Annotated in this window: 40 protein-coding genes, 1 pseudogene and 1 riboswitch; of the genes and pseudogenes, 19 read left to right on the top strand and 22 right to left on the bottom strand. The window is 61.4% G+C overall.

Features of this window, described 5'->3' with window-relative positions:
* Nucleotides 1-186: 186 nt before the first annotated feature.
* Nucleotides 187-2370, top strand: coding sequence for a YccS family putative transporter (gene yccS / locus AC3WKX_RS01800; protein ID WP_003216889.1), 2184 nt, complete (start codon nucleotides 187-189; stop codon nucleotides 2368-2370).
* A 104-nt stretch (nucleotides 2371-2474) separates the two neighbouring features.
* On the opposite strand, the gene AC3WKX_RS01795 is transcribed toward yccS, so the two are convergent.
* Nucleotides 2475-3212, bottom strand: a complete 738-nt coding sequence (locus tag AC3WKX_RS01795; RefSeq protein ID WP_102605038.1) for a substrate-binding periplasmic protein — start codon at nucleotides 3210-3212, stop codon at nucleotides 2475-2477.
* 220 nt (nucleotides 3213-3432) lie between these two features.
* On the opposite strand from AC3WKX_RS01795, the gene AC3WKX_RS01790 reads away from it, so the two are divergent.
* Nucleotides 3433-3885 carry a GNAT family N-acetyltransferase gene (locus tag AC3WKX_RS01790; protein WP_102605037.1) on the top strand — a complete coding sequence of 151 codons (453 nt, stop codon included), beginning with the start codon at nucleotides 3433-3435 and terminating at the stop codon, nucleotides 3883-3885.
* A gap of 115 nt (nucleotides 3886-4000) precedes the next feature.
* Here the strand turns inward: AC3WKX_RS01790 and AC3WKX_RS01785 are convergent, their stop codons facing one another.
* The 3 genes from AC3WKX_RS01785 to AC3WKX_RS01775 are packed head-to-tail and all read right to left on the bottom strand — an operon-like array spanning nucleotide 4001 to nucleotide 6972.
* A complete protein-coding gene (locus AC3WKX_RS01785) occupies nucleotides 4001-4297 on the bottom strand; it encodes a winged helix-turn-helix domain-containing protein (protein ID WP_008434063.1) in 297 nt (98 codons plus the stop codon).
* A 19-nt stretch (nucleotides 4298-4316) separates the two neighbouring features.
* On the bottom strand, nucleotides 4317-4817 hold the full coding sequence (locus AC3WKX_RS01780; RefSeq protein ID WP_087693221.1) for a M48 metallopeptidase family protein: 501 nt from the start codon (nucleotides 4815-4817) through the stop codon (nucleotides 4317-4319).
* 43 nt (nucleotides 4818-4860) lie between these two features.
* A complete protein-coding gene (locus tag AC3WKX_RS01775; RefSeq protein ID WP_102605036.1) occupies nucleotides 4861-6972 on the bottom strand; it encodes a putative bifunctional diguanylate cyclase/phosphodiesterase in 2112 nt (703 codons plus the stop codon).
* A gap of 308 nt (nucleotides 6973-7280) precedes the next feature.
* Here AC3WKX_RS01775 and AC3WKX_RS01770 point away from each other — a divergent pair, with 308 nt between their 5' ends.
* The 3 genes and pseudogenes from AC3WKX_RS01770 to AC3WKX_RS01760 all read left to right on the top strand — a co-directional run.
* The gene (locus AC3WKX_RS01770; RefSeq protein ID WP_102605035.1) at nucleotides 7281-7946 is read left to right on the top strand and encodes a polysaccharide lyase family 7 protein; all 666 of its coding nucleotides are present in this window, start codon (nucleotides 7281-7283) and stop codon (nucleotides 7944-7946) included.
* A 141-nt stretch (nucleotides 7947-8087) separates the two neighbouring features.
* A complete protein-coding gene (gene alr / locus AC3WKX_RS01765; protein WP_102605034.1) occupies nucleotides 8088-9317 on the top strand; it encodes an alanine racemase in 1230 nt (409 codons plus the stop codon).
* A 430-nt stretch (nucleotides 9318-9747) separates the two neighbouring features.
* A pseudogene (locus AC3WKX_RS01760) lies at nucleotides 9748-10026 on the top strand (fructose-bisphosphate aldolase); the annotation flags it as partial.
* A gap of 75 nt (nucleotides 10027-10101) precedes the next feature.
* Here the strand turns inward: AC3WKX_RS01760 and fba are convergent.
* From fba to tkt, 6 genes are all read right to left on the bottom strand, one after another.
* The gene (gene fba, locus AC3WKX_RS01755) at nucleotides 10102-11166 is read right to left on the bottom strand and encodes a class II fructose-bisphosphate aldolase (protein ID WP_003177554.1); all 1065 of its coding nucleotides are present in this window, start codon (nucleotides 11164-11166) and stop codon (nucleotides 10102-10104) included.
* 197 nt (nucleotides 11167-11363) lie between these two features.
* Entirely contained in the window at nucleotides 11364-11699 is a 336-nt protein-coding gene (locus AC3WKX_RS01750) for an MliC family protein (protein ID WP_102605031.1), read from the bottom strand.
* 60 nt (nucleotides 11700-11759) lie between these two features.
* Entirely contained in the window at nucleotides 11760-11987 is a 228-nt protein-coding gene (locus tag AC3WKX_RS01745; RefSeq protein ID WP_008434073.1) for a hypothetical protein, read from the bottom strand.
* Between the two features lie 29 nt (nucleotides 11988-12016).
* Complete coding sequence (locus AC3WKX_RS01740; protein ID WP_102605030.1) at nucleotides 12017-13180, bottom strand: phosphoglycerate kinase; 1164 nt, start codon at nucleotides 13178-13180, stop codon at nucleotides 12017-12019.
* Between the two features lie 19 nt (nucleotides 13181-13199).
* A complete protein-coding gene (epd, locus tag AC3WKX_RS01735; protein WP_008434077.1) occupies nucleotides 13200-14249 on the bottom strand; it encodes an erythrose-4-phosphate dehydrogenase in 1050 nt (349 codons plus the stop codon).
* 209 nt (nucleotides 14250-14458) lie between these two features.
* Nucleotides 14459-16456 carry a transketolase gene (gene tkt, locus AC3WKX_RS01730; RefSeq protein WP_102370080.1) on the bottom strand — a complete coding sequence of 666 codons (1998 nt, stop codon included), beginning with the start codon at nucleotides 16454-16456 and terminating at the stop codon, nucleotides 14459-14461.
* Nucleotides 16457-16705: 249 nt separating this feature from the next.
* Here tkt and AC3WKX_RS01725 point away from each other — a divergent pair, with 249 nt between their 5' ends.
* From AC3WKX_RS01725 to AC3WKX_RS01710, 4 genes are all read left to right on the top strand, one after another.
* Nucleotides 16706-17701, top strand: a complete 996-nt coding sequence (locus AC3WKX_RS01725) for an ArsR/SmtB family transcription factor (protein ID WP_003216864.1) — start codon at nucleotides 16706-16708, stop codon at nucleotides 17699-17701.
* 19 nt (nucleotides 17702-17720) lie between these two features.
* Entirely contained in the window at nucleotides 17721-18911 is a 1191-nt protein-coding gene (metK, locus tag AC3WKX_RS01720) for a methionine adenosyltransferase (RefSeq protein ID WP_003216863.1), read from the top strand.
* A 155-nt stretch (nucleotides 18912-19066) separates the two neighbouring features.
* Nucleotides 19067-20740, top strand: coding sequence for an NAD-dependent DNA ligase LigB (gene ligB, locus AC3WKX_RS01715; RefSeq protein WP_173882997.1), 1674 nt, complete (start codon nucleotides 19067-19069; stop codon nucleotides 20738-20740).
* Between the two features lie 81 nt (nucleotides 20741-20821).
* The gene (locus tag AC3WKX_RS01710) at nucleotides 20822-21217 is read left to right on the top strand and encodes a DUF1090 domain-containing protein (protein ID WP_008434082.1); all 396 of its coding nucleotides are present in this window, start codon (nucleotides 20822-20824) and stop codon (nucleotides 21215-21217) included.
* A 7-nt stretch (nucleotides 21218-21224) separates the two neighbouring features.
* Here AC3WKX_RS01710 and AC3WKX_RS01705 read toward each other — a convergent pair whose 3' ends face one another.
* The gene (locus tag AC3WKX_RS01705; RefSeq protein ID WP_008434083.1) at nucleotides 21225-21674 is read right to left on the bottom strand and encodes a c-type cytochrome; all 450 of its coding nucleotides are present in this window, start codon (nucleotides 21672-21674) and stop codon (nucleotides 21225-21227) included.
* Nucleotides 21675-21802: 128 nt separating this feature from the next.
* Here AC3WKX_RS01705 and mltA point away from each other — a divergent pair, with 128 nt between their 5' ends.
* Complete coding sequence (gene mltA, locus AC3WKX_RS01700) at nucleotides 21803-22972, top strand: murein transglycosylase A (protein WP_102604137.1); 1170 nt, start codon at nucleotides 21803-21805, stop codon at nucleotides 22970-22972.
* A 140-nt stretch (nucleotides 22973-23112) separates the two neighbouring features.
* Here the strand turns inward: mltA and AC3WKX_RS01695 are convergent, their stop codons facing one another.
* Entirely contained in the window at nucleotides 23113-23499 is a 387-nt protein-coding gene (locus tag AC3WKX_RS01695; protein ID WP_003216858.1) for an MAPEG family protein, read from the bottom strand.
* 31 nt (nucleotides 23500-23530) lie between these two features.
* Nucleotides 23531-24364, bottom strand: a complete 834-nt coding sequence (locus AC3WKX_RS01690) for an EamA family transporter (RefSeq protein WP_063026578.1) — start codon at nucleotides 24362-24364, stop codon at nucleotides 23531-23533.
* Between the two features lie 453 nt (nucleotides 24365-24817).
* Between AC3WKX_RS01690 and AC3WKX_RS01685 the strand changes: the two genes are divergently transcribed.
* Complete coding sequence (locus AC3WKX_RS01685; RefSeq protein ID WP_017476479.1) at nucleotides 24818-26074, top strand: cation:proton antiporter; 1257 nt, start codon at nucleotides 24818-24820, stop codon at nucleotides 26072-26074.
* A gap of 9 nt (nucleotides 26075-26083) precedes the next feature.
* On the opposite strand, the gene AC3WKX_RS01680 is transcribed toward AC3WKX_RS01685, so the two are convergent.
* The 3 genes from AC3WKX_RS01680 to AC3WKX_RS01670 form a co-directional block, all read right to left on the bottom strand.
* Nucleotides 26084-27946, bottom strand: coding sequence for a DUF3857 domain-containing transglutaminase family protein (locus tag AC3WKX_RS01680; protein ID WP_173882994.1), 1863 nt, complete (start codon nucleotides 27944-27946; stop codon nucleotides 26084-26086).
* A 65-nt stretch (nucleotides 27947-28011) separates the two neighbouring features.
* Nucleotides 28012-28896, bottom strand: a complete 885-nt coding sequence (locus AC3WKX_RS01675) for a formate/nitrite transporter family protein (RefSeq protein WP_003216853.1) — start codon at nucleotides 28894-28896, stop codon at nucleotides 28012-28014.
* Between the two features lie 77 nt (nucleotides 28897-28973).
* Nucleotides 28974-29378: an acyl-CoA thioesterase gene (locus AC3WKX_RS01670; RefSeq protein WP_003216852.1), complete on the bottom strand. Its 405-nt coding sequence runs from the start codon at nucleotides 29376-29378 to the stop codon at nucleotides 28974-28976.
* 198 nt (nucleotides 29379-29576) lie between these two features.
* A riboswitch (S-adenosyl-L-homocysteine riboswitch) is annotated at nucleotides 29577-29682 on the top strand.
* A 21-nt stretch (nucleotides 29683-29703) separates the two neighbouring features.
* On the opposite strand from AC3WKX_RS01670, the gene ahcY reads away from it, so the two are divergent.
* The 5 genes from ahcY (at nucleotide 29704) to rhlE2 (ending at nucleotide 36271) form a co-directional block, all read left to right on the top strand.
* The gene (gene ahcY / locus AC3WKX_RS01665) at nucleotides 29704-31113 is read left to right on the top strand and encodes an adenosylhomocysteinase (protein ID WP_003216850.1); all 1410 of its coding nucleotides are present in this window, start codon (nucleotides 29704-29706) and stop codon (nucleotides 31111-31113) included.
* 174 nt (nucleotides 31114-31287) lie between these two features.
* A complete protein-coding gene (gene metF, locus AC3WKX_RS01660; protein WP_008434100.1) occupies nucleotides 31288-32133 on the top strand; it encodes a methylenetetrahydrofolate reductase [NAD(P)H] in 846 nt (281 codons plus the stop codon).
* A gap of 75 nt (nucleotides 32134-32208) precedes the next feature.
* On the top strand, nucleotides 32209-33291 hold the full coding sequence (locus tag AC3WKX_RS01655; protein ID WP_102604135.1) for a hypothetical protein: 1083 nt from the start codon (nucleotides 32209-32211) through the stop codon (nucleotides 33289-33291).
* 70 nt (nucleotides 33292-33361) lie between these two features.
* Nucleotides 33362-34165 carry a substrate-binding periplasmic protein gene (locus tag AC3WKX_RS01650; RefSeq protein ID WP_087693230.1) on the top strand — a complete coding sequence of 268 codons (804 nt, stop codon included), beginning with the start codon at nucleotides 33362-33364 and terminating at the stop codon, nucleotides 34163-34165.
* A gap of 222 nt (nucleotides 34166-34387) precedes the next feature.
* Entirely contained in the window at nucleotides 34388-36271 is a 1884-nt protein-coding gene (rhlE2, locus tag AC3WKX_RS01645) for an RNA helicase RhlE2 (RefSeq protein WP_003216846.1), read from the top strand.
* A gap of 69 nt (nucleotides 36272-36340) precedes the next feature.
* Here the strand turns inward: rhlE2 and AC3WKX_RS01640 are convergent, their stop codons facing one another.
* Nucleotides 36341-36937, bottom strand: coding sequence for a YceI family protein (locus AC3WKX_RS01640; protein ID WP_003216844.1), 597 nt, complete (start codon nucleotides 36935-36937; stop codon nucleotides 36341-36343).
* Between the two features lie 32 nt (nucleotides 36938-36969).
* Nucleotides 36970-37521, bottom strand: a complete 552-nt coding sequence (locus AC3WKX_RS01635) for a cytochrome b (protein ID WP_003216842.1) — start codon at nucleotides 37519-37521, stop codon at nucleotides 36970-36972.
* A gap of 280 nt (nucleotides 37522-37801) precedes the next feature.
* Here AC3WKX_RS01635 and AC3WKX_RS01630 point away from each other — a divergent pair, with 280 nt between their 5' ends.
* Nucleotides 37802-39208: an adenosylmethionine--8-amino-7-oxononanoate transaminase gene (locus AC3WKX_RS01630; RefSeq protein WP_003216840.1), complete on the top strand. Its 1407-nt coding sequence runs from the start codon at nucleotides 37802-37804 to the stop codon at nucleotides 39206-39208.
* A gap of 86 nt (nucleotides 39209-39294) precedes the next feature.
* On the top strand, nucleotides 39295-40014 hold the full coding sequence (locus AC3WKX_RS01625; RefSeq protein WP_087693231.1) for a 16S rRNA (uracil(1498)-N(3))-methyltransferase: 720 nt from the start codon (nucleotides 39295-39297) through the stop codon (nucleotides 40012-40014).
* A gap of 135 nt (nucleotides 40015-40149) precedes the next feature.
* On the opposite strand, the gene AC3WKX_RS01620 is transcribed toward AC3WKX_RS01625, so the two are convergent.
* Genes AC3WKX_RS01620 through AC3WKX_RS01610 form a run of 3 tightly spaced genes read right to left on the bottom strand, consistent with a single transcriptional unit; the run spans nucleotide 40150 to nucleotide 42715 of the window.
* Nucleotides 40150-41085, bottom strand: a complete 936-nt coding sequence (locus tag AC3WKX_RS01620; protein WP_008434107.1) for a transporter substrate-binding domain-containing protein — start codon at nucleotides 41083-41085, stop codon at nucleotides 40150-40152.
* 24 nt (nucleotides 41086-41109) lie between these two features.
* Entirely contained in the window at nucleotides 41110-41463 is a 354-nt protein-coding gene (locus AC3WKX_RS01615) for a RidA family protein (protein ID WP_102604134.1), read from the bottom strand.
* 10 nt (nucleotides 41464-41473) lie between these two features.
* Entirely contained in the window at nucleotides 41474-42715 is a 1242-nt protein-coding gene (locus tag AC3WKX_RS01610) for a D-amino acid dehydrogenase (protein WP_102604133.1), read from the bottom strand.
* Between the two features lie 108 nt (nucleotides 42716-42823).
* Here AC3WKX_RS01610 and AC3WKX_RS01605 point away from each other — a divergent pair, with 108 nt between their 5' ends.
* On the top strand, nucleotides 42824-43726 hold the full coding sequence (locus AC3WKX_RS01605) for a LysR family transcriptional regulator (RefSeq protein WP_102604132.1): 903 nt from the start codon (nucleotides 42824-42826) through the stop codon (nucleotides 43724-43726).
* On the opposite strand, the gene trhA is transcribed toward AC3WKX_RS01605, so the two are convergent.
* A complete protein-coding gene (gene trhA / locus AC3WKX_RS01600; RefSeq protein WP_003216828.1) occupies nucleotides 43721-44338 on the bottom strand; it encodes a PAQR family membrane homeostasis protein TrhA in 618 nt (205 codons plus the stop codon). The two genes, AC3WKX_RS01605 and trhA, sit on opposite strands and share 6 nt — an antisense overlap.
* Nucleotides 44339-44469 lie beyond the last annotated feature (131 nt).

Genomic DNA, 44469 nt, shown 5'->3' with positions numbered 1-44469 from the left:
GTGTCAGCTAATACATCAGTGACTGATACACCGCCTTCGCGAGCAAGCCCGCTCCCACATTTGGTTCGTGGTGTGCTTGGAAGTAATGACTGGAATAAATTTTGCTGTTGGATGTGATCGCCACGCTTGCCGTGGCGTCATTACTGGCTCAATTTAGCGGCATCGTCCCGGAAGACCCCAGACTTCATGTCATCGACCTCCTTCAAGCAGTCCATGCGGCGCCTTTGGGCACTGGACAAGTTCAGTTACAGCGTACGGGTATTCATCGCCCTGACCGGCAGCATGGCGCTGTGCTGGTACCAGAATGAAATGGCGCTGCTGATCCCGCTGTTCCTGGGGATTATCGCCAGCGCCCTGGCCGAGACCGATGACAACTGGCAAGGCCGGCTCAACGCCCTGGCCGTGACACTGGTGTGCTTCAGCACTGCGGCACTGTCCGTCGAACTGCTTTTCCCTTATCCCTGGATCTTCGCGATCTTCCTGGCTCTGTCCAGCTTCGGCCTGACCATGCTCGGTGCCCTCGGCGAGCGTTATGGGGCGATCGCTTCGGCCACCCTGATTCTCTCGGTCTACACCATGATCGGCGTGGACCAGCGCGGTGGCGCCGTCACCGACTTCTGGCATGAACCCTTGCTGCTGGTGGCCGGCGCCGCGTGGTATGGCGCGCTGTCGGTGTTGTGGCAGGTGCTGTTTTCCAACCAGCCGGTGCAGCAGAGCCTGGCGCGACTGTTTCGCGAGCTGGGACGCTACCTCAAGCTCAAGTCGTCGCTGTTCGAACCGATCCGCCAACTGGATGTGGAAGCGCGGCGCCTGGAACTGGCGCAGCAGAACGGCCGGGTGGTGGCAGCACTGAACGCCGCCAAAGAGATCATCCTGCACCGGGTCGGCAATGGTCGCCCGGGCTCCAAGGTCAGCCGCTACCTCAAGCTGTACTTCCTGGCCCAGGACATCCACGAGCGCGCCAGCTCCTCGCACTACCCTTACAACGCCCTCGCCGAAGCCTTCTTCCACAGCGACGTGCTGTTCCGCTGCCAGCGCCTGTTGCGCCAGCAAGGCAAGGCCTGCCAGACCCTGGCCGAATCGATCCAGATGCGCCAGCCGTTCGTTTATGACGACAGCTTCGCCGAAGCCCTGGGCGACCTCAACGCCTCCCTGGAACACCTGCGCATCCAGAGCAACCCGGCCTGGCGCGGCCTGCTGCGCTCCCTGCGTGCCCTGGCCGCCAACCTGTCGACCCTGGACCGCCTGCTGGGCGACGCCGCCAACCCCGACAGCCTGGCCGATGCCACCGACAGCAGCCTGCTGGACCGTGCACCGCGCAACCTCAAAGAGATGTGGACCCGCCTGCGCACGCAGCTGACACCAACCTCCTTGCTGTTCCGCCATGCCCTGCGCCTGCCCCTGGCGCTGAGTATCGGCTACTGGATGGTGCACTTGATTCACCCGTCCCAAGGCTATTGGATCATCCTCACCACGCTGTTCGTGTGCCAGCCAAACTACGGCGCCACCCGGCGCAAGCTGGGCCAGCGGATCATCGGCACGGCCATCGGCCTGACCATCGCCTGGGCGCTGTTCGACCTGTTCCCCAACCCGCTGATCCAGTCGATGTTCGCCATCGCCGCGGGCCTGGTGTTCTTTATCAACCGCACCACGCGCTACACCCTGGCGACTGCCGCGATCACGCTGATGGTGCTGTTCTGCTTCAACCAGGTGGGCGACGGCTACGGGCTGTTCCTGCCACGGCTGTTCGATACCTTGCTCGGCAGCCTGATCGCCGGGCTGGCGGTGTTCCTGTTCCTGCCGGACTGGCAGGGCCGGCGCCTGAACAAGGTGCTGGCCAATACCCTGACCTGCAACAGCATCTACCTGCGCCAGATCATGCAGCAGTACGCCGCGGGCAAAAGCGACGACCTGGCTTACCGCCTCGCCCGGCGCAATGCCCACAACGCCGACGCCGCGCTGTCCACCACCCTGGCGAACATGCTGATGGAGCCGGGGCACTTCCGTAAGGAAGCGGACGTGGGGTTCAGGTTCCTGGTGCTGTCCCACACGCTGCTCAGCTACCTGTCGGGGCTGGGCGCCCACCGGGAAACCCAACTGCCGGCGGAAGTGCGCGAGCACTTGATCGAAGGCGCCGGGAAGACGCTGGCGGCGAGCATCGACGAGATCGCCACGGGGCTGGCGAACAAGCAGCCAATTGCGATTCAGAGTGATGCCGAGGAAGCCTTGGCAGTGGACCTGGAGCAGATGCCGGATGAAATTGACGAAGGGCAGCGGCTGGTGCAGACGCAATTGGCGCTGATCTGCCGGCAACTGGGGCCGTTGCGCACGTTGGCGGCTCACCTGATCAAAGATACCAGCGAAGCCTGAACCCTCTTCGCGAGCAAGCCCGCTCCCACATTCGGCCGAGTTCCACCTTTGGAATGCGGTCGAATGTGGGAGCGGGCTTGCTCGCGAAGGGGCCATTAGCCTCACTACATCCCGTGCTGCTTCATCAACCGCGCATAACTGCCATCCACTTTCATCCTGGCAATCTCCCGATCAAACCCGGCAACAATCTGCTGATGCTGAGGGTTTTTCAGGCTGACCAGTATGTGCAGGCTGTTTTCGCTCAGCGGCACCGGCAAAAACTCCACCGCGTTGCGCACGGTGGCGGACTCCCGAGCCAGGTAGTAGCGGGCGACGAATTCGTCCTCCAACGTCAGCCGCACCCGCTGCGCCGCCAGCATGCGCACGGCCATGGCGAAGTTATGCACCGGGACTTTCTGCAATTGCGGATCGGCATCGAACGCCGCTGAATAGGCATAGCCACGCACCACCGCGACGGGGTAGTCGTGCAACTGCTCCAGGTTCTGGTAGTCGATGGGATCGTCGCGGCGCTTGAGAAACAGCACCCGGTTGAGCAGGTATTCGCCGGAAAACTGCCCCAACTGAGTACGCGCATCGTCGTACCAGGCGTTCACCAATACGTCGTAACGCCCATCGCCCACACCCATCAGGGCGCGGGCCCAGGGCACCTGTTCAAACTCACTGGCGTAGCCGGCACGGGCCAGGGCGGTGGTCACGATGTCGGTGGCCAAACCACCATTGACCAGGGTGGCGTCAGTGAACGGCGGCCAGGCATCCGCCACCAGTCGCAAGCGTTCTGCCGCCACCGCCTGGGCCAGCAACAACAAACCGATCAAAGCAACGGCACGAGAAAATCGCGGCATGCTCAAGTCCTTGGCGGGCATTCTATGGCCTGACCTCTGGGGCAACCCGAGGATTTAACAGTAGCTCATCAATGAGCCTGTACTGCAGATTACACAAAGACGACAGCGTCGCACGCAGAGAATGATGGCAAATTGATCTCACTCACAAAAAAACCGCAATTTAGACACCCGCCTCCCGCGCGCTTACTATCCTGACCAGACAATCAGCCGAGAGAACACCATGACAGTCGAATGGGTCTGCAAACACCACAGTGACCTGGGCAAGGAGCAGCTGTACGCCATTTTGCGCCTGCGCTCGGAGGTCTTCGTGGTCGAGCAGAAATGCGTGTACCAGGACATCGACGGCCAGGACCTGGACGGTGATACCCATCACCTGATGGCCTGGGATGATGGTCAACTGCAGGCCTACCTGCGCCTGCTTGATCCCGAATCACAGGGTGGTGATGTGGTGATCGGCCGGGTGATCGTTGCGCCGAGCGCGCGGGGTACCGGGCTGGGCCACCAGATGATGGACGAAGCCCTCAAGCAGGCAGAGAAACAGTGGCCCGACGTGCCGATCTATCTGTCGGCCCAGGCGCATTTGCAGGGGTATTACGGGCGGTACGGGTTTGTGGTGGCGGGTGAGGAATACCTGGAGGATGACATTCCACATATAGGCATGCGTCGGGCATGAGGGCCTCTTCGCGAGCAAGCCCGCTCCCACATTTGACCGAGTTCCACCTTTGGAATGCGGTCGAATGTGGGAGCGGGCTTGCTCGCGAAGGCGTCAGCCCGGTCACCCCAAGCTTTCAGGGGTAACCCAACACCTGTTTAATGCTCGCCAGGTTCGCCTCGATCCAGCGCCGATCAATCGCGCCCCAATCACGAATCCGATAGCGCCCGGCATGATTGCGGGCCCCGTCTTCCTGTTCAAACTCACACACAATATCCAGGTCCGCCAACGCCGCAATCGTGTCCTGTGCAGTACGCCGGGGCATGCCCGTCACCTCGGTCAGTGCCGGCACGCTGCTGGCCAGCTGGCTATCAATCAGGTACGCCACATACAGGCGCCGGTAGAAGCTGCTTTTGGTCTTGCTCACATCCATGCTCGATCGCCTTTGAAGGTCAGGGCTTGCCCTGCAGGTCCCGCCAGGTCAGGTACACCCGCAGGTCGAATTCCACCTGATGGTAGCCCGGCAACATGTATTCACAGAGTTTGTAGAACGCCTTGTTGTGGTCCGATTCCTTGAAGTGCGCCAGTTCGTGTACCACGATCATGCGCAGAAATTCCGGCGCGGCTTCCTTGAACAGCGAGGCGATACGGATTTCTTTCTTCGACTTGAGGTTGCCACCCTGCACCCGGGAGATGGTGGTGTGCAGGCCGAGGGCGCGGTGGGTCAGGTCCAGGCGGTTGTCGAACAACACCTTGTCGATGGCCGGGGCGTTGCGCAGGTGTTCCTGCTTCAGGGCCTGGGCGTAGTTGTACAGTGCTTTGTCGCTCTGCACGCCATGCCGTTCGGGGTAGCGCTGGGTCAGGTAGTCGCCGAGTTGGTCCTTGGCAATCAACTGGCGCACTTGCTCCTGCAATGCTGGGGGGTAGGCCTGGAGGTATTTCAGCGCGGTCATGGGGTCAACAACGGGTATTTGAATGGGCGCCAGTGTAGCGAATTCAGCGGGCCGCTGCGCGCAGGCGCCAGTCGGCAATTTCATCCGCGATCAACGGCGGCGCCACCTGCGGGCCCTGGATGAACTGGCAGCCGTTGGCCTTGAGCCACTCAACTTGCTCCTGGGTCTCGACGCCTTCGGCAATCACCAGCAGATCAAAATGCCGGCACAATTCGATAATGCTGCGCGCCATCGCCGCGTCCCGGGATGAACCCGGCAGGCGGGCGATCAGCTTCGGGTCGAGCTTTAGGGTGTCGAATTCCAGGTCCCGCAGGTGGGCCAGGGAGCAGTTGCCCGCGCCGAAATCATCCAGGGCAATCCGCACGCCGGCCCGGCGCAACAGCTTGAGCTGCTTGGTGGACTCATCCAGATTGTGCATCAGGCTTTCTTCACTGATCTCCACCTCAAGCTGCCGGCCTTGCAACCCATGTCGCTCCAGCACCTGCTGCAGCTGGCTGGCCAGGTTCGGCATATTGAACTGGCTGCTGCTCAAGCTCACGCTCAGGACCAACTCATCGTTGAACACCCCTGCCCATGCCTGCCGCTGGGCGGCCACCTGCTGGTAGATCCAGGTGCTCAACTGGCTGATCAGCCGCGCCTCTTCGAGCAACGGCAGAAACAGCCCCGGCGGCACATCGCCGACACTCGGGTGCTGCCAGCGCAGCAGCGCTTCGACGCCCCGCAGATGGCCGTCGTGCAACGACACCTGCGGCTGGTACACCAGGGTGAAATCCTTGCTGTCGATGGCGCTGCGTACGCTGTCTTCGAGCATCAGGCGCGAGCGGGCCCGGCCGTTCATTTCCTGGTCGTAGTAGCGATATTGCTGACGCCCGGCGCGCTTGGCCTCGTACATCGCGACGTCGGCCGCGCGCAGCAGGCCGTTGAGGTCCGAGCCGCAGTCCGGGAAAGTGGCGATGCCGATACTGACGCCCAGCATCACATCCAGACCGTCGACCTGCTGACAGATCGACACCCGTTCGATCAGTTTTTCCGCAATCTTGGCCGCCTGCTCCGGGAATTCCAGCTCCAGCAGCGCGGTGAATTCATCCCCGCCCATGCGCCCGAGAATGTCGTAGGAGCGCAGGCACGCCTTCAACTGTTCCGAGACCCAGCGCAGCACGCGGTCTCCGGCGTCGTGGCCGAGGGAATCGTTGACCCGCTTGAACCCGTCCAGGTCCAGGTACAGCAGCACCAGCGACTGCTCGTTACGCTCGCTGCGCAACAGCACATTCTCCACCGACTGGTGAAACCCACGCCGATTGAGCAGGCCCGTCAGCGGGTCGGTGACGGCCTGGAACTCCAGTTGCTGATGCAGATGGCGCACCTCGGACATGTCCAGCACCGTGACCACCATGGCTTTCTGCTCGGCCGGCAGCGGGGCGCACGACATCGCCACGGGCAACTGCTGGCCGGGTGCGGTGCGCAAGATGGCGTCGTGCAGGCGCCAGGTTTCGCCACGTTTGTAGCCTTCATACAAGGCAGAATCGGACCACCCAGGCACATGGGGCTTCTGTAGGAAGCCCAGGAACTCGGCACCCTGGATCTCGGCGACCGGCGCATTGATCAGCCGCGAAATCGCCGGGTTGGCGTAGCTGATCACGCCGTCTTCGCCCACCACCAGGATGCCTTCGGCGGCATTGTCGAGCACCGAGGCATTGAAGGCCCGGGCCGATTCCAGATCGTGACTCAGGCGCTGCAAGGCACGGCGGTTGCGCTGGTGCTCCAGCAGGGCCTGGACCTTGGGCTTGAGGATATTCGGGTCGAAGGGTTTCAGCAGGTAGTCGATCGCGCCGCTGGCATAGCCTTCCAGCATCGCCGCTGGCGATTGGGCGTGAGCGCTGAGAAAGATGATCGGGGTCAGTTGCGTGCGCTGGCTGCCGCGCATCAGCCGGGCCACCTCGAACCCGTCCATGCCGGGCATCATCACATCCAGCAACACCAGGTCGACGTCGTGTTCGAGCAGCAATCCCAGGGCTTCCACCCCGGAGGCCGCCGTCACCACATGCCAATCTTCACGCTGCAATAGCGCACGCATGCTGATCAGGTTTTCGGGATAGTCATCGACCACCAAAAGCACTGAACAACCATCGCGAGGCTTGATTGGAGCGCATTCCATTGCTGCTTCTCTTTCGTCGGAGTCATTCCGGTCATTTTTGCGACAAAACCGGATAAACAATAAGGGCTCACTCTAGCCCTGGATCCCATAAAGCAGAAGCCACGACGGTGCCATCATTGCGCCAAAGCCCAGACAACCGACTAACGGTCAGTGTCTACAGCCCGCGGTTTACGGGAAACATGGCTTTTTGACATTTCATTGGCGCCAACAATCCGCCACAAAGCCATTAACAATCCATTTCGAGCCACCTATAAAGAAAGTGCCGGCTCCCGAGCCAAGGCCTTCTCTCCCCGTTAAAGGCGTATTCAATGATTGATCTGTCCACCTGGAACCTGAGCATCCCCGTCGGCTCCCCGCCCTCGACCATCGACACGCCGAAACTGCTCAGCGGGTTCAAGGACCAATACTTCCAGGCCGAAGGCAGCAGCGTGCAATTCTGGACCCCGGTAACCGGCACGCGTACCGAGAACGCCGTTTACCCTCGCAGCGAACTGCGGGAAACCTACGCCGACGGCCGCCTGCGCAACTGGCTGTACAGCGACGCCGACAATTTCCTGCGTGCCACGTTGGCGGTCAACAAGGTGCCCTCGTCCGGCAAGGTAGTGATCGGTCAAATCCACGCCTACGAAAGCCAGAAGCCACTGATCAAGGTCGAATACCAATACAAGGAAAAAACCCAGACCGGCAACATCGTCGCCAAGGTGCGCATGCGCCCTGACGAGTCGGAAGGCCGGGTGATCATCGTCGCCGAGAACGTACCGCTGGACCGCAACTTCACCTACGTCATCCACCTGAACAAGGCCGGCCTGCTGAGCGTCGACGCCGCCAACGGGCAATGGAACGAACGCATCGGCGCTGCGTGGGGCAAACAGCCGCTGTACTTCAAGGCCGGCGCCTACGTGCAGGACAACAGCGGCAACAGCAAGGAAGGCGCCCGCGTGACGTTTGCCAAGCTGGACATTGACCACGACTGAAGCTGATTCGCTTCAGCGACCGGTCCCACGACGCTTTAGGACAGAACCGCGACCCAGGGTCTCGACTTTCTTGTAGGACAATCCGAGTATGGCGCCGCGCACGCGCACTACCCCCTACAAGAAAGTCATGGAGACTGCCCAATGCCCTTTTCCCGCACCCTGCTCGCCCTCTCTATGGGCATGGTACTGCTGCAAAACCCGGCCTTCGCCGCCCCGCCCCTCTCGATGGCCGACGGGGTGGCCCAGGTCAATATCCAGGACAGCAACGCCTGGGTCGAAATCAACAAGGTCGCCTTCGAAAACAATATCCGCACCCTGCAAGCCAGCCTCGCTGACAAGTCGAAAATCTGCGCCGTGCTCAAGGCGGATGCCTACGGTCACGGCATCGGTTTACTGATGCCCTCGGTGATCAAACTGGGCGTGCCCTGCGTCGGCATCGCCAGCAACGAAGAAGCCCGCGTGGTCCGTGAAAGCGGCTTCAAGGGCCAACTGATCCGCGTACGCACCGCCGCCCTGAGCGAGCTGGAAGCTGCGTTGCCGTATAACGTCGAAGAGCTGGTGGGCAATCTGGACTTCGCCGTGCGCGCCAGCCTGATCGCCGAAAACCACGGCCGCCCACTGGTCGTGCACCTGGGCCTGAACTCCAGCGGCATGAGCCGCAACGGTGTGGAAATGACCACCGCCCAGGGCCGCCGCGACGCCGTAGCCATTACCAAGGTGCCAAACCTGCAGGTGACGGCGATCATGACCCACTTCGCCGTCGAAGACGCCGCCGACGTGCGCACCGGGCTCAAGGCGTTCAACGAACAAGCCAACTGGCTGATCAGCGTCGCCCAGCTCGACCGCAGCAAAATCACCCTGCACGCCGCCAACTCCTTCGCCACCCTGGAAGTACCCGAGTCGCGGCTGGACATGGTTCGTCCGGGCGGCCTGCTGTTTGGCGATACCGTGCCGTCGTTCACCGAATACAAGCGGGTGATGCAGTTCAAATCCCACGTGGCGTCGGTCAACAGCTACCCGAAAGGCAACACCGTAGGCTACGACCGCACCTACACCCTGGCGCGGGATTCGAAACTGGCGAACATCACCGTAGGTTATTCCGACGGCTATCGCCGGGCGTTTACCAACAAAGGCATCGTGCTGATCAACGGGCACCGGGTGCCGGTGGTGGGCAAGGTGTCGATGAACACCCTGATGGTCGATGTCACCGACGTGCCGACCGTGAAGAGCGGCGATGAGGTGGTGTTGTTCGGCAAGCAGGGCGCGGTGGAGACCAGCCAGGCGGAGGTTGAAGACATCAACGGTGCGTTGCTGGCGGATCTGTATACGGTGTGGGGTAACTCGAATCCGAAGGTGCTGGTGGAGAACTAAGTCTCCTCACATCTCGTAGGCACTGTCCTATGGACCCAAGGATCATTCGGTGATTAACACAAGCGCTTAACCAACACGTATCCCTGTGGGAGCTGGCGGTGCGACGATTCGACTTGCCCGGCTCCCACAGGGGTCCTGTGCCCTACAGGGCCGTTGCGGTGAATCGGAGCGCCGCTTATAGTTCGCCCCGTCGCCGGCATTGAACGGCGACAGGGTTTCGCAGCCCTAACGATACGTGTGTAACCAAGCATCATGAATGCAACGACTAGCGCTTCTACGTCCGTCGTTTATTTTATGGTGGCTGTGTGTGGGAGACCTTCGGGTCTGCCGGGTTCCTCGTATCCTCGGTCTGCGAACCCGCACACAGCTACCACCCATTCGTTTCGCAGCGAACGGCGGTAGTCCTTTTTAGATACGAGGAATATTTGCCATGACGCCAGAACTCCCGCCCCGCCGTTTCACCCCCTGCACCGAAACAGCCACCGAATACCCGGCACTCCTGATCGACAGCGAAGCTCCGCTGCAGGACCTGCACGCCTGCCTGCGTGAACGCCTCAACGCCGCCCTCGAACACCTCAACCTGATGGCCTGCTCCAGCCTGCCCGATTTTGCGGAGCGTGACCTGAACCACGTAGCCAACACCGCCCGCATCCTGGTGCAGGACGTAAGCGACGTATTCCGCGTCATCGAATACCGCGGCTTCGACACCCCCGGCAGCCGCCTGATCAAATTTCAGCCACAAAAAAGCCCGCATCGCTGCGGGCTTTTCATTAACGCGTAAGGCTTAGTTGACCTTGGCGTTCAACTCACCTTTCAGGTAACGCTGGTACATCGCTTCCAACGAGATCGGCTTGATCTTCGAAGCATTACCCGCAGTACCAAACGCCTCATAACGAGCAATACACACATCACGCATCGCTGTCACAGTCGCGCCGAAGAATTTACGTGGGTCAAATTCGCTCGGGTTGGTGGCCATCAGGCGACGCATCGCACCGGTGGAGGCCAGGCGCAGGTCGGTGTCGATGTTGACCTTGCGCACGCCGTACTTGATGCCTTCGACGATTTCTTCAACCGGCACGCCGTAGGTTTCTTTGATGTCGCCGCCGTACTGGTTGATGATCGCCAGCCACTCTTGCGGTACCGAGGAAGAACCGTGCATCACCAGGTGGGTGTTCGGGATGCGTTTGTGGATTTCCTTGATGCGGTCAATGGCCAACACGTCGCCGGTAGGTGGCTTGGTGAATTTGTAGGCGCCGTGGCTGGTGCCGATGGCGATTGCCAGGGCATCAACTTGGGTTTTCTTGACGAAGTCGGCAGCTTCTTCCGGATCGGTCAGCATTTGGCTGTGATCCAGTACGCCTTCGGCGCCGATGCCGTCTTCTTCACCGGCCATGCCGGTTTCCAGGGAACCCAGGCAGCCCAGCTCGCCTTCAACCGAAACGCCGCAGGCGTGAGCCATGGCCACGGTTTGTTGGGTGACGCGTACGTTGTATTCGTAGTCGGTCGGGGTCTTGCCGTCTTCGCCCAGGGAACCGTCCATCATCACCGAGCTGAAGCCCAGTTGGATGGAGCGCTGGCACACGTCAGGGCTGGTGCCGTGGTCCTGGTGCATGCACACCGGGATGTGCGGGAATTCTTCGATCGCGGCGAGGATCAGGTGACGCAGGAACGGAGCACCGGCGTATTTGCGCGCGCCGGCCGAAGCCTGGACGATCACTGGAGAGTCAGTCTTGTCAGCGGCTTCCATGATGGCGCGCATCTGCTCAAGGTTGTTGACGTTGAAGGCTGGAACGCCATAGCCGAATTCGGCTGCGTGGTCCAACATCTGGCGCATGCTGATAAGTGCCATTGTGAGTCTCTCTCCCGGTCGAGGGTCGTTAATCGTGCAAGCCTGCCGTAGCGGCGGCTGCTATTCAAGTTATTGAAGGTCAGGCTTTCAAAGCCTGCCCTGCTTAATCGTTAAACCTGTCTGCAGGACCCGGCTTGCCGGCGATGGCGGCTGACGCTATCGCCGGCAAGCCGGCTCCTACAGGTGATCGCGGCGTGTTATTGCGCTTTACAGCCACGCCCGATCAAATCATCGGTGGCAACCCAGTAAACCAGGCCTTCCTCACCTTTTGTGTGAAACGCCAACTGGCCGTCGCTGTACAGCACGCCCGAGGCCGCCACATCCTGCTTGAGGCGATACACCTGGTCCGAGCCGCCGAGGCGCACATCCACCTCGGTGCGGGCCTGGTCGGCAAAGCGCCAGTTGACTTGCGCCTGGCTGTCACACGTCCAGGTGGTCCACTTGTCTGCCGGCTCTGCCTTCTTGTCGAACATGTTCAGGTTGGTGCATCCGGCCAATAACGCCAGTGCCGCCAGGGCGAAAACGCCTTTCATTGCCAGTCCTCAAGCGGCGACCTGCGGCCACCGCTGCTGTCGGTTAGTGAATCAGACCCGTCAAGGGCAACCCTGTTCCTGACCGTTGGGCGCAGAGTCGTATTTCTCCAACCCGTCCGGCCCGATGCGCTTGTTGATCACCGGCATGGTTTCGGCTTGCCAGTCAGCCTGATAGCAACTCTTTTGCCGAGCCGCCCCGGCCTTTTCAGACTCGGGCGCCGCTTTCGGCGTGCTGCCGCAGCCGGCCAGCAGGCCCGCTGCAATCACCAGTGCCAACGACCTGATCATCGGAATGCTCCTTTTCCTCAGCAAGTGCCTTATCCCTTGGCCCGGCTTTCCAGCACTTCGACAGCCGGCAGTACCTTGCCTTCAACGAATTCGAGGAACGCACCACCCCCCGTAGAAATGTAGGAGATCTGGTCAGCAACGCCATATTTATCGATGGCCGCCAGGGTGTCGCCACCGCCAGCGATGGAAAATGCCGAGCTTTCAGCGATGGCGTGGGCCAGCACTTTGGTGCCGTTGCCGAACTGGTCGAACTCGAACACGCCGACCGGGCCGTTCCACAGGATGGTCTGGGACGACTTCAGCAGTTCAGCGAAGTTGGCTGCAGTTTGCGGGCCGATATCCAGGATCATGTCGTCGGCGGCCACATCAGCGATCAGCTTGACGGTGGCTTCGGCGCTTTCAGCGAATTCCTTGGCCACCACCACGTCTACCGGCAGCGGCACGCTGACCTTGGCGGCGATGGCGCGGGCGGTGTCCAGCAGGTCCGGCTCGTACAGCGATTTGCCCACCGGGTGACCGGCAGCCGCCAGGAAGGTGTTGGCAATGCCGCCGCCGACGATCAGCTGGTTGCAGATCTGGCTCAGGCTGTTCAGCACGTCGAGCTTGGTGGACACCTTGGAGCCGGCAACGATGGCGGCCATCGGTTGGGCCGGAGCGCCGAGGGCCTTGCCCAGTGCGTCCAGTTCAGCCGCCAGCAACGGGCCAGCTGCGGCAACTTTGGCAAACTTGGCCACGCCGTGGGTCGAACCCTCGGCACGGTGCGCGGTGCCGAAGGCGTCCATCACGAACACGTCGCACAGGGCAGCGTATTGCTGGGCCAGTTCGTCGCTGTTCTTTTTCTCGCCCTTGTTGAAGCGCACGTTTTCGAACAGCACGATGTCGCCAGCCTTCACGTCCACACCGTTCAGGTAGTCGGCAACCAGCGGCACGTCGCGGCCCAGGGCCTTGCTCAAATATTCAGCTACAGGCTTGAGGCTGTTTTCTGCCGAGAATTCACCTTCGGTCGGACGACCCAAGTGGGAGCAGACCATCACGGCCGCGCCTTTTTCCAGGGCCAGCTTGATGGTCGGCAGCGAGGCCAGGATTCGCGCATCGCTGGTGACAACACCGTCCTTGACTGGGACGTTGAGGTCTTCGCGGATCAGTACGCGCTTACCTTGCAGATCGAGGTCGGTCATCTTCAACACGGTCATGGGGGGCAATTCCTGAGAGCTAAAGTTGTGGAGAGGCTGTTTGCAGATAGTGTTCTGCAACGTCCAGCATTCGGTTGGCAAAACCCCATTCGTTGTCGAACCACGCCAGGATGTTCACCAGCCGTGGGCCGGAAACGCGGGTCTGGCTGGCATCGACGATGGCCGAATGCGGGTCGTGGTTGAAATCACAGCTGGCGTGCGGCAACTCGGTGTAGGCCAACAGGCCTTTGAGCGGGCCGCTGGTGGCGGCGTCGCGCAGGATCCGGTTGACTTCGCCGGCATCGGTGTCGCTGACGGTTTGCATGGTGATGTCCAGGCAAGACACATTCACCGTCGGTACCCGTACGGCTTTGGCCTGGATTCGCCCGGCAAGTTCCGGCAACAGTCGCTCGATACCGCGCGCCAGGCCGGTGGACACCGGAATCACCGACTGAAACGCCGAACGCGTACGGCGCAGGTCTTCATGGTGGTAAGCGTCAATCACCGGCTGATCGTTCATTGCCGAGTGAATGGTGGTGATCGACACGTATTCCAGGCCAATCGCCTGGTCCAGCAGGCGCAACAGCGGCACGCCGCAGTTGGTGGTGCAGGAGGCGTTGGACACCAGCAATTCGGCACCGGTCAGGCAATCCTGGTTCACGCCGTAGACGATGGTGGCGTCGACATCCGCCTCGCTGGCCATCGGCTGGGAAAACAGGACCCGTGGTGCGCCGGCGTCGAGAAAACGCTGGCCATCGGCACGGGTGTGATAGGCACCGGAGCATTCCAGCACCAGGTCGACGTCCAGCGCCGCCCAGTCGATGCCCTCAGGGGTGGCACTGCGCAGGACCTTCACGCAGTTGCCATTAATATGCAGACAATCGTCCTCGACCCGCACTTCGCCGGGGAACCGGCCGTGGGTGGAGTCAAAGCGTGTCAGGTATTCGATGCTGGCCATGTCCGCCAGATCGTTGATCGCGACAATTTCAAAACCGGCCGCCGGCCCTCGCTCGAACAGAGCACGCAAGACGCAACGACCAATCCGGCCGTAGCCGTTGAGTGCAACTTTGTAGGGACGCGGTTGAGGCATGGGGTTCTCGCATTGTGGGCGACACAAACCTTTGCAGGAACTCGCTTGTGTGGCGAGGGAGCTTGCTCCCGCTGGAGTGCGAAGCACTCCCAGACCGGCTGACGAGGTGTATCTGACACATCTCGATCGCACGGCTTGGGGCCGCTTCGCAGCCCAGCGGGAGCAAGCTCCCTCGCCACAACAAGCTCGCTCCTACAAGGGGACGCGCTTTAGTCTTCCAGCAGCTCTTCAGCCTGACCCAGGATGTTTTCCAGGGTGAAACCGAACTCTTCGAACAACGCTGGCGCCGGCGCCGACTCACCGTAGGTGGTCATGCCGATCACGCGGCCTTCCAGGCCCACGTACTTGTACCAGTAGTCGGCGTGAGCCGCTTCGATGGCGATACGTGCGCTGACCTGCAACGGCAACACCGATTGCTTGTAGTCGGCGTCCTGGGCTTCGAAGACGCTGGTGCACGGCATGGAAACCACACGCACGTTGCGACCGGCGGCAGTCAGCTTGTCGTACGCCTGAACCGCCAGGCCCACTTCGGAACCGGTGGAGATCAGGATCAGCTCCGGCTCGCCGATGCAGTCTTTCAGCACGTAGCCACCACGGCTGATGCCTTCGATCTGCGCCGCGTCGCGGGTTTGGTGCTGCAGGTTCTGACGGGAGAAGATCAGCGCCGAAGGGCCGTCCTTGCGCTCGATCGCGTGCTTCCAGGCCACAGCCGACTCGACTGCGTCCGATGGGCGCCAGGTATCGAGGTTCGGCGTGGTGCGCAGGCTGGTCAATTGCTCGACCGGCTGGTGCGTCGGGCCGTCTTCGCCCAGGCCGATGGAGTCGTGGGTGTAGACGAAGATCACACGCTTCTTCATCAACGACGCCATGCGTACGGCGTTGCGCGCGTATTCCATGAACATCAGGAAGGTCGCGCCGTAAGGCACCAGGCCGCCGTGCAGGGCAACGCCGTTCATGATGGCGCTCATGCCGAACTCGCGTACGCCGTAGTACATGTAGTTGCCGCTGGCGTCTTCCGCCGAGACACCTTTGCAACCTTTCCACAGGGTCAGGTTGGAACCGGCCAGGTCAGCCGAACCGCCGAGGAACTCAGGCAGCAGCGGGCCGAACGCGTTCAGGGTGTTCTGGCTGGCTTTACGGCTGGCGATGGTTTCGCCCTTGGCCGCCACTTCGGCGATGTAGGCCGAGGCCTTTTCAGCGAAGTCGGCAGGCAGGTCACCGGCCAGGCGGCGAACCAGTTCGTTGGCCAACTCAGGGAATTCGGCGGAGTAGGCCGCGAAACGCTGGTCCCACTCGGCTTCGACCGCCAGGCCGGCTTCCTTGGCGTTCCACTCGGCGTAGATGTCAGCCGGGATTTCGAACGGGCCGTGGTTCCACTTCAGCGCAGCGCGGGTCAGGGCGATTTCCGCGTCACCCAGTGGGGCGCCGTGGCAATCTTCCTTGCCTTGCTTGTTCGGCGAACCGAAACCGATGGTGGTCTTGCAGCAGATCAGGGTTGGCTGCTCGCTCTTGCGGGCGGTGTCGATGGCGGTCTTGATCTCTTCAGGATCGTGGCCGTCGACGTTGCGGATCACCTGCCAGTTGTAGGCTTCGAAACGCTTAGGCGTGTCGTCGGTGAACCAGCCTTCGACTTCGCCGTCGATGGAGATGCCGTTGTCATCGTAGAAGGCGATCAGCTTGCCCAGGCCCAGGGTACCGGCCAGGGAGGCGACTTCGTGGGAAATGCCTTCCATCATGCAGCCATCACCGAGGAACACGTAGGTGTGGTGGTCGACAATGTTGTGGTTCGGGCGGTTGAACTGCGCAGCCAGCACTTTTTCAGCCAGGGCAAAACCCACGGCGTTGGCCAGGCCCTGGCCCAGTGGACCGGTGGTGGTCTCAACGCCAGGGGTGTAGCCGTATTCCGGGTGGCCCGGGGTGCGGCTGTGGATCTGGCGGAAGTTTTTCAGGTCGTCGATGGTGACGTCGTAGCCGGTCAGGTGCAGCAACGAGTAGATCAGCATCGAGCCGTGGCCGTTGGACAGGATGAACCGGTCACGGTCGGCGAACGACGGGTTGCTCGGGTTGTGTTTCAGGTAGTCACGCCAAAGTACCTCGGCGATATCCGCCATGCCCATCGGGGCACCGGGATGGCCGCTGTTGGCTTTTTGCACGGCATCCATGCTGAGGGCACGAATGGCGTTGGCACGCTCACGACGGCTGGGCATCGCTGATCTCCTGGAGGTTGAATAAAAGAAACGGAAAAAAGGATCGGCATTTTCCCTCAGCCACGGCCCTCGGGGCAATGACAGATAGTCACTTGGGGGTGTTTTTCCTGCGGATTGACTGGAGAAACCGCCCCCCGCTTCGTCCATGGGTTATAGCGGCTGCTTATAACCACCGATTATCGACCAATATCAAAACTTTTTGATATTGCCCTTGCGGGGTTTTCCCACCGTCACTAGACTGCTGGCCTTATGAACCTGAGCGCACCTTCCATTCGACCCGACGACAGCGACGAGCTGGCAGCCCTGTGCAAGGCCGGTGGCGATCCGTTGCGCCTGAATGTGTTGCGCGCGCTGACCAACGATTCGTTCGGGGTGCTGGAGCTGGCGCAGATCTTCGCCATCGGCCAATCCGGCATGAGCCACCACTTGAAGGTACTGGCCCAGGCCGACCTGGTGGCGACCCGCCGCGAGGGCAATGCGATTTTTTACCGTCGCGCCCTGCCCCACACCGAGCAACTGGGCGGCAAGCTGCACGCCGCGCTGCTCGAAGAAATAGACAGCCTGGCGCTGCCGGCTGACGTGCAGTCGCGCATCAGCCAGGTGCACGGGCAACGTGCTGCCGCCAGCCAGGACTTTTTCTCACGGGTAGCCGAGAAGTTTCGCGCCCAGCAGGATCTGATCGCCGGCTTGGCGCAATACCGCGAAAGCGTGCTGGCACTTTTGGACAAGCTGAGCTTCAGTGATGAGGCTACGGCGGTCGAAGTGGGCCCGGGTGATGGCGGCTTCCTGCCGGAGCTGGCGCGGCGCTTTCATCAGGTCACGGCGCTGGACAACAGCCCGGCGATGCTGGAGCTGGCCCGCCAATTGTGTGAGCGCGAAGCGCTGGGCAATGTCCACCTACAGTTGGCGGACGCCCTGAATGACACCAGCCTGCGGGCCGATTGCGTGGTGCTGAACATGGTCCTGCACCATTTCGCCGCCCCGGCAGACGCCCTCAGGCAGATGGCAAATTTGCTGCAACCAGGCGGCAGCCTGTTGGTCACGGATTTATGCAGCCACAACCAGAGTTGGGCCAGGGAAGCCTGCGGTGATCTCTGGCTGGGTTTTGAACAGGACGATCTGGCCCGTTGGGCCACCGCTGCGGGACTCGTTCCCGGGGAAAGCCTCTATGTAGGTTTACGTAATGGTTTCCAGATTCAGGTCCGCCATTTTCAGCGGCCGGCTGGCGACACTCACCATCGGTAAATATCAGGAAAACATCGAGATGAGCGAATACTCCCTTTTCACCTCCGAGTCCGTGTCTGAAGGGCATCCGGACAAAATCGCCGACCAGATCTCTGACGCGGTGCTGGACGCCATCATCGCTGAAGACAAGTTCGCCCGAGTGGCGTGCGAGACTCTGGTGAAAACGGGCGTGGCGATCATCGCCGGCGAAGTCACCACCTCTGCCTGGGTAGACCTGGAGCAGATCGTGCGTGATGTGATCATCGACATCGGCTACAACAGCTCCGACGTCGGCTTCGACGGTGCGACCTGCGGCGTGATGAACATCATCGGCAAGCAGTCCCCTGACATCAACCAGGGTGTCGACCGTGCCAAGCCTGAAGATCAGGGCGCCGGCGACCAGGGCCTGATGTTCGGCTATGCCAGCAACGAAACCGACGTGCTGATGCCGGCACCGATCACCTTCTCCCACCAGTTGGTGAAGCGCCAGGCCGAAGCCCGTAAATCCGGTGCATTGCCATGGCTGCGCCCGGACGCCAAGTCCCAGGTGACCTGCCGTTATGAAGGCGGCAAAGTCGTCGCCATCGACGCGGTGGTACTGTCGACCCAGCACAACCCGGACGTTTCCTACGCCGACCTGCGCGAAGGCGTCATGGAGCTGATCGTCAAGCACGTGCTGCCTGCCGAACTGCTGACCAAGGACACCCAGTTCCACATCAACCCGACCGGCCAGTTCATCATCGGTGGCCCGGTGGGCGACTGCGGCTTGACCGGTCGCAAGATCATCGTCGACAGCTACGGCGGCATGGCCCGTCACGGCGGTGGCGCGTTCTCCGGCAAGGATCCATCCAAGGTTGACCGTTCGGCGGCCTACGCCGGTCGTTACGTGGCCAAGAACATCGTGGCCGCAGGCCTGGCCGAGCGTTGCGAGATTCAGGTGTCCTACGCAATCGGTGTGGCCCAGCCTACGTCGATCTCGCTGAACACCTTCGGTACCGGCAAGATCAGCGACGACAAGATCGTCAAGCTGGTGCGTGAGATCTTCGACCTGCGTCCTTACGCAATCACCACCATGCTCGACCTGCTGCACCCGATGTACCAGGAAACTGCGGCCTACGGCCACTTCGGTCGTACCCCTGAGCAGAAGACTGTCGGCAACGACACGTTCACTACGTTCACCTGGGAAAAGACCGACCGTGCCAACGACTTGCGTACTGCCGCCGGCCTGTAATCGTCCTACGGTGTACACAAAGCCCCGGCGTTCTGTTCAAGCGAGCAGAAACATCGGGTAAAAAGCCTCGCGGTTGCGGGGCTTTTTTATGCCCGCAGGGATGGCTTAGGCTGGGCGCCCTTTTCAGAGCAAGGATGCTCATGATGAAGTCACTTATGCGCTGGCTGTTTTTCCTTTTACTCAGCTTCTCGCCACTCACTGCGTGGTCGCAGGAGTGCCCCGACTGGGAGGCCGATCACGCCCGGGCCCAGATCAGCACCCTGGCGCAACAAATCCGCTTGTGGGATGACAGCTACCACCGGCTCGGCCAGTCATTGATCAGCGATGAGCTGTATGACCAGGCCAGCCAGCGCCTTGCCCAATGGCGCAGGTGTTTCACTCCCTCCGCCCCAGTCACGGACGACCCGCTGGGCAGCGCGCGAGGCACGACCGCCCACCCGACGCCCCACACCGGCCTGGAAAAACTGCTGGACGATAACGCCGTGCAAACCTGGCTGGGGACTCGCCAGGACGTGTGGATCCAGCCCAAGGTCGATGGCGTCGCCGTCACGCTGGTTTACCGCAAGGGCCGGTTGAGCCGGGTCATCAGTCGCGGCGATGGCCGGCTGGGCCAGGATTGGTCAGCCTCCGCCCGCCGGATTCCCGGGATCGTGCAGCAACTGCCCGAGCCCGTTGACCTGCTGTTGCAGGGCGAACTCTATTGGCGACTGAATGACCATGTGCAAGCTGCCAAAGGTGGCCTCGGCGCCCGCGGCAAAGTGGCCGGGCTGATGAATCGCCGGCAGTTGAGCGACGCCGAGGCCGCCAATATCGGTCTGTTTGTCTGGGCCTGGCCCCAGGGCCCCGATGACTTTTCCGAGCGGCTGAGCCAGCTGGCGCAGTGGGGCTTCACCGACAGCGGGCGCTACAGCCACTCGATCAAGGACATTACCGAAGCGGCGCACTGGCGCAGCTATTGGTACAGCCACCCGCTGCCCTTCGCCAGCGACGGCGTGGTATTGCATCAAGGCCAGCGGGCCCCGGCCGAGCGCTGGCGGGTCAGCGCGCCCTACTGGGCGGTTGCCTGGAAGTACCCGGTGGCCAAGGCACTGGCCCATGTGCGCAAGGTGCACTTCAAGATTGGCCGCACCGGGCGCATCACCTCCATCCTGGAGTTGGAACCGGTACTGCTCGATGACCGGAAGATCAGCCGGGTCAGTGTCGGTTCCCTGAAACGCTGGCGGGAACTGGATATCCGTACTGGCGACCAGGTTTCCATCAGCCTCGCCGGGCACGTCATCCCACGCCTTGACCGCGTCATCCTGCGCAGCCAGCCACGGGCCGAGTTGCAGGTCCCGCAGGCCAGGGACTTCCACCCCTTGAGTTGCTGGCAACTGGCCCCGGGTTGCGAAGAACAGCTGCTCGCGCGCCTGACCTGGCTGAGCGGCGCCCAGGGCCTGGCCCTGCCACACATCGGCCGCGAAACCTGGAACACCTTGATCCAGGCCGGCCTGATCGACGGCCTGCTCGATTGGTTAACCCTGGATGAGGCAGAGCTTGCTAACATTGATGGCTTCGGCGAACGCAGCAGTGCGCGTTTACTCGACAGCTTGCGCAGCGCCCGGCAGCGACCGTTCGCGCAATGGCTGATGGCCCTGGGAGTACCGCCCACGGCCCGCAACAATCTACAAGGCGGCTGGCAAACCCTGGCCGCCAGAGACACTCAAGCCTGGCTGGCCGAAGACGGCATAGGCCCGGGTCGCGCGGCGCAACTGAGCGCCTTTTTTCGCGACCCGCAGGTGCTGGCCTTGAGTGAAACATTACGGGCTGCCGGGATAGATGGTTTTTGACCTCTGCCCGACGGCATTAACCGGTGCCGGCAGAATTCATCCTGCCCACCTGATTGCGACCTTGTTTGCCTTGGAGCCTTTATGAAATTTCTTGCACCTTTTGCCCTGTTGACCGTCGCCACCCTTATGTCCGCGCCATTGCTGGCAGCCGAGGAAGCTGCGCCACTCACAGGCTGCGCCGCCAAGCGCGAGTCCATCAGCACCCAGATCGAACAAGCCAAGGCCCACGGCAACAGTGAGCAACAAGCCGGCCTGGAAAAAGCCTTGAGTGAAGTCACCGCCAACTGCACCGATGCCTCCTTGAAAAAGGAGCGGGAAAACAAGGTGCTCGACGCCAAGCACGAAGTCAGCCGCCGTCAGGCTGACCTCGACAAGGCGATGAAGAAGGGTGACTCCGACAAGATCAACAAGCGCAAGGACAAGCTGGCCCAGTCACGCAAGGACTTGCAGGAAGCCCTGGACGAACTGGACAAGTAAGACGGCCTCAGTGATCGCGGAACTGTTTATGGCACGCGGTGCAGGCATCTTCGACTTTCTGCACCGCCGGCCCGAGGTTGCTGGCCTTGTAGGGCTGGACCTGGCTGGCGATCACCAATTCACCGGTGGCCGTTTCAAGGTTTCGAGCCATTTCCTGGAAGCGTGCCTGCTGCTGCCACACGTCGTCCTTGGCGCTGGTGTGGTCTTCTTCACGCACGCTCGGGAAATGTTTCCACGGTTCGTGGGACAACGCATCAAGCTTGACCGCGCCTTCGGCAAATTTGCCGCCGTCGAATGGAATGCGCCCACGCAACATGCCGCCCAGGTCTTCGCCGGTCTTGAGCATCTGCTTGAAAATGGCCTTGCGCTGGCCAAGGGGCGAATTCGGATCAACCCCGCCGCAGGCGGACAGTGTCAGGCAGGCCAGCAATACAACGGTCAGTCTTTTAAAAGTCATGATGGCTCAAGGTCACGGGAAACGGCGGCCAGTATCCTCGCCCCGCCCGCAAAGACCAATACCCCTATTAATAATAAGGGTTGCTCGAACGCCAGCCGATACGAGCAATCGCTTCAGGAATTTTGTGTATGAATACCCGTTTTAAGCCTTGGCGCCGCCTCGTGTGGGCCCTGCCAATGATCGCGCTGCTGGCCGGTTGCGACACCGGCAAGGACGAAAAAGCCAAGCCCCACGCCATTGCTACCTACGTCGGCGCCACCTGGGAAAACCTGCCGGCCGTGTCGGACAGCGACCTGCAAGCCGGCTTCGAATCCTGGCGCAGTGCCTGTCAACGCCTCAAGACTGACCCGGTATGGGGCGCGACGTGCGCGGCATCGGCCACCGTGCCGTCGACCGCAGTGGCGATTCGTGACTTCCTCAAGGCCAACCTCGACGTCTACGGCCTGCGCTCGGCCGACAACAGCCCCAACGGCCTGATCACAGGCTACTACGAACCGGTTTACCCCGGCAGCCTCACCGAAACCGCCACCGCCCATGTACCGGTGTTCGGCGTACCGGATGACCTGATCATCGTCAACCTGGAAAGCATCTACCCGGAGCTCAAGGGCAAGCGCCTGCGCGGTCGCCTGGAAGGCCGGGTACTCAAACCCTATGACGACGCCAGCACCATCAACCACCAAGGCTCCACCGCCAAGCCCATCGCCTGGCTGACCAACCCGATGGACCTGCAATTCCTGCAGATCCAGGGTTCGGGTCGTATCCAACTGGCCGACGGCCGCCAATTGCGGGTGGGTTACGGTGACCAGAACGGTTACCCGTACCGCCCCATCGGCCGCTGGTTGGTGGAGCAGGGCGAGCTGAAAAAAGAAGACGTGACCATGGGCGCCATCGCGGCCTGGGCCAAGGCGCATCCGCAGCGTATTCCTGAATTGCTGGCAAGCAACCCCAGCTACGTGTTCTTCAGTGCCCGCCCCGACAGCAACGAAGGCCCGCGTGGCTCGCTGAACGTGCCGCTGACTGCGGGGTATAGCGTTGCGGTGGATCGCAAGGTGATTCCGCTGGGCAGCCTGTTGTGGCTGTCGACTACCCGACCGGATGGTGCGCCGATTGCCCGCCCGGTGGCTGCGCAGGATACCGGTGGTGCAATTACCGGCGAAGTGCGGGCCGACCTGTTCTGGGGCACCGGTGACGCCGCTGGTGAGTTGGCGGGCAACATGAAGCAGCAGGGCCAGATCTGGATGCTGTGGCCCAAAGGCGCAGCGTTGCCAAAAGTGCCGGACGCGCCGACAGGCACCTGAAGAACACCACGGTCTATGTGAGAGCGGGCTTGTGTGGGAGCGGGCTTGCTCGCGAATACGGTGTGTCAGTCACCGGATGTATCGACTGATCCACCGCATTCGCGAGCAAGCCCGCTCCCACACTTGAACAGTGTCAGGCTTCAGATCGAGACGAAGAAGAAGCTCGCAATCAACGCCATCCCTACCGCCCACACCACCGACCGCAGCATCGCCCAGTCCGCCAGGTAGCAGATGATGTAGAGCAACCGGCTGGTGATGAACAGCACCGCCAGGACGTTGATCGTCACCAGCGACGCAACGCCAGCCAGATGGGCAATGATCACCGCGGCCGCAAAGGCCGGGGTCACTTCGAAGCTGTTGAGTTGCGCACTGTGGGCGCGCTTGGCAAACCCCTCGAGGGTGTCGAGGAACGCCCGCGGGTCATGGTTCTGCCGGGGCCCGAACTTGCCGCCGCTGAACTTGGCCACGCCCGTGCACAGGTACGGCAGAAAGATTGCGATCAACACACACCAGAAAGCGACTGTCATAACCCATTCCTTTTTTAGTTTTATCCGACGGTTAGAGTTTCATCACGAACATGCCGATCAGCACCAACCCACAGGCTATGAGCCGCGGGCGGCCGAAAGGTTCTTTCAGGTAACGCATGCCGAACAGCACCACCAGGATCACGCTGACTTCCCGCAGCGCAGCGGCTTCGGCAATCGAGCCCAACTGCATGGCCCAAAGCACCAGAGCGTAGCTCAACAACACGCACAACCCGACACTCAGCCCCAGCCGCCACTGCGTGCGCCAGAACAGCCCGAACGCCGCCCGTTTGCGCACCATCGCCAGCAACGGAAACGGCCATGCGCTTATCAGCGTCAGCCACACCAGGTAGTCCAGCGGGTGTGACCAACGGCGCAATGCCTGGCCATCGAGGAAGGTGTAGCAACCGATACACAAGCCGATCAACGCCACCACCGGCAGCATCGACCAGGGCAACCGGTCGCCACCGCCGCCCTGCCACAACAGGCACAGCATGCCGAACGGAATCAGCAGAATGCCGAGAATCTGCTGGGTACTGAGCACCTCACCGGCAAACACCAGCGTCAGCGCCAACACCACCAAAGGCGACAAGCCGCGCATCAATGGGTACACCAGGCCCAGGTCACCCACGCGATAGGCCTGGATCAGCAGGTAGCGGTAGAGCAATTCAAACAACGCCGAGGCGATGATCCACGGCCAGATTTCCAGTGGCGGAAACGATACAAACCCCACCGCCAGCACCACAAACAGCAACGCCACCGTGTCCATGCACGCGATGACCAACAGGCGCTCGCCGCTGAATTTGATCAAGGTGTTCCACGTCGCATGCAACAACGCCGCTACCAGTACCAAAGCTGTTGCAATCACGGTGACTCCCCAGTCATAAAAAGCGGAATTGATTCGCCATATTTCAGCACCTGTTTATACTAAAGCCGACCACGCCGCACTCAGTTGCGCAAAGACCTGGACCAATAAATATTTGCTGCTGCCCGATCTTCGCCGATCCGGGCGTCGGCATGCGTATGCCTGATCAGAGCGCCGCGATTACCGAAGGAGATCCTTGCATGCCGCTCGGTGCATGGATCGGCGGGATGGTGGTGGCGGCACTTTTGTTCATCGACCTGCAACGTCGCCGCCGTGCTGCGGTCAACGTAGCCAACTGATAAATGTGTTCTGTGTGGGAGCTGTCGAGCTTTAGGGCGGCTGCGATACAGGCGCTGCGGTCTTGCAGCCTCACCCAGGTGATGCCATCGCAGCCTCGCTGGGGCTCGACAGCTCCCACATATGATCTCTACTCACTCCTCCATCCAAGGACCCCGGATGCTTGAACTTGTCGCTGCGTTTATTTGCCTCACCACCCTGCTCACGTATGTGAACTACCGCTTCATCGGCCTGCCGCCCACCATCGGTGTGATGGTCACGGCACTGATGTTTTCCCTGCTGCTGCAAGGCTTGAGCTTTATCGGCTACCCCGGCCTTGAAGAGCGCATCCAGCAGTTGATCGGCCAGATCGACTTCGGCGACCTGCTGATGAACTGGATGCTCTCGTTCCTGCTGTTCGCCGGCGCCTTGCACGTCAACCTGAGCGACCTGCGCAGCTACCGCTGGCCCATCGGCCTGCTTGCCACCTTCGGCGTATTGATTGCCACGGTGGTGATCGGCAGCCTGGCCTTCTACATCTTTGCCCTGTTCGGCTGGCACGTGAGTTTCCTGTACTGCCTGCTGTTCGGCGCGCTGATTTCCCCCACCGACCCGATTGCCGTGCTCGGTGTGCTGCGGACCGCCAATGCGTCGAAACCACTGAAAACCACCATCGTCGGCGAATCGCTGTTCAACGACGGCACGGCGGTGGTGGTGTTCACCGTGTTGCTGGGCATCGCGCAACTGGGCGAGACGCCTACGGTCGGCGCCACGGCCATGCTGTTTGCCCATGAGGCGATTGGCGGCGTGGTGTTTGGCGGGCTGATCGGCTATATCGTGTATCTGATGATCAAGAGCATCGAGCAGTATCAGATCGAAGTGATGCTGACCCTGGCCCTGGTGATCGGCGGCTCGGCGATGGCCACTGAACTGCACGTCTCGGCACCCATTGCGATGGTGGTGGCGGGCCTGATCATCGGCAACCTCGGCCGCAAGCTGGCGATGAACGACATGACCCGGCGCTACCTGGACGGCTTCTGGGAACTGCTCGATGACATGCTCAACGCCCTGCTGTTTGCGCTGATCGGCATGGAACTGCTGCTGTTGCCGTTCAACTGGCTGCACGTGTTGGCCGCCAGTTTGCTGGCCGTGGCAATCCTGTTGTCACGCCTGCTGACGGTGGCCCCGGCGATCCTGCTGCTGCGCCGCTGGCGCACGGTGCCCCGCGGCACTATCCGCATCCTCACATGGGGCGGCTTGCGCGGCGGGGTTTCCGTGGCACTGGCCCTGGCCCTGCCACTGGGCCCGGAGCGTGACTTGCTGCTGAGCATCACCTACATCGTGGTGCTGTCTTCGATCCTGTTGCAGGGCTTGAGCATCGGCAAGCTGGTCAAGCATGTGACCAAGGATGAGCCTGTTCCCGAGGCTCACCACTGAAGCTCACAGTCAAAGCATTTGCACGATGATCTGGCTTTTCAGGTCATTGACCATAGCCTGGATCACCGGCTTCATCTGCGCGAAGAGCTCGGCGCTGCAAACCGCTTCCGGGTGGGCAAACCTGGCCGTGCGTGAAATCAGTACGGTGTTGCCCTCCCGGGAATAGGTGGCGCTGTACTCGAAGCCAGCGCCCTTGAACGAAACCGCCTTGGGCACCGCCAGAATATTGAGGGCCTTGGGAAACTCGAACCGGGCCGTCTCAGTGCTCTCTCCAGAAATGCAGATGAAGGCCTGCGCCCGCTCTTTTTCCACAGCAAGGGCAGATACGTTCTGGGCAATCCCTCCGCCCAGGCTACTCAGCGCCGGCACACCTATCGGGCCCGGCACATTCACCAGGTTGTCCGTGCGCCCCACCATCACGGCATTGAAGCTTGGGGCGTCGCTGTCCAAGGGGTCGGTTTGCAGCGTGCCGCTGCCTGCCTGGCCATAACCGTGCAGGATTTTCTGGATCATCAAGTCACGGTCCGCCGGTTTCATCGACTTAATCGAGGTCCGGGCAAACTCCGCGCGCCAACCGTCCAGGCGCTTAGCCTGGGTGAAGTCTGCAGCGCCACTGGCGTCCACCTTGAATACCAGCTCACTGAACTCTTTGCCCGGCTGCGTCGCCGGCGTGCGGCCGATCTCGCCGGTACGCGTCAACAACACCGGTTTATCCAGGTCGAGCTTGGGCAGGTAACCGGCGGCCGTGCCAGTCGCGGTTGAATCCAGGTACAGGTCCAGGCCAGGGATATAGGTGATTGCGTGGTTGATCGGGCTGACCGCCGCAACCTTGGGCAAGGTGTAGGCACTGCCGTAGCTGATCAGCGCCGGGGAGCTTTCAATGGCGACGGCCTTGAGCAACGCTTCAAGCAGGGCCACATGGTCCTTGCAGTCACCATAGCGGTTGTCCAGCACCGACTGCGCAGCGTGGGGAACCACCCCGCCGGCATCGATGTACACCGCCACATACCGGATGTTCCGGCGTACCCAGTTACTCAATACCAAAGCCTTGGCCCGAGGTGTTGGCAAGTCGACCGTGAGTTGCTTGGCCAGCGTGCTGATCGCCGGGGTCACTTCGACGGTGGCCCGGGCATCGTAGGCTTTGGCCAATGCCTGATAGCTGGGGAACGTCGAGACCGCCAGACGCTGGCCGTAATCCACGTACGCCACCGCGCCTTGCTCGGGACGGGACTTTTCAGCCGGCACGTAATCCCAGCGATACACCTTGCGCCCGGGCGCCGCCGCCGGCGTAGATGCACTGAAGCCTTTGGCATCGACGTACAGCGGCTTATCCACCGGCAGATCGTAGGTCAGGCTGAACTGCTCCATCGGATTACGGCTTGGCGTTGCGAAGTCAATAAATTCGCCGGGGAACAACGGGGTCTTGCGCACTCGTTGAAAACGCAGGATCAAGCGATCACCCACCGCCACCTCGGGGAATATCACCACCTTGACCCGGGAGTCCTGGAACATCGGTGCGTCGGCGGAAGCCCGCTCCTGCTGCTCCTTGATCTGCTCGGCACTCACCGGCACTTTGCGCCCGTCAGGCTTGTGGGTGAACGCCTCGACAATCTCAAGCGTATCCAGGGAACGGTTGTAGCTCACCGGCTGCTGCGCCTGGGACCGAATGCCACGCTCTTCGTTGATGCGCACCACTGACTCGTAGTCCTGCACATAACTGCCGTCGGCGTTGATCACGAATGACTGAGCCATTTTCTCGACGGTCACGGAGTGGTCTGCACCATCATCCGTGGCCTGCGCAGAACCCAACACACCTGATACCAGCAGCAGCCCCAATAGCCTGCGCCATGGGAAAAGAGGGGAAGCCCGCATAAAGATCCTTCTTGATGAATGAAAAGCCGCGCCGCGACTTTGCCATTCATTTATGACGAATCGGCTTACGGTTCCTTGTTGATCTGATGAGGGTGACGCGGGTCGGCAACCTTGCCCGGCAAGCTACTTTCGCTGCGAATCTGCGCATGGCTGATCAGCGCAAAGATAAAGCTGCCGCCGATGATATTGCCCGCCAGCGTCGGCCCGGCGAACACCAGCCAGAAGTCTTTCCACGGCAGCTCGCCGGCAAATACCAGGTACGACACTTCCGCCGAGCCCACCACAATGTGGGTGAAGTCTCCCAGTGCCATCAGGTAGGTGATCAGGATGATGATCCAGATTTTGGCGCTTTCCATGGATGGGATCATCCACACCATGGTGGCGATCATCCAGCCCGACACGATGCCCTTGGCGAACATCTGGTAGGCGTCGTTTTCCATGACCTTGCGCCCGATTTCCAGGAAGGCCAGGTCGGTCTTGGTGTCAAAGATCGGCAAGTGCAGCATCACGTACGCCACCAGCAAAGTGCCGCACAGGTTGCCCACCAGCACCACGGCCCATAAACGCAGCAGGCGTGCGAAATTCTTCAGCGTGGGTTTGCTCATCACCGGCAACACCGCGGTCAGGGTGTTTTCGGTGAATAACTGCTGACGGGCGAGGATCACGGCAAGAAAGCCGGCGCAGTAACCAAAACTGGCGATCACCTTGAACTCTTCGCCATCCGGCAGGCGCGAGTTGAGCAAGCCCATGCCCATCAGTGACAGGCCCATGGTCAGGCCGGCGGCCAGCGCCGACCACCACAACGCGGCGACGTTGCGCTCCAGTTCCTGATCGCCTTGAGTGCGGATGATTTCATGCAGAACCGCCGCGCGAGGCGGTTGGTTCTTGTCGACGTCGTGCTGCTCTTCCTGCGACAGATTGGGGGTCTTGCCGTCTTCTTGCGTGGCCATGGTGATACCTGAACGGGGGGGCGATGTTCAGGTACGACCTATGGTTGATCAAGAGCGTTCACTGGCCCTGCGCAGGATTACTCGCCGAGGCCTTCCGACTGGAACTGATCCTTCACGTACTTGATCTCGGTACGGCCGTGTGGCGCTGGCAACCCGTCTTCACCCAGGTTCACGAAGACCATTTTTTCCACCGTCAGAATGCTCTTGCGGGTGATCTTGTTGCGCACTTCACAGGTCAGGGTGATGGAGGTGCGACCGAACTCGGTGGCGGTGATGCCCAGTTCGATGATGTCGCCCTGGCGCGAGGCGCTGACGAAGTTGATTTCGGAGATGTACTTGGTCACCACCCGCTGGTTGCCCAACTGGACAATCGCGTAGATGGCCGCTTCTTCGTCGATCCAGCGCAGCAGGCTGCCACCGAACAGGGTGCCGTTGGGGTTGAGGTCTTCGGGTTTTACCCATTTGCGAGTGTGGAAGTTCATGTTCACTCCAAAGCGTGTTGCGAAATGATGGGCAACATCATGGCAGAGGCCGGGCCCAAGCTCTATGAGCCATTGCCTATCAACCCCATGAGCGATCTTCATGCCGCCGACAGAAAGGCTTTAGAAGTCAGGCGCAGGCGGCTATAATCGCCTCCGCTTCAAAACGGTCATCTTCGATTGATACCGTTCTCCCGCCACCTGTCCGAGGGGCGCTGCAGCAGGCTCGACCTGTCAGGCTCGGATGGGGCGTTGTCCGGCCTGGTTAGCCAGCTGGATACTAAACGCACAACGGCGCCCATTCGCACACTACGAATGGAGGCTCTTCATGAGCGCTGTAATCACGCCTGCAGGTTTTACCGACTACAAAGTCGCCGACATGTCCCTCGCTGCCTGGGGCCGTCGCGAAACCTTTATCGCCGAATCCGAAATGCCAGCCCTGATGGGCCTGCGTCGCAAGTACGCCGCTGAGCAGCCGCTCAAGGGAGCGAAGATTCTCGGCTGCATCCACATGACCATTCAGACTGCCGTGCTGATCGAAACCCTGGTTGCCCTGGGTGCCGAAGTACGCTGGTCGTCCTGCAACATTTTCTCGACTCAAGACCAGGCCGCTGCCGCTATCGCTGCTGCCGGTATCGCCGTGTTCGCCTGGAAAGGCGAAACCGAAGAAGAGTACGAGTGGTGCCTGGAGCAAACCATCCTCAAGGATGGCAAGCCATGGGACGCCAACATGATCCTCGACGACGGCGGCGACCTGACCGAGCTGCTGCACAAGAAATACCCGCAGATCCTCGACCGCGTCCACGGCGTGACCGAAGAAACCACCACCGGCGTTCACCGCCTGCTGGACATGCTGGCCAAGGGCGAGCTGAAAATCCCGGCCATCAACGTCAACGACTCGGTGACCAAGAGCAAGAACGACAACAAGTACGGCTGCCGTCACAGCCTGAACGATGCGATCAAGCGCGGCACCGACCACCTGTTGTCCGGCAAGCAAGCGCTGGTGATCGGCTACGGTGACGTGGGCAAGGGTTCGTCCCAGTCCCTGCGTCAGGAAGGCATGATCGTTAAAGTCTCCGAAGTCGACCCGATCTGCGCCATGCAAGCCTGCATGGACGGTTTCGAAGTGGTTTCGCCGTTCATCAACGGCCAGAACGACGGCACCGAAGCCAGCATCGACAAGGCCCTGCTGGGCAAGATCGACCTGATCGTGACCACCACCGGCAACGTGAACGTGTGCGACTCGAACATGCTCAAGGCCCTGAAAAAGCGCGCCGTGGTGTGCAACATCGGTCACTTCGACAACGAAATCGACACCGCTTTCATGCGCAAGAACTGGGCATGGGAAGAAGTGAAGCCACAGGTACACAAGGTTCACCGTACCGGTGCTGGCGATTTCGACCCGCAGAACGATGACTACCTGATCCTGCTGGCCGAAGGCCGTCTGGTCAACCTGGGCAACGCCACTGGCCACCCAAGCCGCATCATGGATGGCTCGTTCGCCAACCAGGTACTGGCGCAGATCTTCCTGTTCGGCCAGAAATACGCCGACCTGTCGCCCGCCCAGAAAGCCGAGCGCCTGACCGTGGAAGTACTGCCGAAGAAACTCGACGAAGAAGTGGCCCTGGAAATGGTCCGCGGCTTCGGCGGCGTAGTGACTCAACTGACCAAGACCCAGGCCGACTACATCGGCGTGACGGTCGAAGGCCCGTTCAAGCCGCACGCTTACCGCTACTGATTTGCCTGCTGCCTGCTCCCCATGTGGGGGCAGGCTTTTGTGGGAGCGGGCTTGCTCGCGAAGGCGGTGTGTCAGTCGACTTATCTACTACTGACATACCGCCTTCGCGAGCAAGCCCGCTCCCACATTGACGGTGTGCACCTTCTGGCTTTATGAGTTTCCATAGGTATAACCATGTCCCAAGACCGTCGCTACAGCTTCGAGTTCTTCCCGACCAAGACCGATGCTGGGCATGAAAAACTGATGGCAACTGCCAAGCAGTTGGCCAGCTACCACCCCGATTTCTTCTCCTGCACCTACGGTGCCGGTGGCTCCACCCGCGATCGCACGATCAACACCGTGCTGCAGCTGGAAAGCCAAGTCAAAGTACCTGCAGCTCCGCATTTGTCCTGCGTGGGCGACAGCAAGGCCGACCTGCGCAGCCTGCTGACCCAATACAAGCAAGCCGGCATCAAGCGCATCGTCGCCCTGCGCGGTGACCTGCCGTCCGGGATGGGCATGGCCAGCGGCGAGCTGCGCTACGCCAATGACCTGGTGAGCTTCATTCGCGAAGAAACCGGCGATCACTTCCACATCGAAGTGGCCGCTTATCCGGAGATGCACCCCCAGGCGCGCAATTTCGAAGACGATCTGCAGAATTTCGTGCGCAAGGCCAACGCCGGCGCCAACAGCGCGATCACCCAGTACTTCTTCAACGCAGAGAGCTACTTCTACTTCGTTGAGCGTGTACAAGCGATGGGCGTGAACATCCCGATCGTGCCGGGCATCATGCCGATCACCAACTACAGCAAACTGGCGCGCTTCTCTGACGCCTGCGGCGCGGAAATCCCACGCTGGATTCGTAAACAACTGGAAGCCTACGGCGACGACGTCAAGAGCATCCAGGCGTTCGGCGAACAGGTCATCAGCGAAATGTGTGAACAATTGTTGCAAGGTGGCGCGCCAGGGTTGCACTTCTATACCCTGAACCAGGCTGAGCCAAGCCTCGCTGTCTGGAACAACCTGAAGCTGCCACGCTAAGGTCTGTTCCGAAATGCAAAGGCCCTCATAATGAGGGCCTTTGCCGTTCTAAACGCCCACGGAATTCTGCAGTCCATGAATACAACCGCCCCGACGTCCCGCCCGCAACTGGTCTACCTGGTGTTCGGCGCAGAGACTTACCATCAGGAAGCGGTATTCAGCATCGCCAGCGCCCTGTCGTTCCTGCGGGACGAGCCGGACACAGGCATCGACATCCAGGTCTTCACCGACAACCCCGAGCCCTACCGCCTGCTGCCGGTACGGGTACGCCCGCTGGACGAAGCCACGCGCAAACGCTGGAGCGAGCCTCACGGCTACCACTTTCGCACCAAGCACGTAGTGCTGCGGCAAGTGTTGCAAGAATCCGAAGTGGCGCTGCTGATCGACACCGATACGTTTTTCCATCATTCGCCCCTGGCGCTGTTTGAACGCGTGCAGCCGGGCACCCTGCTGTGCAACGCCTTCTACACCAAGTACGGCGACAACCACGAAAGCATTCTGTATAGCGCCCTGTACCAGCGCCTGCTGGACATGGGCGTGGCCGACGATGACATGATGACCCTCAATTCCGGGGTCATGGGCCTGACGCAGCAGGACGCGCACATCCTCGACCGCTCGATCGAGTTGATGGACGAACTGTTTCCCCATGCCCAGGGCGCCTACACCCTGGAAGAGTTCTGCCTGTCCATTGCCGCCTATCGCACCCTCAACGTGCGCGAATGCCCGGACCTGATCCACCACTACTGGAGCCGCAAGCAGCTGTTCCGGGCCAAGGTCAAGGCGTGGATCGCCAAGCATGGGGCAAACCCCACCAGCGCCACGGCCCTGGATGACACGCGCCAGGTTTCCGCCCACCTGCCCCGCCCGCCTCGTCTGCAACGCTTGATGTACAAGCTGATCACCCTGGCACTGCCCAAGCACCAGCAGCAGTTCATCCGGGAAATCCTCTACGGCTGCTACGAACATGAAAACGAGTTCGACCAGGCGTGTGGCCCGGTTTGGTGGGACAAGGCCCGACAAAACCAGGAAGAGCGCCAGGGTCGACCGGTGGATGCCCATCTGCTGGAGCACTGGTTTGGCAATCCCGTGGTGCGGCTGATTCTCGGCGAGCGGCGCGAGGCGATCTACGAACACCTGATCAAATCTCCGGGCAAGTAAACCTGGCGGGCGCCCGCAGATCACTGTGCCAGAGCTTCTCTTTAGCCCGATACAGTCGTAATCTCAGGGTATGCCTGTCACTTTCCGGTTATTGACTGCTGTTCTTTTCGCTTGCCTGAGCCTCGGTGCCCATGGCGAGAAACTGCGCATTGTCACCGAGCCCTGGGCGCCTTACGTCTACGACGACAACGGCACCATGCGCGGGCTCGACTACGAGACCACGGTGATCGTGTTCCAGCGCCTGGGCATCGATGTGGATTGGCAATTCCTGCCTTGGAAGCGCTGCCTGGCGATGCTCGACCAGGGCCAGGCCGACGGCGCACTGGATATTTTCCATAGCCATGAACGCGACGCGGTGCTGCTGTACCCCAGCGAGCCGCTGTCCGAGGTGGAGTTCGTGCTGTTCTACGCCAATCAGCGCCCACACCCGTTCCAGACCTTCGACGACCTGCGCGGCCTGACCATCGGCACCTCGCCAGGCTACCTCTATGGCGCCGAATTCAGCGAGTCCACCCTGTTCAAGCAGGAGCCGGCCGCCAGCCATGAGGCCAACTTCGGCAAACTGGCCCTTGGCCGGATCGACCTGGTGATCACGGACCGTCGGGTTGGCCAGCATGTACTCAAGGCCCTTGGACTTGAGGACCAGGTCACCCAGGCACCCCAGGTAGTCAGCAGCCAGCCACAGTTCCTGGCCGTGCGCCGCGGTGCCGGCATGGATTTGCTGGTGCAACGCTTCGCCGCCGAACTCAAACGCTTCAAGCAAGAGCCTGCCTACGCGGCCTTGAGCGCCAAATATGCCGGCAGCAGCCCGCAAACCAGCGCATCAGCCCTGCCCGTACGCACCGTTGAGCAGCAGGAAAGCGGCGCAGAGTGATTGCTCTGTTATACTCCGGCCTTTCCGCCAGGCTTACGCCCGGACGCTTCGGTCTTGCAAAAGGCACCCGACCCCGCTACAGCGCAGCTTTCAAGCCCGCGCGAGCCGTCTGAGTGCCCGCCAGCCCCAGCAGGACCGGACGGGATTGCGTTCATCTAAACGCCATTCACGCCAGGCAAGACTATCCCTCTGGGCCAAGCCCTAACTAAAACAGGATTACTCATGTCCTTTGCTTCCCTCGGTCTCTCCGAGGCTTTAGTCCGCGCCATCGAGGCAGCGGGCTATACCGAGCCTACTCCGGTGCAACAGCGGGCCATTCCCGCCGTGTTGCAAGGCCGCGACCTGATGGTTGCGGCTCAGACAGGTACTGGTAAAACCGGCGGCTTCGCCCTTCCGATCCTGGAGCGGTTGTTTCCCAACGGTCACCCGGACAAATCCCAGCGTCATGGCCCGCGCCAACCGCGCGTACTGGTCCTGACCCCTACCCGCGAACTCGCCGCACAAGTGCATGACAGCTTCAAGCTGTATGCCCGCGACTTGAAGTTCGTCAGCGCCTGCATCTTCGGCGGCGTCGGCATGAACCCACAGGTTCAGGCCATGTCCCGCGGTGTCGACGTACTGGTTGCGTGCCCGGGTCGTTTGCTCGACCTGTGCGGCCAAGGCAGCGTCGATTTGTCCCACGTGGAAATCCTCGTGCTGGACGAAGCCGACCGCATGCTCGACATGGGCTTTGTCCATGACGTGAAAAAGGTCCTCGCGCGCCTGCCGGCCAAACGCCAGAACCTGCTGTTCTCGGCCACGTTCTCCAACGACATCACCGCGTTGGCGGGCAAGTTGTTGCACAACCCCGAGCGCATTGAAGTCACGCCGCCGAACACCACGGTCGAGCGTATCGAGCAGCGCGTATTCCGCCTGCCGGCCGCCCACAAGCGTTCGCTGCTGGCCCACCTGATCACCGCCGGCGCGTGGGAACAGGTGCTGGTGTTCACCCGCACCAAGCACGGCGCCAACCGCCTGGCCGAGTACCTGGACAAGCACGGCCTCACCGCCGTCGCGATCCACGGCAACAAGAGCCAGAATGCCCGCACCAAAGCCCTGGCCGACTTCAAGGCCGGTGAAGTGCGCATCCTGGTCGCCACCGACATCGCCGCTCGCGGCCTGGACATCGACCAACTGCCCCACGTGGTCAACTTCGAGCTGCCAAACGTCGACGAAGACTACGTGCACCGTATCGGCCGTACTGGCCGGGCCGGTCGTTCGGGCGAGGCCATTTCCCTGGTCGCACCGGACGAAGAAAAGCTGCTGAAAAGCATCGAGCGCATGACCAAGCAGAAAATCGCCGACGGCGACCTGATGGGCTTCGACTCCAGCGCCGTTGAGGCCGAGAAGCCTGAAGTGCGCGAGCGTCCGGACGTGCGCAACCCGCGTAACAACCCACGCGGTCCGAAGGGCGATGGCCCGAACGGCGGCGGCGGTGGTGGCGGTCGTAAAGACAAGGGCAAGGACAAGGGCGGCAAGGACAAGGCTGCGACCAATGGCCGTGGCGAACGCCCGGCCCGTGAGCAAAAGCCCCGTGAAGGCACCCCGGCCCGCGAACAGCGCCAGCCGAGCCAGCCGCCACGTGCTGCTGCCGACCGTGCTCCGGACGAGTTCCTGGACGACGATGTTGACAACTTCGGTAACCGCGTTGACTACGTGCCCCAGGCCAAGCCGGCCCAGGGCCGTGGTCGTCGTCCGGGCGCTCCGGCCCAGGGCGCAGGCGCCGGTACTCCGCGTACCGGCGGCCAGCCACAAGGTCGCCAGAACGGTCCGCGCAGCAGCAACGGCGCCACCACCGGCACCCCGCCTGCCAAGCGCAGCGGCCCGCGCAACGGTGCACCGCGTGACGGCCAGGCCCGTCGCGAAGAGTCGCGCAACCGTCGCCCGGCGCGTGATGATCAACCTCGCCTGTCGGAGCCAGCGGTGCAAAACCCGCGCGGCGGCCCGGCACCGAAGATCATCCACAAAGAGTCGAAAAGCGATCGCACGCTGACACCTGAGCAGTTGGATCAACTGCCGGGCCGTCCACGTGGTGAAAAACCGGCGTTGCTGACCCGCAACCGCTGAGTTTTCAAAGCGCCATAAAAAATGCCCCGGATCGCGAGATCCGGGGCATTTTTGTGTGGCCGGCGAAAATTACTTCGCTTTCACACCTTCAAACGTCACGTACAGCTCAACGTTGTTGGACGCTGGGCCCAGGTCCATCTGCTTGCCGAAGTCCTGGCGATTGAAGGAGGTAGTACCTTCAAAGCCGGCACGGTAGCCGCCCCATGGATCCTTGCCTTCACCCAGGAAGGTCGCCTTGACGACGATCGGCTTGGTCACGCCGTGAAAGGTCAGGTCGCCGGTCACGTCAGCAGTGACTTGGCCAGCGGCATTCTTGCCAGTGGTCTTGACGCTGGTGGAGACGAACTTGGCATCGGCAAACTTGCCAACGTCCAGGAAGTCTTTGCTGGCGATGTGCTTGTCACGTTCGGCGTGGTTGGTGAACACGCTGGCGGTGCGGACGTTGAACTCAATCTTGCTGTCTTCAGGCTTGGCAGCATCGAAGCTGAACTTGCCGTCCAGGTCCTTGAAGGTACCGGTGATGAAGCTGTAGCCCAAGTGGCTGATCTTGAAGTCAACGAAGGCGTGCTGGCCTTCCTTGTCGACAACGTAGTCAGCTGCCATCGCCTGACCGGCAGTCAGCAGGGCAGAACCGATGGCCAGAGCGGCGAGAGTCTTTTTCAACATGCTTTCTATTCCTTGTGAGTCGAGGTTGAACATCAGGCTTTGCGCCCCAGCATACGAACCAGGGTCACATCACGATCAATGAAATGGTGTTTCAGCGCGGCCACGCCATGCAGGCCGGCGAACACCACCAATACCCAGGCCAGGTACAAATGCACCACGCCTGCAGTGTCTGCCTGGTCCGGTAGCCCGGAAACCAGCGCAGGAATCTCAAACAAGCCAAACACCGGGATCCCGACACCGTCTGCGGTGGAAATCAGGTAACCGGCAATCATCACGGCAAACAGCCCGAGATACAGGAACGCGTGGCCAAACGCAGCCCCCAGACGCGTCATGCGGCTATAGCTGGCAAGCGGTGGCGGCGGCGGGCTGACCAGGCGCCAGACGATCCGCACGAGCATGATGGCGAACAGCGTAATGCCGATGCTCTTGTGCAGGTCCGGGGCGTCTTTGCGCCAGGCACTGTAGTAGTCGAGACCGACCATCCACAGGCCCAATGCGAACAGACCGAACACCACCAGGGCCACGCCCCAGTGCAAAACGATGCTGACCCAGCCATAGCGGGCCGGTGAATTACGTAGTTGCATGTCCCAAATCCCGTAAGAGCTGTGGCAAGACTATCGATTTACCTATCGAATTAAAGCGGAAAATTTCGCTTTGAAATATCGAGAAATACGATCAAGAGCGTATGCAGAGTAAGTTAACAAGAGATTAAGGACTATCCAGAAGAAACGTGACGGACTGTCCTGCGTTTACCACCAATTTACGCTTCAGACTCGCAATGGGTTGTGACACAGGCCGGCATTGCATAGGCTTGCGCGATTGTTTCGCCCGCGCACGTCGCGAGCCGCTTCGAGGAGAATGAACATGGGTTTGAATAACCAGTGGATGCAACGCGACCTTGCGGTGCTGTGGCATCCCTGCACCCAGATGAAAGACCACCAGCAACTGCCGCTGATCCCGATCAAGCGCGGTGAAGGCATCTGGCTGGAAGACTTCGAAGGCAAACGCTACCTCGACGCCGTCAGTTCCTGGTGGGTCAACGTGTTTGGCCACGCCAACCCGCGCATCAACCAGCGCATCAAGGACCAGGTCGACCAGCTGGAACACGTGATCCTCGCCGGTTTCAGTCACCAGCCGGTAATCGAGCTATCCGAGCGCCTGGTGAAGATGACCCCCGAAGGCCTGACCCGCTGCTTCTACGCCGACAACGGCTCGTCGTGCATCGAAGTCGCGCTGAAGATGAGCTTTCACTATTGGCTCAACCGCGGCCTGCCGAACAAGAAGCGCTTTGTCACCCTGACCAACAGCTACCACGGCGAAACCATCGCCGCGATGTCGGTTGGCGATGTGCCGCTGTTCACCGAGACCTATAAAGCCCTGCTGCTGGACACCATCAAGGTGCCGAGCCCCGACTGCTACCTGCGCCCCGACGGCATGAGCTGGGAAGAACATTCCCGGAACATGTTCCTGGCCATGGAGCAGACCCTGGCCGAAAACCACGACACCGTGGCCGCCGTGATCGTCGAGCCGCTGATCCAGGGCGCCGGCGGCATGCGCATGTACCACCCGGTGTACCTCAAGCTGCTGCGCGAAGCCTGCGACCGTTATGGCGTGCACCTGATCCACGACGAAATCGCCGTGGGCTTTGGCCGCACCGGTACGATGTTCGCCTGTGAACAGGCCGGCATCCGCCCGGACTTCCTGTGCCTGTCCAAGGCCCTGACCGGCGGCTACCTGCCGCTCGCCGCGGTGGTCACCACCGACGATGTGTACGACGCCTTCTACGACGACTACCCGACCCTGCGCGCCTTCCTGCACTCCCACAGCTACACCGGCAACCCGCTGGCCTGTGCGGCGGCCTTGGCGACCCTGGATATCTTCGAAGAAGACAACGTCATCGAAAACAACAAGGCCCTGGCCCAGCGCATGGCCACCGCCACCGCGCACCTGGTGGACCATCCGCACGTCTCGGAAGTGCGCCAGACCGGCATGGTGCTGGCCATCGAGATGGTGCAGGACAAGGCCACCAAGACCGCCTACCCGTGGCAGGAACGCCGTGGCCTGAAGGTGTTCGAGCATGCGCTGGAGCGTGGCGCGCTGCTGCGGCCGTTGGGCAGCGTGGTGTACTTCCTGCCGCCGTATGTGATCACCCCGGAGCAGATCGACTTCCTGGCTGAAGTGGCCAGCGAAGGGATCGACATTGCCACCAACAGCAAGGTCAGCGTGGCGGTGCCCAAGGATTTCCACCCGGGGTTTCGTGATCCGGGCTGATTGAGTTGATCGTTCCCACGCTCCGCGTGGGAATGCAGCCATGGACGCTCCGCGTCCGCCCTGCACACTATTTCCAGAGAACAGAAATGAGACTGTCCCGCTTTTTTGTCGACGCCCCCCTGAGCCTTGGCGACCACGAGTTGCCGGAAGCCCAGGCGCACTACATCAGCCGCGTATTGCGCATGAGCGAAGGCGACCCCGTGCAGTTGTTCGACGGTTCCGGCCAGGAGTTTCGCGCCAGCTTGCTGGAAGTCGGCAAAAAACGCGTGGTGGTGCAAGTCACCGAAACCTTCGCCGGGCAGGTCGAGTCGCCGTTGCAGATTCACCTCGGCCAGGGCCTGTCCCGTGGCGAGCGGATGGACTGGGCGATCCAGAAAGCCACCGAGCTTGGGGTGAATGAAATCACCCCGATCTTCAGCGACCGCTGCGAAGTGCGCCTCAAGGACGAACGCGCCGACAAACGCCTGCAGCACTGGCGCCAGGTGGCGATCAGCGCGTGCGAGCAGTGCGGTCGCTCGCGAGTGCCGGTGATTCACCCACCGCTGTTGCTGGCGGATTGGTTGAAACAGGCCGAAGCGGATTTGAAGCTGGTGCTGCACCCGGTGGCCGAGCCCCTGGTGAGCCACGCCAAGCCTGGGAGCCTGGCCTTCCTGATCGGGCCGGAGGGTGGATTGACTGATGGGGAAGTCGAGACGGCACAAGGTGCGGGTTTTCATGCCGCACGGCTGGGCCCACGGGTGCTGCGTACCGAAACTGCGCCAGTCGTGGCGCTGGCGGTGGCTCAACAACTCTGGGGCGACTTCTAAACCCGTTTTGCAAACCCAATCAAATGTGGGAGCGGGCTTGCTCGCGAATGCGGTGGATCAGTCACACATGTATTGACTGGCACTCCGCTTTCGCGAGCAAGCCCGCTCCCACATTTGGATCGGGTTTGCACTCCGTTACTCCACCGGGTCACTCACAGGCGTCGCAATAATCGCCTTCAACTCACTGGTCATCGGGAATTCCAGGTTCAAGCCCTTGGGCGGGATCGGCTGCTCAAACCAGCGCTGGTAAATGCCGTTGATCTCCCCCGAGCTGTACAGCCCGGCCAGGGTCTCATTGACCACCGCGAGAAACTGCGGGTCGTCCTTGCGCACCATACAGCTGTAGATTTCCCGCGACTGTTCTTCCCCAACCACCACCCACTTGTGCGGGTCCCTGGCCTTGGCGCGCTCCCCGTAGAGCAACGCGTCATCCATGTAAAACGCCGCCGCCCGGCCGGATTGCAGCATCTGGAAGGCTTCGCCGTGGTCCTTGGCGCTGATCACCGACATGTTCAGTTTGTGATCGACGTTGTAGCTCTTGAGGAACCGCTCGTTGGTGGTACCGGCGGTGGTTACCACGTTCTTGCCTTGCAGGTCGGCGAAGCTTTTGATGCCGCTGTCGTTGGCCGTCAGCAACTGGCCCTTCACGTAGATAAACCCGTAGGAAAACGCTACCTGCTTCTGCCGCTCGGCGGTCACGCCGGTGGAACCGCATTCCAGGTCCACGGTGCCGTTTTGCACCAGGGCTATGCGGGTCTGGGAAGTCACCAGGTTGTACTTCACGTTGAGCTTCGGCACACCGGTTTTCTGCTGGATACGCTCGACGATCTTGTTCGCCAGCTCCACCGAATAGCCCATGGGCTTGCCGCTGTGATCCCCCACATAGGAAAACGGCACCGAGGCATCGCGATAGCCGAGGGTGATGCTCCTGGCGTTGGCGATCTTGCTCAGCGTGCCGTCCAAGGGGGCTTCGGTTGCCTGGGTCTGTGCACTCAATATCAGGGCCAGGAAGAGTATGGGGCTGCTGCGCAGCCCGACGGGGGACGAGCCCCCTCGCCACAGTTTTTGCATTGTTATTCTCCGTTTTTGTTTTAGTTATGGACGGCGCACGGCAATGACGCTGATTTCGACCAGCACGTCCGGTCGCGCCAACTGCGCCTGCAACGTGGTACGCGTCGGTGCCTGCCCCGGCGATAGCCAGGCGGACCAGACTTCATTCATCGGCGCAAAACCCTCCTGGATATTGTTCAGGTAGATGGTCGCATTCAGCAGATGATCCTTGTCGCTGCCGGCCTCGGCCAGCAGTGCATCAATCCTGGCCAGCACCTCTTCGGTCTGGGTCTTCACATCGCGGCCTTCGCCCGGCACCTGGCCGGACAAAAACACCAGGTCCTGAAACACCACGGCGCCAGACAAGCGGCTGTTGCTGTTGATTCGGGTGATGGTCATCGAAATATCCTCAAGCGGCTCGGGGCGCGAAGCCCTGCATATCAATGGAAGTGGTGTGCCGGCCAATCAACTCGGCCAGTACCTGGCCGCTGCCGCAAGCCAGGGTAAACCCGAGGGCGCCGTGGCCGAGGTTAAGCCACAGGTTGCTGTAGGCGCTGGCACCAATCAACGGCACGCCGGTAGGCGTGGCCGGGCGCATACCGGCCCATTCGACCGCGTGCTGGTAGTCACCGGCCAGCGGGAACGTCTCAAGTGCCTGGCGTTTAATCAGCGCCAGGCGCTTGGGTTCCAGGCGGGTGTCGAAGCCGACAATATCCACCATCGCCGCCACCCGCAGTTGCTCACCGATGCGCGCGTAGACGATCTTGCGGTCGTAATCGGTGATGCTGATGTTCGGCGCCTGATGCTGCGCGCCAATCGGCACGCTCAGGCTGTAGCCCTTGAGGGGATACAGCGGCAGTGACATACCCGGCAAGGCCAGCTCGGGGCTGCGGTGCCCGGCGGCCAGCACCAGGTGCTGCACCGGCAAGACTTCACTGCCCATTTCGATAGCCTGCACGGCGCCTGCGCTGTGACGAATCGCCGTCACCTTGCGCCCCAACAGGAACGTGCAACGCCCCGACGCTTCAAGGCGCGCCGCCAGTTGCTGGCAGAACCCATGGCAGTCGCCGACCTCTTCATTGGGCGTATAGATGCCGCCGGCAAAACTGGCGCTGTCCAGGGTCGGTTCCAGCCGTGCGCAGTCCGCCGCCGAGAGCACTTGCTGTTGCAGCGGGTCGGTCACTTTATTCAAGGCGCGCTCATAGCTGTCGAGGCTGCGAAAGGTCACCAGCTTGCCGTTGCGCCGCCAGTGGAAACCGCCCAGTTGGTCTTCTTCACGCCAGCGTTGCAGGGTGACCTGGCTCAAGGACGCCAGGCGCAGCAGGTGGGCCGCATTGCGCTGGTTCACCGAGCCACGGCAGGCGCCCAGGAACGAGGCCATCCAGCGCCACTGCGCCGGGTCCATACGCGGGCGCAGCTTCAGCGGCGAGTCACCGCGCAGCATCCAGCCGATGGCTTGCAACGGTACGCCCTTGTCGGCCAACGGCGCGACATAGCGGTAGGACAGTTGCCCGCCGTTGGCGAAGCTGGTCTCGCTGCCCAGGGTTTCCCGAGCTTCGACCACCGTCACCTGCATGCCGGCACGCACCAGCGCGTAGGCACTCGCCAGGCCGATAACCCCGCCACCGATGATGCAAACCTGCTGAGCCATGTGCGTCCCTTAACCGTGCGATGTCAGGCTTGAAGGTTAGAGGCAGGTGACAGCGGCGGGACAATGAATAAAGATGGGTCACCCATAAACAAAGGTTATGGACTGCCCATGCGCTTGCGTCATATCGAAATCTTCCAGGCCATCCGCCAGACCGGTTCCATCAGCGCCGCCGCCCAGTTGCTGCATGTCTCGCAGCCGGCGGTGAGCAAGGTGCTGCAGCACGCCGAGTTGCAGTTGGGGTTCCCGCTGTTCCTGCGTATACGCGGCAAGCTGCAGCCAACCCCGGAAGCGCTGGCGCTGGAGCGCGAAGTCGACAAGGTGACCGAAAGCCTGCAAGGCGTGCGGCGCCTGGCGCAGAACCTGCGCCGCGAGCCGGGCCAGAGCCTGCGTATCGGCGCCACACCCGCGCTGGCCTTGTCGTTGCTGCCGCCGGCCATCCGCGAATGGACCCAACGCTACCCGGACATCGCCTGCGAGCTGTCCAGCGCCCACAGCCGCGAGCTGGTGCAAAACCTGTTGATGCGTGAGGTCGACGTGGCGCTGACCCTGCAACCGCCCGATCACCCAGGGCTGAACGCCCAGCCGTTGGCCCACGGCGTGCTGGTGGCGCTGGCGCCGCAGGGTTACTGGAAGGAAAACGAGCTAGGCAAACCGTTGCCGCTGATGGCCCTGGCGGGCACGCCGTTGATTGGCCTGTCCAGCGCCGACCCGTTGTCGGCGAAGCTGGACAGCTACCTGGAAGCGGTCGATCCACCGCCACGGGTCAGCATCGCAGTGCAGACCTATTCCCTGGCCAGGGCCATGGTCGAATCCGGCGCCGGGCTGGCGGTGATTGATCCGTTCACCGCCCTCGGCGCATCACCGGCCACTACTTGCATTCGCCCCCTTGCGCCGCCGCTGCCAATCACCTTGTACGCCCTGACCCGCGCCGACGAACCGCCGCCGCATATGCTGGCGAGCCTGTTGGAGATCTTCGGCAGCCGGGCCCAGGAGCAATTGGACCGGCTATAACACGTACCCCATGATCGCCACGAAATGCAGCAGGCTGCCGCCAATCACGAACAAATGCCAGATCCCGTGGGAGTGCCGCAAGCGGTCCTCCAGGGCAAAGAAAATAATGCCCACGGTATACAGCACCCCGCCCGACGCCAGCCAGGCAAACCCGGTAGGCCCCAGCGCAGCAATCAGCGGCTTGACCGCCACCAGCACAATCCAGCCCATCACCGCATAGATCACGATCGACAAAATCCGCGCCTCGGAGCGTGGCTTGATCTCCTGCAGGATGCCGATCACCGCCAGCCCCCACACAATCCCGAACAGCGTCCAGCCCCACGGCCCGCGCAGCGTCACCAGGCAAAACGGCGTGTAGCTGCCGGCAATCAGCAGGTAGATCGAAAAGTGATCGACCTTCTGCATGATCGCTTTCTTGCGCCCGCGCACGCTGTGGTAAACGGTGGACGCGCTGTACAACACCAGCAATGTGAAACCGTAAATGGCCACGCTGACAATCTTCCAGGGGTTGCCGTCCATACTGGCCACCACCAACATCCATACCGCACCCACAAAAGCCGCAACCGCCCCGAGCAAGTGGCTCCAGGCGTTGAATCGTTCCCCGTGATACATGTGTCACTCACCTCGAATAACGGTTATCACCTCGACCATTCTGACGTCACCCACCCAATATCAGGTAACAACCTTTCTTCATTTGCCCAAATACACATGCCGATGGATGATTCGCTTCATCCTGTAGGAGC

The organism is Pseudomonas sp. GP01-A4 (assembly GCF_058780865.1).
The sequence above is the reverse complement of the archived record's forward strand: the minus strand, read 5'-3'. Positions and strand labels throughout refer to the sequence as shown.

Excerpts from the sequence above, each read along its gene's own strand:
- AC3WKX_RS01795 (WP_102605038.1), bottom strand. The coding sequence starts at position 3,212 with ATGCCGCGATTTTCTCGTGCCGTTGCTTTGATCGGTTTGTTGTTGCTG.
- AC3WKX_RS01620 (WP_008434107.1), bottom strand. The coding sequence starts at position 41,085 with ATGCAAAAACTGTGGCGAGGGGGCTCGTCCCCCGTCGGGCTGCGCAGC.
- AC3WKX_RS01790 (WP_102605037.1), top strand. The coding sequence starts at position 3,433 with ATGACAGTCGAATGGGTCTGCAAACACCACAGTGACCTGGGCAAGGAG.
- AC3WKX_RS01780 (WP_087693221.1), bottom strand. The coding sequence starts at position 4,817 with ATGACCGCGCTGAAATACCTCCAGGCCTACCCCCCAGCATTGCAGGAG.
- AC3WKX_RS01640 (WP_003216844.1), bottom strand. The coding sequence starts at position 36,937 with ATGTTGAAAAAGACTCTCGCCGCTCTGGCCATCGGTTCTGCCCTGCTG.
- AC3WKX_RS01685 (WP_017476479.1), top strand. The coding sequence starts at position 24,818 with ATGCTTGAACTTGTCGCTGCGTTTATTTGCCTCACCACCCTGCTCACG.
- AC3WKX_RS01695 (WP_003216858.1), bottom strand. The coding sequence starts at position 23,499 with ATGACAGTCGCTTTCTGGTGTGTGTTGATCGCAATCTTTCTGCCGTAC.
- AC3WKX_RS01615 (WP_102604134.1), bottom strand. The coding sequence starts at position 41,463 with ATGACCATCACCCGAATCAACAGCAACAGCCGCTTGTCTGGCGCCGTG.
- AC3WKX_RS01635 (WP_003216842.1), bottom strand. The coding sequence starts at position 37,521 with ATGCAACTACGTAATTCACCGGCCCGCTATGGCTGGGTCAGCATCGTT.
- AC3WKX_RS01655 (WP_102604135.1), top strand. The coding sequence starts at position 32,209 with ATGAATACAACCGCCCCGACGTCCCGCCCGCAACTGGTCTACCTGGTG.
- AC3WKX_RS01740 (WP_102605030.1), bottom strand. The coding sequence starts at position 13,180 with ATGACCGTGTTGAAGATGACCGACCTCGATCTGCAAGGTAAGCGCGTA.
- AC3WKX_RS01670 (WP_003216852.1), bottom strand. The coding sequence starts at position 29,378 with ATGAACTTCCACACTCGCAAATGGGTAAAACCCGAAGACCTCAACCCC.
- AC3WKX_RS01650 (WP_087693230.1), top strand. The coding sequence starts at position 33,362 with ATGCCTGTCACTTTCCGGTTATTGACTGCTGTTCTTTTCGCTTGCCTG.
- mltA (WP_102604137.1), top strand. The coding sequence starts at position 21,803 with ATGAATACCCGTTTTAAGCCTTGGCGCCGCCTCGTGTGGGCCCTGCCA.
- AC3WKX_RS01775 (WP_102605036.1), bottom strand. The coding sequence starts at position 6,972 with ATGGAATGCGCTCCAATCAAGCCTCGCGATGGTTGTTCAGTGCTTTTG.
- AC3WKX_RS01610 (WP_102604133.1), bottom strand. The coding sequence starts at position 42,715 with ATGGCTCAGCAGGTTTGCATCATCGGTGGCGGGGTTATCGGCCTGGCG.
- rhlE2 (WP_003216846.1), top strand. The coding sequence starts at position 34,388 with ATGTCCTTTGCTTCCCTCGGTCTCTCCGAGGCTTTAGTCCGCGCCATC.
- AC3WKX_RS01625 (WP_087693231.1), top strand. The coding sequence starts at position 39,295 with ATGAGACTGTCCCGCTTTTTTGTCGACGCCCCCCTGAGCCTTGGCGAC.
- AC3WKX_RS01770 (WP_102605035.1), top strand. The coding sequence starts at position 7,281 with ATGATTGATCTGTCCACCTGGAACCTGAGCATCCCCGTCGGCTCCCCG.
- AC3WKX_RS01710 (WP_008434082.1), top strand. The coding sequence starts at position 20,822 with ATGAAATTTCTTGCACCTTTTGCCCTGTTGACCGTCGCCACCCTTATG.
- AC3WKX_RS01725 (WP_003216864.1), top strand. The coding sequence starts at position 16,706 with ATGAACCTGAGCGCACCTTCCATTCGACCCGACGACAGCGACGAGCTG.
- AC3WKX_RS01750 (WP_102605031.1), bottom strand. The coding sequence starts at position 11,699 with ATGAAAGGCGTTTTCGCCCTGGCGGCACTGGCGTTATTGGCCGGATGC.
- AC3WKX_RS01745 (WP_008434073.1), bottom strand. The coding sequence starts at position 11,987 with ATGATCAGGTCGTTGGCACTGGTGATTGCAGCGGGCCTGCTGGCCGGC.
- AC3WKX_RS01705 (WP_008434083.1), bottom strand. The coding sequence starts at position 21,674 with ATGACTTTTAAAAGACTGACCGTTGTATTGCTGGCCTGCCTGACACTG.
- metK (WP_003216863.1), top strand. The coding sequence starts at position 17,721 with ATGAGCGAATACTCCCTTTTCACCTCCGAGTCCGTGTCTGAAGGGCAT.
- AC3WKX_RS01630 (WP_003216840.1), top strand. The coding sequence starts at position 37,802 with ATGGGTTTGAATAACCAGTGGATGCAACGCGACCTTGCGGTGCTGTGG.
- AC3WKX_RS01605 (WP_102604132.1), top strand. The coding sequence starts at position 42,824 with ATGCGCTTGCGTCATATCGAAATCTTCCAGGCCATCCGCCAGACCGGT.
- metF (WP_008434100.1), top strand. The coding sequence starts at position 31,288 with ATGTCCCAAGACCGTCGCTACAGCTTCGAGTTCTTCCCGACCAAGACC.
- AC3WKX_RS01680 (WP_173882994.1), bottom strand. The coding sequence starts at position 27,946 with ATGCGGGCTTCCCCTCTTTTCCCATGGCGCAGGCTATTGGGGCTGCTG.
- ahcY (WP_003216850.1), top strand. The coding sequence starts at position 29,704 with ATGAGCGCTGTAATCACGCCTGCAGGTTTTACCGACTACAAAGTCGCC.
- ligB (WP_173882997.1), top strand. The coding sequence starts at position 19,067 with ATGCGCTGGCTGTTTTTCCTTTTACTCAGCTTCTCGCCACTCACTGCG.
- AC3WKX_RS01675 (WP_003216853.1), bottom strand. The coding sequence starts at position 28,896 with ATGGCCACGCAAGAAGACGGCAAGACCCCCAATCTGTCGCAGGAAGAG.
- trhA (WP_003216828.1), bottom strand. The coding sequence starts at position 44,338 with ATGTATCACGGGGAACGATTCAACGCCTGGAGCCACTTGCTCGGGGCG.
- fba (WP_003177554.1), bottom strand. The coding sequence starts at position 11,166 with ATGGCACTTATCAGCATGCGCCAGATGTTGGACCACGCAGCCGAATTC.
- tkt (WP_102370080.1), bottom strand. The coding sequence starts at position 16,456 with ATGCCCAGCCGTCGTGAGCGTGCCAACGCCATTCGTGCCCTCAGCATG.
- alr (WP_102605034.1), top strand. The coding sequence starts at position 8,088 with ATGCCCTTTTCCCGCACCCTGCTCGCCCTCTCTATGGGCATGGTACTG.
- yccS (WP_003216889.1), top strand. The coding sequence starts at position 187 with ATGTCATCGACCTCCTTCAAGCAGTCCATGCGGCGCCTTTGGGCACTG.
- epd (WP_008434077.1), bottom strand. The coding sequence starts at position 14,249 with ATGCCTCAACCGCGTCCCTACAAAGTTGCACTCAACGGCTACGGCCGG.
- AC3WKX_RS01785 (WP_008434063.1), bottom strand. The coding sequence starts at position 4,297 with ATGGATGTGAGCAAGACCAAAAGCAGCTTCTACCGGCGCCTGTATGTG.